Genomic DNA, 56,340 nt, shown 5'->3' on the forward strand with positions numbered 1-56,340 from the left:
ATAGCCTGGACGCGCTGGTACTGGCGTCGATTCAAGGTGCCGGGATCGTGCGCGCGCCCGCATGGCAGGTCGCGGAGCACGTCCAGTCGGGTCGCTTGCGGCCCGTCCTGGAGATGTACGCACCGCCCGCAACGCCGGTCCACGTGCTGTTTGAACGCGTGAAATTGTCGTCGCCGAAAATCCGGATCTTCGCCGACTATCTCGTCGAACATTGGCCATCCGCATGACCGTCTTGCGCCAGGCAAGCGACGCCGCGCAAGTTCAACCGATCCGAACGCTGTCGAGAATCTCGTCTGAACCGGCCTCGAGCGGAGCGAAATTGGTCGAGCGCACATAATCCGGTCGCGGCTGCTCTACTTCTTCAGGCTTGTTCTTCACCTGGTTGTAGACGATATAGGCCTGCCATCGATCGTCACCGGACAGGTTATGACCCGAAGCATGCACAATGTTCGCGTCGAAAAACACGACTGTTCCCGGGCGGCCGATGATAGGCACGGCCTTGGGATGGCTCGACAAAATATCGAGCATGGTCGGCTTCGGTACCACGTAGAAGCGATAACCGGTTGCCTCGTCGAACGTCGGATCGAGCGAACCCAGTTTGTGGCTCCGCGGGATGAAGTAGAGACATCCGCCCATTTCGGTCGGCTGGTCGAGCATGACCAACGCGGTTGTCATCCGCGGCTCTTTCACGCCGTCGATATGCCAGGTGCCGAAGTCTTGATGCCATTGCCAGACGGAACCGTCGATTGCCGTCTTCAAATTGCACTTCGTGTGATAGACGTAGAGCTGGTCATCGTCGATCAGTTGTTGTGCCGGCCCGAGCAATCTGGGAGAGCGCACTGCGGCGTGAAAAACCGCCGATGCCGTCGGACTTTCTGTCTCGTGAACCTTGTAGATGGTTTTTGCAATGCCGCCCGTTTTTTCCCGGACAAGATGGTCGGTGTCAATCTTCTGGATTCGGCGCAACTCGCTCTTCATATGCGCAATTTCTTCTTCTGAGAAAAGCTCCGGCAGAACAACGAATCCATCGCGCTCGTATGCTTCCAACTGTGACGCGGTAAGTTTCATGAGGGGTCTCCTGACTTGTCGGCGCAATGTCATGATCGTAAGACCGGTCACGTCCAATGTAAAAGATATAATAAGTTGCGTATCGATACCTCAGAGGTTCCAGATGGAACTGCGTCATCTACGCTACTTTCTGGTGGTGGCACGCACGCTCAACTTCACGAAAGCGGCGGATGAACTGCACATGGCGCAGCCGCCGTTGAGCCGGCAGATACGCGATCTGGAAGAAGAACTCGGCGTAGCGCTTTTTGAGCGACGGGGCAAACGAGTGTTTCTTTCGTCGGCGGGCCAGGTCTTCGAAGAACGGGCCAAGCGAATCCTGATGGAAACGAACTCCGCGATCGTGGATTCGCAACGCGCGGCACGAGGGGAAGTCGGCCGGGTGGCGGTGGGGTTCTTCGAGCACATCGCGTATACGCTGCTGCCGCCGCTCTTGCGCGAATTTCAGCAGCGTTATCCCGCGGTGACAGTCGAGCTTCGATGGTTTTCCTCCGCGGAACAGATCAATGCGCTCGACCGAGGGGACATCGATCTGGCGTTCGTCCGCTCTTTGCCGCCTGATACGCGACTGAACAGCGTCTTGTTGCTTCAGGAGCCGTTTTACGTTGCTATCGCCAAGGACAACCCACTCGCAGCAAAACGGCGGATTTCCATCAAGGACTGCAGGCAGTTGCGCGTCATCAATTACCGGAAAGATGTCGCGCCGGACTATCACGCCACCATCAACCAGTTGTGCGCGCTTGCCGGATTTTCCCCATCCACGAGCTTTGAAATGGGGCAGATCTACGCTTCGCTTGGCCTCGTAAGCGCCGGGTTTGGCGTGACGCTCGTACCGGCGTCAGTTCAACGAACGCACATGGACAACGTCGTCTATCGTCCTCTGCGCGAACAGCACGCGAAAAGCGAACTCTACCTCGCGTGGAAGGAACCCGGTCCGCCCCCCGCGCTAGGCTCTTTTGTTCAACTAGCGCGCGAGATAGCCGCGCACTACCCGCGAAAAGCGAAGGTCGAGTAAGCGCGAAGCGGTACGGCGTCAATGGCGATGAACAGGTTGGTTTTGAAAAAGGGAAAATGTCGGCGAACCTGCTCTGCTGTGCGGCCACCCTATGCGACGCTGATGCGATTGCTCGATCGCCACGCATTCGGCAAGATTCGGTGATCGCTTCGCCCGACGTCATCCAGCACACCGCCTGCATCGGCGCGCACTCATACGTTTGCAACGTTCGCCATCGTATCCAAGAAGGTCGACATGAATTTCAGGTCCTTACAGTGCTTCGTCATTCTCGCGGAGGAACTGAACTTCAGCCGCGCGGCCGAGCGGCTGCATATCGCGCAACCGGCGTTGAGCCAGCAGATCCGGCTGCTGGAAGAGCGGCTCGGCACGCAACTCGTCGATCGCGCGAGACGCCCGCTGCGGCTCACCGAGGCGGGCCACTATCTCTGCACCGAAGCGCGTCAGATTCTCGGCTCGTGGGAACAAGCCAGTCTGGGCGCGCAGGAAATCGGCATCGGGCGGCGCGGCTGGCTGTCGATCGGGTTCACGCGATCCGCGATGTACAGCATCCTGCCGCCCGCGCTGAAGGCGTTCCATCACTCGTATCCGGAAGTCGAGCTCAAGCTCTTCGAGATGCTGACCGAAGAACAGACCGATGCACTGCGCGACCTGCGCATTCATGTCGGCATCGGACGTCAGCCGCTCGACATCCCCGGTTGCACGTCGTATCCGCTGCTGCGTGAACATGTGGTGGCCGTGCTGTCGCCGGATCATCCGCTGGCGGGCAGGAAGAAGGTGCGTATCGCCGAACTCGAAGATACACCGCTCATCGTGTATCCGAAGCATCAGAACGCGCAGTTCAAGCGCACCGTGCAGTCCTTGTATCGCGATGCGGGCGTCACGCCTTTCATCGCTCATCAGGCTTACGAAATCCAGACGGCGATCGCGCTCGTCGCGGCGGGGCTCGGCGTGACCTTCGTCGGCGAATCGGTGGCGCGGCATGGACGCACCGACGTCGTGTTCCGTCAGCTCTCAGGCCCGGGTGCGTCGCGCTGGTCCACGCTCGCCGCCACATTCCGCACGGACGACGATTCGGCGCATCTGCGTGCCTTTCTCGCGTGCCTTCCTCCGCCGCTGACCGGCGCCGCACTATAAGAGAACGCTTATAGAAGCATAAGGAACGCGTCTTGGACGCGGGCCGGCGCGCTACTTATCATCGATTTTCATGTCCTGGGCCGGCATGCCTTACGCGCAGCCGAACGGACAGACGAGCGGCGCAGGCCGTTTGTAAAGCGAGGCCGCAGAGCCTCGCGATCCGATGAAAAAGAACGTGGAGACGGCATGGCCCCATTCAACGAAGCAGCAACGATGCGAAAGGTATACGGGCGGCTCATGCCCCTGCTCTTCGCGATGATGTTCTTCAACTACCTCGATCGCATCAACATCGGCTTTGCCGCGCTCGACATGAACAAGGCGCTCGGCTTCAGCCCCGCCGTGTTCGGCTTCGCAGGCAGCATCTTCTTCGTCGGCTACATGGTGCTCGAGGTGCCGAGCAATCTGCTGCTGCATCGCGTGGGCGCGCGCCGCTGGATCGCGCGCATCCTGCTCACGTGGGGCGCGGTCGCGGCCGTCACCGCGTTCGTATTCGACGACAAGAGCTTCTACGTGCTGCGCTTTCTGCTCGGCGTCATGGAAGCGGGTTTCCTGCCGGGCGTCGCGGTGTATCTGACGAAGTGGTTCCCCGAGCGCTATCGGGCGCGCGCGGTCGGCGGCTACATCATCGCGGGATCGTTTTCCGCCGTGCTCGGCGGCCCGATCTCGACCGCGCTGATGACCTACGCGAACGGCATCCTCGGCCTGCAGGGATGGCAATGGATGTTCATCCTCGAAGGCATTCCGGCGATGCTGCTCGGCCTGCTCACGCTGCGCAACATGACGGAGCGCCCCGCCGACGCCGACTGGCTCGCCGACGACGAAAAGCGCTGGCTCGAAACGACGCTCGCGGCAGAGCGCGAAGCGGTCGGCGGCAACGCGCACTTCCCGCTGCTGCGCGTGGCGGGCGATGTCCGCGTATGGAGCCTCGCGTGTCTCTTCGGCTGCGCGCTCGTCGGCATCTACGGGCTCTTTCTGTGGCTGCCGCAGATCGTCAAGAGTCTCGGTCATCTGAGCAACATCGAAGTCGGCTTTCTTTCCGCCGCGCCGCCGCTTCTCGGCGTGCTCGGCACGTTCATCATCAGCCGCAGTTCGGACCGCACGGGCGACCGCAAGAAGCACCTCGCGTTCGTCTACGGCATGAGCGCACTCGCGATCGCGGGCAGCGCGTATGCGCCGAATCCGGTCGTCGCCTATGCGCTGCTGTGCGTGACCGGCCTCTTCATCTACGCAGGCAATCCGCTGTTCTGGAGCCTCGCCTCGTCGTTCAGGACCGGCGCGGCGGGCGCGGCGACCATCGCGCTCATCAACACGATCGCGCAGTTCGGCGGCCTCGTCGGGCCGTGGAGCATCGGGCTCGTGCGCAACGCGACGGGCAACTTCAAGCTCGCGTTGCTGACGATCGCGGCGTTCCTCGTCGTCGCGACGATCATCGCGCTCGTCATGCGCGTGAAGCCCGCCGACGACGAAGACACTTCGCTGCCCGCATCCGATTCGCACGAAGCGGGCGCACAACGACAGGAAAACCACGCATGATCATCGATTGTCACGGTCACTACACGACCTCGCCGCCGCAGCACGAAGCATGGCGCGCGCAGCAGATCGCCGCGCTGAAGGACGGCGCATCGGCGCCGCCGCGCCCCGCCATCTCCGACGATGAAATACGCGAAAGCATCGAGAACGGGCAGCTTCGCATCCAGCGCGAGCGCGGCACCGATCTCACGATCTTCTCGCCGCGCGCCGCCGGCATGGGCCATCATCTGGCGACGGCGGAGGCCAACGCGGTCTGGTCGGAAGCATGCAACGACCTCGTGCATCGCGTCGTCGACCTGTTTCCGCGTAATTTCGTCGGCGTCTGTCAGTTGCCGCAAGCGCCGGGCGTGGCGCCCGAGAATTGCATCGCCGAACTGCGCCGCTGCGTGGAAGAACTGGGTTTCATCGGCTGCAATCTGAATCCCGACCCTTCGGGCGGGCACTGGTCCGGGCTGCCGCTCACCGACCGCTCGTGGTATCCGCTCTACGAAGCGATGGTCGAGCTCGACGTGCCCGCGATGATCCACGTTTCGTCGTCGTGCAATCCGAACTTTCATGCGACCGGCGCGCATTACATCAACGGCGATACATCGGCGTTCATGCAATTGCTCCAAGGCGATCTGTTCGCGGATTTCCCGACGCTCAAGTTCGTCATTCCGCACGGCGGCGGCGCGGTGCCGTATCACTGGGGACGATATCGCGGACTCGCGCAGGACATGAAGCGGCCGCTGCTCACCGAATATCTGCTGAACAACGTGTTCTTCGATACCTGCGTCTACCATCAGCCGGGCGCCGAGCTGCTCGCAAAGGTGATTCCGGCGAAGAACATCCTGTTCGCGTCGGAGACGATCGGCGCGGTGCAGGGCATCGATCCCGAAACGGGTCATTACTTCGACGACACGCGCCGTTATATCGACGCGATCGAATGGCTCAGCGACGCGGATCGCCAGCGCATTTTCGAGGACAACGCGCGCGCGGTGTACGGACGGCTTTCCGCGCAACTGGAACGGCAACGATCGAACGAAGGAGCGACCGCATGAATCCGGCCGGATGGCGTGAATACGAATCCGCGGCTCAGGCGAGCCCCGCGACGCTCGCCGCGTTGCGCGAGCTGGCGGTATCGCTTCTGAGCGACAACATGGCCCGCGTGAGCGGCACGACCGGACTGCGTCCCTATCATCGTCCGAAGCCGATGGCCGGCACGGCCGTCACGGTACGCACGCGCGGCGGCGACAATCTCGCGATCCATCGCGCGTTCGACTACTGCCGCCCCGGCGACGTGCTCGTCATCGACGGCGCCGGCGAGCTCACGCAGGCGCTCATGGGCGACATCATGGCGAGCTTCGCGCAGAGCATCGGCGTGCAGGGTCTCGTCATCGACGGCGCGATCCGCGACGTCGGCGCGCTCGGCCAGCGCGACTTTCCCGTGTACGCGCGCGGCGTCACGCATCGTGGGCCGTACAAGAACGGGCCGGGCGAGATCAACGTGCCGGTGACGGTCGGCGGGATGGTGGTGAATCCGGGTGATATCGTCGTCGGCGATGAAGACGGCGTGCTCGCCATCGCGCCCGCCGACGTCGAAGCGGTGATCGAAGGCGCGCGCAAGCAGGCGGCGAAGGAAGCGGCGGCGCTCGAGTCGATCGCGGAAGGCCGTTTCGATCGTGCGTGGGTCGCGGTTCAACGCGACCGCATGATGAACGGCTGACGCCTTGCCGAACCGCCGCGAACGCACGCATGATGGCGCGTTCGCTTCATCGACTATCGACCGCCATGCCCGACTTTCTCGACGCCGCCGCGCTCATCGACCTCGCGCGACGCGCGCAAGCCCGCGCGCCGCAACCCTGCGCGTGCACGAAAACGCCGCTCGACGGCTGGCAATCGCAGCCGCTGTCGCTCGACGAATCGCAGTTCCGCGAGATCGGCACGCTGTTACCGGAGCACGATCCGGAGCCGACCTTCGCCGAATATCTGCCAGGCAAGACGAACTACTGGTCCGCCGATGCGCCCATCGCGCCGCGCTTCTTTCCGTATAACCGCTGCGGCGTCTGGGAATGCTCGTCCTGCGGGCGGCTGTATCTGCGCTACACGGAAGGCGGCGGCTACTTCGTCGATCGCAGGATTCGCGCGGTGCGCGCGGATCTGATCGAAGACGTCTCGCCGTGACAATGCGCGCTCGCGCAGGAACGTCCGTTTCGCGCGAGCACGCATTTCAGCCTCAACTCACCGCATCCTTCACCTTCTTGCCATCGGGCCGTCCGAGGCCGGTGCAGGCGTCCCATCCGGCTGTCGCGTGGAAATCGTCGTTATTGCCCTTTGTGATGTCGACGAGCGCCAGCGGGTCCTTGTAGAGATGCGGATTGATATACCCCACCGGCGCGCCCTTGATCGCGTTGATGCGCGCGATCAGTCCGGCCCATAGCGGCGCGACCGCGCTCGTTCCGCCGATCACCATGTCGTGACCGTCGACGCGCACTTCGTAGCCGGTCACGGGATCGGCATTGCCGGCGACATCGGGCACGCCGCGCATCGCGAGCGGACTGTGTGCGCCGCCCGCGCGCGTGACTCGCAGCCCTTCCTGCCACGCGGGCAGCGCGAAGAACGAGCTCACGCCGCCGCCGGTCGCGCCGCCGTTGGCGCCGTCGTTCCATACGGTCTCGCTAGCGATTCCGTTGCCGCTCGCCTGCAGCGACGTGCCGCCGCAGCCCAGCGCATACGGACTGGACGCCGGGAAATCGACGTGATCCGCGCCATCGCCCACGCCGTCGCCGGAACCGTTGTCGCCGGATGCCGCGCAAATCGTCACGCCGAGCGCCGCCGCCGACTGGAACGCCTGATCGAACGCGTTCATCGCCTGCTGCGTCCATGCCGATTCCGGACCGCCCCAACTGATCGAAATCACCGACGGCTTGTTCTTCGTGTCATGAATCGCGGTGCCGATGGCGTCGATAAAACCCGCGTCGGTGTTGGGCGCGAAATAGACGACGATCTTCGCGCCCGGCGCGACCGCGCCCGCGACTTCGATATCGAGCATCACTTCGCCATCGGGACCGTTCGGATCGCCGGTCGGATGGTTCCGTCCGTGATCGACCGAAACCGCGGTCACGGACGGCGCCTTCATATTCAGCGACGCGAAATACGTCTTGAGATCCGCGGGACGGTAGCCGCCGCCCAGCTCGATGATCCCGATGCATTGATTCTGACCGTCGCCTTGCGGGAAGTCATAGAGCGACGCGAGCTGCACCGGCGTGAACGTCGACGCGCCCGCTGCGCGCGCTGTCCAGCGCACGTTGCCCTGCGCGCGGGTCCGGAAGCTGGGCCGCGCCTGCGGACGGTTGTCGAGACCCATGACGGCATCGACGACGCCGTTCAGTTCATCGGGCAGATGGATCGGTCCCGTGCGGCCGCGATAGGTGCCGCCGTCATGTTCGTACTGTTGCAGGCTCACGCCGAAGGCCGCGTCGAACTGCGCGACCGTGCCAGAGAGCACGACCGCGCGCCGCGCCTCGTGACTCTCGACGACCGACAGTCCGTGCTTTTGCGCGAACGCATGGACCGCCGCCAGGTCCGCGCTGTCCGCGCCGAAATGCTTCGTGAACTCGTCGTGATCGATATGCTTCGCCGACGCGCCTTGCGCCGCGAGCGCGCTGATGTGCTTCTCGAACGCATCGTGCGAGCGCCGTCGCACGAGCATGGTGACCTCCAGACGTTCGTTCGGGTCTGCCTTGCCGATGGGCTGCGCGTCCTTTAAACACTCGCGTTCGCTTCCGTTGAGCGGATGGTTTGCCATGTCTGAACACTCCTGAGAAACGCCGCCGTCGTGGGTTGCGTTTTCGATGCCTCGCGGGCGGCGGGCGGGCATCGGATGCCGTGCGATACGCGCTTATTGACCGCCGAAATAGATCTGCTTCATCTCCTGCGCTGATGCCGGGCGCATGACGGCGCGAGCGCCCGTCGCCGACGCGCCCGACATCGCGCCGCCATAGCCAGTCGCGTCGTTCCGGCTCGATACGCGCGCCTCCGCTGCCTGGATCGCCGCCGGATAGCCGGGATCCTCGCCTCTGCCCGGGTAGTAGCCGGCCTGCTCCAGTTGCTCGAGCTCGGCGCGCACCTGGGCGCGCGTGAGCGCCGCGTCCGTCTGCGCGAGCGCGGCAATCGGCAGCGCAAGCGCGGACGCCGCCGCGAGCGCCATCAAAATCGGTTTCATGATGATCTCCTTGATGATGCGAAAGTCCGTGACGCGGACGTGCTCGTCCGCAGATGAAAGACGATCACCGATGGAAAAAATCGCATTCTTCGTTGCGCGATATGAACGCGATGCGCGCGAAGGGCAACGCCTTCGCGAATCGTCCGTAGAATCGCGTCAGAATAATGCTGCGCGAAAAGCTGCAAGGAGCTAACGATGTCACAACGAAACACTGACGAGGCGCTTCGTCGCATGGCGTCGATCGTCGCGCTGGTGTTCGCGCTGGTGCTCGTCGTGTTGAAGGTGTGGGCCTGGTTCGCGACCGGATCGATCTCGCTGCTCACCGCCGCAGCCGATGGCCTCGTCGATGTCGTCGCGTCTTCGGTGACGTTCATGGGTGTGCGCTATGCCCTGCGCCCGGTCGACGAGGGGCACCGCTACGGTCACGGCAAGGCCGAAGCGGTGGCGGCGTTCGTGCAGGCGCTGCTGCTCACGGGCGTGGCTGTCGGACTCGGCATCGAATCGGGGCAGCGCGTCGTGAATCCCGAACCGTTGAATCAGACAGACTTCGGGATCGCGGTCATCGTCGTGAGTACGCTTGCGGCCATCGGACTCGTGCTGATGCAGACGTGGGTCGTGAAGCGCACGGGATCGACCGCCATCGCCGCCGACCGCGCGCACTATGCGACCGATATCGCCGTGAATATCGCCGTGCTCGTCGCCCTGCTGCTCGATCACTTGCTCGACTGGCCACGCGCCGACGCAATCGGCGCGCTGTGCATCTCGCTCTACATGCTGTGGAACGCGCGCGGCATGGCGGTGGCTGCGCTCGTGCAACTGCTCGATCGCGAACTGGACGATCCCGAACGCGCGCGCATTGCGGCGGCCGTGACGGCGGTCGAAGGCGTGCAAGGCGTGCACGACATCCGCACGCGAAACGGCGGCGATCGCGTATTCGTCGAGTTCCATCTCGAAGTGGCCGGCGAGCTGACCGTCGCGCAGGGCCACGCCATCGCCGATGACGCGGAAAGAGCCGTGCAGCGGCTCTTTCAGGCATCGGACGTCACGGCGCACGTCGAACCGGCGGGCATCGTCGACGATCGTCTGGACGACCGCGTGCTCGGCACGGCATCCACCGCCGGCCACAAGTGATTGCATCGGTTCGTCGTGGCGCGGCGCACGCGGCATCGGCTGGACAAAATTACCGCGTCGGCGCGTCGGCCGACGCCCGCCGGCTTCCGGGCGCCTAAAGCTCCCGAATCCGGCTGACGTAAACAAGGCGTGATCTTCGCTAAAAGCAACGCCGAGCCCGCTGCCCGTTCATCGAGAGCCCGCGTCATCAACGTAATGTCCCAGTCTCCCCAATCCGGATCGTCCAGCACCGTCGCCAGCGGCGATCGCTCGCGACAGGGGCACAAGACCGCGCGAAATCAGGAATTTCTCGCTTTCTTTCTGTCCACGCGAAGCGACCGCGCGACGCTCTCCTGGACCGTTCTCACGCAGATCGGCCTCGCGGGCCTGGGCGTCGGCGCGCTCTGCTACCTCGCACTGTCGTTCGTGTCCGAAGGTGCGGCTTCCTGCGCGGGCGTCGTCTCGGGCGCGATCGCGTTCGCGTTCTTTTTGCGTCTTGCACGCCGGAGCGCCGCGCGCGCGAACGCCACGACCGCGCTCGCAAAAGCGCTTCTCGACGCCAATCGCGAATGCCTGAAACTGCTCGACGCCGATGGCCGCATGGTCCGCATTTCCGAATATGGCGCCGAACTCATGGAAGCGAGCGCGCCCGAACAACTCGCCGGTTCGAACTGGCTCGGCTTCTGGTCCGGTGAAGACGCGACCGCCGCGCACGATGCGTTTCATGCCGCCATGAGCGGCGCACGCGCGACATTCCGAGGCAGTTGCCCGACCACGTCGGGCGCGCCCAAGACCTGGCATTCGCGCCTCATTCCGATAGAGAACGGCGACGGCGGCGTGGAAGGCGTGATTTGCGCCTCGCAGGACATGACGCAGCAGGCGGAACTCGCCGCCGCGCTCTGCGCCAGAGAGACGCTGATGTCGGAGATGGAGGCGCACGTCGGCCTTTGCTTCTATTCCTATAACGCCGATTTCACGGGCTTTCATCACATCAGCGCGGGATGCGCGGCCGTCTTCGGCCTGGATGCGCAAACGTTTCGCGAGTCGCCCCAGGCCTGGATGGCGCTCGTGCTGCAGGAAGACCTGCCGCAACTCACGGCCGCGATGCGCCGGATCGCCGAATCGAAAGTCAGCCAGAAGGCGCTATACCGCATCCGCCGTCTGGACGGCAATGTGCGCTGGATTCAAAGCACCGGATCGCCCGTTCTGGACGGCGCGGGCAATGTGGCGCGCATCGTCGGCATCAGCGAGGATGTCACGGCGGAGCAGGACCGCCTCGCCGAACTCGACCGCCTCGCCTTCACGGATTCGCTGACCGGTCTCGCGAATCGCGCCGCGCTCATGTGCAGGATCGACGAGCGATGCCGCAAGCAGGCGCCCTTCGCGCTGATGTTCATCGACCTGGACCGTTTCAAGGTGCTCAACGACACGCTCGGTCACACGGCGGCGGACCGGCTGCTCAAATCGCTGAGCAGGGTCATCCGGGCCGCGTTGCCGGCCGATGCATTTCTCGCACGTCTCGGCGGCGACGAATTCGCCGTGCTGATCGACGGCGCGAAGCACAAGGACCCGCTCGCCGAGATCGCGCGCGCCACGCTCGATGCGCTCGTGCAGGCGGATCAGGCACACCGCGCCGGCACGATCACGGCGTCGATCGGCATATCGGTCTTTCCCGAAAACGGGGCGAATCGCGAGACGCTTCTGACGAGCGCCGATATCGCGATGTATGCGGCCAAGAAAGCCGGACGCAACGGCTACCGTTTCGCCGACAAGGATTCGAGCGAACGCATCGTCGATTTCGAACTCGAGCGCGACCTGCCCGCGGCGCTCGCCAAGAAGGAGTTTCAGCTTCACTACCAGGCGATCCACGAGCCGCACACGCGCGAGGTCCGCAGCGTCGAAGCGCTCATTCGCTGGCGGCATCCGGAGCGCGGGCTCGTCTCGCCGGGCGTCTTCATACCCATTCTCGAAGAAAGCGGCTTCATCGCCGAAGTCGGCGCATGGGTGATGGACGACGCCCTGCGTCAGCTCGCGCTATGGCGGCAGGCCGGCGCGCGCGCGCTCGGCGTTTCGGTTAACGTGTCGGCGCGACAGCTGCGCGACGCGACCATCGTCGATGTCGTCGACGAAGCCTTGCGCCGCCATGCCCTGCCCGCCTCGACGCTGCAACTCGAACTCACCGAGAGCGCGCTGATGGACGACCCGAGCCTTGCACAGCGCACGCTCGGTGCGTTGAAGAAGCTGGGCGTGCGCATCGCCATCGACGACTTCGGCACCGGCTATTCGAGTCTGCGCTATCTGGCTGATTTCGCACCGGACTGCGTGAAGATCGACCGCTCCTTCATCACGCGGATGGAATCGGATCAGGCAACGCGCAGCATCGTGTGCGGCATCATCCAGATGTGTCACACGCTGGGCCTGAGCGTGACGGCTGAAGGCGTCGAGGAAACAGCGCAACTGGAATTGCTCAGGCATGCGCAATGTGACTTCGTGCAGGGCTTCCTGCTGAGCCGGCCGGTCGCCCCCGACGACGTGCTCGGGCTCCCGATCGCCACGCCATCCGCATTGATAGATTAGGAAAGGAACCGCGAAATTCGCGCGCTTGCTTTTCCTTTCGGTGAACCCTAACCTTACGCCGAAGTTGTGACTAAATGTAACGCTTGTATCAAGATGATCGCGAACGTCGATCGAGTCGCAAACGAGGCACAAGAAAATTGCACGGCAAGAATGCCGGCATGAACCACGGGGTTTTTCCGAAGAGCGGGAAACCATGAATAGCAGTGAATCGCTTGACTCGATCCGCGAGATCAATCTGTCGTACGTGATCCTTGCACAACGCATGTTGCTCGAGGACAAGTCCGTCGCCATGTTCCGGCTCGGGCTTTCGCCGGAAATCGCCATGATTCTGGCCAGTCTCACGCCCGCGCAAACAATCAAGCTTTGCAGTTCGAACCAGTTGTTGTGCGCGTTTCGCTTCAACGATCATTCGTTGCTGTCCGCATTGACGCAACCGGCCACGCACGTCGACGTCGGCGCCACTCACGCCGCCATCCTGCTGGCCGGACAGCCGGCGGAACAGTTCGCATGAGCATGGAAACCACGCTTCGCAAAAGCGTCAGCGACGACGCGCAGGAAGTCTATCGCGCGATTGCTCTCATCGAACTGGGCGCTCGCATGCAGTTGCTCGAAACCGAGTTGACGTTATCGCGCGACCGCATGATCCGTCTGTATCGGGAATTGAAGGGCATGCCGCCGCCCAAGGGCATGCTGCCGTTCTCGGCGGACTGGTACATGACGTGGATGCCCAACATCCATTCATCGCTCTTCTACAACATCTATCTGTTTCTCAAGGAGCAGACACGCTGTTCGCGTCTCGATGCGTTGACCAAGGCTTATCGACTGTATGTCGAGCACTGCGGGCAGAACCGGCTCGAAGTCGTCCTGAGCCTGACGCGTGCATGGACACTGGTGCGCTTCTTCGAAGCGGACATGCTGCAGCAGACGCCATGCTGCCGCTGCAAGGGCAAGTTCGTCGCGCACAGGCACGATCTTCAGGCGCATTTCGTGTGCGGCGCGTGTCAGCCGCCGTCACGCGCGGGGCGGACGAAGAAGGCTGCGAGCAGCAAGGCCGAGTGCGGTTCGCTGGCGGCGTGAGTGGATGGACTCAGGTCGGCCATCCATGTGTGAAGCGCTGTAGCCACGCCATGGTCTGGCCGCCTTCCCATCGAGTGCTCCAGAACGGTTCGTGGCTCTTGATCTGCATCGGCAACAACGCACGTGCGACATCGAAATACGGTTTCAGATCCGCTTGAACGTTGCGGTCGCCGAGCGTCGGGCTGTCCGACACCTGCAAAAGCGTCGCGAAAGGCCCATCGACGAAATCGAAAGCAGCAAGCTTCGCCTGCGCTAATTCCTTTTGATATTGCGTTCGAAAAGGTTCGCCGATGACCGTCAGCCAGCTCAGGCACTTGTAGCCTCGCTTGAGTTCCCTGGCGCTCAGTTCGATCTCCTCCACATCGCAGCCCCAGTATCGGCGCGCCAAAGCATAGATGCGCTCGAACGAAACTTCTTCGTATTTCGAAGACGGACGTCCCTGCAGCAGATAACCGCCATAGCCCGAGCAAACCGGAAACATCGACATCATGTCGAGTGCGAGTGAACGGAGGAATGCGGCATCGACTTGCCAATCGAATTCGAAGCGAAAGAAGCTCGCCATTTCGGGTTCCGTAAAAGGCCGAAAGCCGTGAAACATGAAAACCCGCGAATCGACGGGCTTTGCGTCCGAAAACCCATAGCCCCAATGCACCGTCTTGCGCAGTTCGGGAAGCAAGACGGTTTCGAAGCGAATGCGCGCCGCCGCATCCCACGCTTCGAGCCTCGCCCACGAAACGGTCGACCTGTAGTTCCTGAAGACATCGCCGACCGCGCGAAGGTACGCGTCATACACGCGTCTCGTCGTGACCGGACCGGGCGGATCGGGCACATAGAACACGAGATGCTGTTTCAATTCGACCAGCGGCATGGGCGACGAAGGATCATCCGTGAATTCGAGGATGGGGTTTGCCATCGCGTCGGACTTCCCGGTCAGGGTTTGAGGTTTTTCCGGTCTTTCTGCTGAGCGGCAACACGACGCTCCAGCACTGAAAGATAGCCCTTCAGGAAAGCCTCGAAGTTATCGTGACGCCATTGCTCCCCGATGCTGGAAATCCACACAACCTCGTAGCCATGCTTAGAGGGCGAAGTGTCCACGTCGAACGAAACGCACTCCGGCGTGTTCCCCGCACCGATGACGAACTGGCTGCACGCCGGGTACTCGTCGACCATTTCCGGAAGGAGACCGTGGTCGTCGCGCGCGACCTCGAGCGCCGAAAGCAGTGACAATTCATCATTCATCAAGCTGGATACGCCATCGCTCGTGGACAGAAACAATCGATAACTCGCCGGCATGACGAGGTTGCGCGCTTGCAGAAAGGCATCGAGCGCCGCGAGGTCGCCTCCGCTCGCCGGCGGGCGCAGTTGAGGCCGCACGGGATCGTCGCTGAAGTAGCCGTTGAGCTTGAACTTGGTATCACTCAGCTTCTGCAGCAGGTCTTGCATCTGTTGGGTGTTCACGCGACCTCCTTAATCACAGTTACAAGAGGGATGCGCTTTCATGCGCTTGGGGGCGGGTTTGAGCCGGTTCATGCTGCCGCCGACCGTGTAATTCACGCGGGCGTCGGCCCATCGCATATTGGCGCTGGTGAGTGGCCCGCTAAGAGAAGCCGGGTGCATGTGATCCGGATTCATTGCGCCCGGGCCGCTGCGAGCGGGGTCCGCCAATCCTCCCGCCTGCTTCCATTTTTCGTGCTGACAGTCCGGCGGCTTCACGTTCTTCGGACTGTAAAACATGCGCTTGATGGCCGGATGATCGGGATTGCCGGCGGCCGCGGTCACTGCGTCGGCGAAGTCCTTCGCGAATTGCTTGAGGCTCGCCTGATACGCATCATAGTGGTCGGAACCGGGATTGCTGGGACTATCGCTCAGCCTCGCCTTCTTGCTCTTCGACTGGTTGTAGGCCTTGACCATCTCGCAGACCTGACCGCACATGCAATCGTCCCATTTGCGCTTTTTCTTTTTCTTCTTTTTCCCGCAATCCGGTCCGACCTGAGTCGCCGGCGGACGTTTCGATCTTTTCTGCTTCACGCCTGTCATCGTCGCGCCGGTATTGGGCGGAGAACCGTTCGGGCCGCAGTTGTTGAGCATCGGCTCGGCGAGAAGATGAACGCTCTTGCCCTCGATTTTCACCGTCATCGATCCCGGCGTGATGAATCTGGCCGGCCCGTGCGTGTTGCTCGAAAGCAGACCGCCGCCCGTGCCCTTGCTGGCCATGTCGCCGAAGCTGTTGAACATCGCGCCCCGGATAGCCACCTCGTCGCCCTCGATCTTGACGCTCGTCGAATAGCCGTCCGGCGAATCCCCCGATTTGGCGGTATTGGGCAACGCAGCCGGAACGAACGGAGCGGGCGGCGCCGGCATCTTGCACATGTTCGGGAGCGTGGCCCGAGCAGTGCCGGAACTGCCCTTGGTGACAGGCGTCTTCGGAGGATGGATTCCAACGCTGGTCATGGCGCGTCGAGCAAGTCAATGGCGCGAAGCGGCCGGCATCGTGGCCGATTCGAAAAGCGCGCAGGCCCGCAAGCCCGCCTCCGAACTCGACCAGATCAATGTTCTCGGGCCTGCCGCATAGCCACGCGACGCCGCCTGATGAGCCAGCATCGCGAACAATGGCCCTGACGCCGCGCCCACATCGCCCCAGACGTCCGCTGGCGACAGATAGCCGGTGGCATCCTTGAAATGCCGGCCCAGTCTCAGGCAGACGAACCCCCACTCTTCGCCTCGATAACGCTCGCCGTTGATATCGCAGATGACATGATCGATCGTCTTCCGCGCGCCCGGCGCGCTCGTCAGCGCGTCTCGCACGACCGCGGTCAGACCCTTGCCGACGCACACCTCGCGCGTTTTGATGAGGCAGCGCTCCGATCCTGTCGCAGCTGCAACGAGGTGCATCGTTTCGGCAACGCCGAGCCGCCGGCACGCGGCGTCGCTCATCAACAGGCAGAATGCCGCGCCCTCGCCGGGGACGAAGCCGCTCCTCGATCCTTCGCCTGCGATCTGCCTGCGGCCGTCGAGCCAATTCAGCGTCTCAGGATGCAGATAACTGTCGATGCCGCCGACGACGCACGCGTCCAGTTCGCCGCTTCCGAGCGACTCGCTCGCCTTCCTGAAGGCCGCTACTCCGGCTGCGTGCCCCTGCGCATGCACCGAGACTTGTATCGGATCGATCGTCGATCCGCCCAGCCGCCGCAATCCCTGCATGACGGCGCTCGCGTCTTCATGCGTGAAGCCAGGGCGGATCTCCGGCAGCGCGACCATCATCGGCGATCGAAGCGGCGCTTCGCCCAGGTGAGCGAGGGCGCGCGTCAGGTCGCGCCACGCGAAACCTGCCAGCGCAAGCAGACGAGACGGACCGTGCAGCCCCGGGTCGAGTTCGGCGTCGAAGGCCAGGTTCACGTAGTTGCCGAGCCTGTCGACGATGAACGGATGCTCGCGCGCCGCCCCTATACCCGCCCGCACGGCCGCCGCGCTTGCCTCTGCCCCGAGACCGAGCGGCGTGCGCGCACCGGCGGCCGCCATGACGACGCGTGCGCTCATGACAGGTAATCCTTCTCGCGGACCAGCGTGCTCTCGAGATAATCGGGTTCGTCTTCGACCTTCAGAACCGTGACCCACACGAGCATCAAACGCAGCGCATCGGGTTCCAGTATCACCGACGAAAGGCGTGCGCGATGCTCCTCGTCGCGGGTGTCGATGCGCGTCGTGAAAGCCAGGCGCACCTTCGGCAGCGCGAAGGACATCGACCCTGCGGGCGTGAGGTTGATCAGTTCGACCGGCTCTCCGCCCTGCAGAGGGCTTGCGGGTTGCTGATCGGGTGGAGCGCACTGCAAGGAGTGCGGACTCCAATCCTCGGGCAACAGCGGCGAGCGATCGCGCATCCACGCATCGTCGTAAGTGCCGGCGCGTTCCCGCCTCGGCGACCAGAAGCTGTCGATGGCGCCGAACCCGGCGGGGCCATCCTTGTCCAGACGTCCGCTCGGGTATTCGAAATTGGGCATCGCCATGCCTTCCCGGCTCTGCCCTGCGCCGACTACGCCTCGCCCGACCGGATTTCGGGCGTCATAGCAGTGTCTGGCGGGGTCGTCGCCGGGCGCATCGTAGCCGCCATAAGCGAGCTCGTAGATGACCGGCAGACGGACGACCGGCTCCGCCAGCATGCGTCCGGGCATCCCTTTTCCCCATCTACGATGTCCGCGAACACGCAGCGTCTTGCGAACCGGCCCAACCCGCATGCCGACCAGAAAGTCGTCGCTGGGCCTGCCGCCGGGCGCGTAAGCGGTACCGTTGAGCACGATGTCGGTCGTCGGCTTGGGCCCGAGCAAGTCCGAGTCGTAGCGAAGGCTGGACCGTCCGGGCGTGCCGGTGTATTCGGCGGTCTCGACCGGCGGCGTCTGCTCGTCCGCGAGCCGCGGTCCCGCCGGCGTGATGTCATAGGTCGCCTTTACCGCGACGATCCATTCGTGCGTGCCCTCCTTGTCTCGCGTCCATGACGTATCGACTTCGTAGGCAGTCCGATTCTCGATGCTCCACATTGACGACCCCCTATCGCGAACAGTGTTAAGACGAAGCACGAAGAATCGTTTTGAAAGAGCGTCAATCCATCGCCTGCAATGCGCGTCGCTGACGCCAAGCAGGCGCTGCGCAATTGAAGAGCACGCTGCGCGGATCGGCGAGGCGCAGTTGAATGGCCGCCGCGGCGCGCTGCCGCTGAGCGCCATTGCGCAACACGTCGATGCACTGCGCTTTCGACGACAACGCGCCCATGAGATAGCGCCCGTTGCCCGGCATCCGCGCCTTGTTGGCGTGCCACCATGTGCGCGTCTTGTCGGGGTCCGGCCAAGGCGCGCCGTCGTCCTCTTCCTCGGCGGCATCGGCATCTTTTTCGCCGCCGGAATTCCCCGATGCCAACGGCGCGCGTTCCAGCCCGAGACGAACGAAATCGGCTCCCGTGATGAGACTGAAGCTCTCGCCCGCGAGCCGCGCCACGCGGTCATCGTCCATACGGCCGATCAGCCACTGCGCATAACGTGGATCGCCGGTGAAACCGACGGCGCGAATCAGCCTGCGCGCACTCTCCGGTTTAGAAGCGAATCGCTCCAGCCATCGATGCGCATCGGCGGGCGCGAGCACGCTCGCCGCGAGCGCGAGCGCGATGTCGCCGAACATGGATGGCGTAGCCGCTATATCGCGTATGACCTCGAGCGCCTCGTCGCGATCGCCGAACAGCAGCGCGGATCGCGCGGCATGAAACCGGCATGACGCGTCCGCGTGATCGAGATGGGCGTGACATGTTCCGAGCAGATCGACGCGGCCGATCTCACCCGCGCAGCGCAGCGCCCGGGCGCGCAGCACAGCGTCGTCGGAAACGAGCGCCGCGTCGAGATGCCGCTTCGGATCGACGCGATGCTGCGCACATCCCTCGATGCCAGCCAGTCGCGCGGCGGGGTCGTCGCACGCGAGCAGGATCGAGACGACACCGGCGAGACGGCCCGGACTCACCCAGCCGAACGCCGAATGAAAGCCCGCTCTGGCATTGGGCGTGGCCTGACTCAAAGCGAGCAGCCGCATGATCGCCGGGTCCGAACGCGCCTCGATGCAACCGACGGCGGCGGTGAACAGTTCGCCCTTGCCCGCGTGCTCCAGCGCCCGAATGCTCGAACGCAGGCCGGCGCGTCCCGCCACGGCGATGCCGTCGAGATGCGCCGCGATGCGTTCGTCGAGCCGTGTCAGATCGGAGAGCCTCACATGCGGCGCGCGCACGAGACGGGAGCGGATTCGCCGCAAGGCGGCGGCGTCTTCGACATGTTGCTCCAGCACGCGGAAAAGCACGCCGCTCGCCGAGTCGGCGACCGGTTCGGCTTCGTCGGCTCTCGTCGTGTCCACGGCGACATGCATCAATTGATCTGCACCGATCCGCCGATGATGCGATTCAGTCCTGACGCACTGCTCGACACGCTGCTTCCGCGTATGCGCACATGTCCGTCGCGCGTGAGCGTGATGCTGGCTTTTCCGCAACGCAGCACCATCTGCTCCTTCGCCGTCACGAGAAGCCGCTTGCCATCGGCGTCGACATCGATCTGTGCGGGCGCATCGTCGAACGGCCAGGCTTCGCATCCGATCAGACAGCCGATGACGATCGGGCGCGTCGGGTCTCCGGCTTCGAACATCAGCGCGACTTGACGGCCGATATGCATGCCGCGCAGATCGACGACCGTGCGCGCGACGAGCGCCGCGCTCCCCGGCTGGCCAGGGTAGACGACGAACGGGGACGCAGCGTCGCCATCGAGTCCGATCAACTCGCCGATCCTCACCCCGTCGATGGCCGCAAGAGGGCCTTGTTCGAGAAAATCGCGTCCGCTCATCGCGTGCTCCTTCGGGTCTCATTCAAAGACGAACGAGCCGACGGCGATTTGCAAAGCTATCCATGACTTCGCGGCGCTTGAAATAAGCGCATCGCGAACCTATGCTCATTGAACAGTCGAATCCGGTCCGCAAGCCCCATGCGGACGTCGTCAGTGGAAGGAGACGCCTCATGCGTCTGTCGCTTATCTTCGTGGTCCTGTCGGCCGTGAGCGCAATGTCCCTGCATGCGGACGCAGACGACCGGCAGGACTGGCGACGACATCGCGACCAGCCCGCCCTGAAAGTATTCGATGCACAAGGCAAACTTATCGGACGCCTTGCTTCTTACGGCGGCTACGACGGCGTGTTCCTCACGATCGACCGCGCGCTCGTCTTCGCGCAGATCACGCGCCTGAACAACAACGGCGAAGCGTACGACTCGGCGAAATTCCAGTGGTCGACTTACGGACCATTCGACTACTCGACCGCCGATTGCAGCGGCTCGCCGATCATTCCTCCCGGCAGCGGCCCACGACCGTCGATCGCGATGAGAACGGGCGCGGACGTCACGCTCCTGATCGCGGGCGATACGGACTCGTCGCCCGCTCAGGTCGTCGCGGTCTTCGACGGCAAGCAGTGCACGCCGCCGCCGACTATCGGGCACATGCCGCCATCCACCGCGCCCGTGCCCGCATTCACGGCCGAGACGAACTATCCGCTGACGGCTCATTATCCCGAGCCGCTCACCATCAGATATTGATCGGGCACGATCGACGGAGACGCTTCATGTGTCGAATGCTTGTTGTGCTGCTCGTCCTGTGCGCGAGCGTGAGCGCCGCCGATGAACGCGATAAACGCGATAAACGCGACGATCGCGCGCATTCCGGCGAGAACATATTGCGCCAGCCGATGGTGTACGACGCACAGGGAAAGCGCGTCGGCCCGCTGGAGGTTTATTCGGGCGTCAACGGCGTGTATCTCGCGATAGACGGCGAGCCCGTCTTCGTGGCGGTGAATCACAAGCGCGTCGGTCCGTTGCAGTATTCGGCCTCGCAATACGAATGGGTCGGCTATACGTTCGTGCCCTACCCATCGCACGATTGCACCGGGAGCGTCGCCGTCGCGGATGCCGGCAGCCCCGCTCCGGCGATGCCGCTCAGAGAAGGCGCCGACGTGACCGTCTATATCGCGGGCAAGCAAATGTCCGGCAACGTGCAAGTGTGGTCGTTCAGGCAGACAGATCCGTCTACCGGCGCGACGACCTGCCTGACGAGTCTGTCTGACCAAGGCGCCAACTACTGGGCCATCGAGCGCACGTATCCGCTGACGCAGCACTATCCCGAGCCGTTGCGCGTGGCTTATTGACGGAAGACGCGCACGGACCGCACGGAGACCGACATGAGGCACTGGCTGATCGGAGCGCTGATCGCGCTATACGCAACAACATCGCCCGCCGATGACTTCGCGCATCAGGCAAGGCATCGCCCTGTCAGGGTGTTCGATGCGAACGGTCACGTCATCGGCGATCTCACGATCTTCGCCGCGCAAAACGGCGTCGCGCTGACGGCCGGAGACGCAACCGCCGTGATTCCCATTGCACGCGTACAGGACGCGACCTTTCACTTTTCCGCGACCGACTTCAACTGGCTCGCGACGAAGGTCGTCGATTTCGCATCGTCCGATTGCAGCGGCGATCCGATCCTCGACTCGCTCAACGGACCGCGCGCCGCGCTCGCGGTCAGACGCGGCAACGACGTCACCGTGTACTTCGCGGCCGAAGGCGTCACGCAGTCGTTCCAGGCGAATTCGGCGCTCGATCCGAACGCGGCGAACGGATGCCGTCCGTTCACGGCATCCATCACACTTTCGGGCTTCAAGGTCGGCGCGACACTCGCGATCAGCCGCACGCATCCCGAGCCGCTCAGGATCGGCTATTGAAAGGCATCACACGCGGCCTTTCCACGGCACCATCGCTTTTTCCAGATACCGCATCAGCAGATCGAAGCAAAGCGCGAAGAAGCCGATCACGATGATGCCCATGATGACGACATCGCTCGCAAGAAACTCGGCCGCGTTGAGCACCATGAAGCCGAGACCGCGCGTCGAAGCGACCATCTCCGCCGCGACGAGCGTCGTCCAGCCGACGCCGATGCCGATACGCATGCCCGTGAAAATCTCCGGCAGCGCGGACTTGAGGATCACATGCGTGACGACCTGCGTGCGCGACGCGCCCATCGAATACGCGGCGTGGATCTGCTCGATCGACACCGAGCGCACGCCCGCGCGCGCGGCGATCGCGAGCGGCGCGAAGATCGCGAGATAGATCAGGAAGATCTTGGAGAACTCGCCGATGCCGAACCAGATGATGATGAGCGGCAAATACGCGAGCGGCGGCAGCGGCCGGTAAAACTCGATCGGCGGATCGAACACGCCGCGCGCGTGCCGGGAGACGCCCATCATCACGCCGACCGGAATCGCCGTCGCACACGCGAGCGCGAATGCGCCGAACACGCGCAGCAAGCTCGCGACGACGTGTTCCGCGAGCGTCGAGTTCGCGAAGCCATCGCTCGCCACCGCGATGAACTTCGCATAGACCGCTTGCGGCGACGGAAGAAAGAGCGGCTTGACCCAGTGCATGCCGGTGATCAGAAACCAGCCGGCCACGAGCACGGCGACGGTCGCGATGCTCATCGCGAAGCTGCTGCCGTAGCCTGGCACGCCGAACGTGTCGCCCGGCTTCACCGGCTTCTTCTTCGATTGCCGCGCGTGCCGGCCCGGCGGACGCCGCGATGCGCCGATGCCGCTGTCGATCGCGGGACCGGGCACCGTCATCGATGCGCGCTTAACCATGATGAATCTCCTCCGCATGATGAGCGGCGCGCTCGTCGCCGTAGATGATGCCGAGCACCCGCTCGCGCATCTCGATGAAATCGGGGCTGGACTTGATCGCGCGCGCATCGCGTGTGGCGAGGAAGCGGCGGTTGAAATCGAGATCGTAGCTATGCGTGATGCGGCCCGGACGCGGCGACATCACGATCAGCCTGCTCGCCAGAAAAAGCGCCTCCTCGACGCTATGCGTGATGAAGAACAACATCTTCTGCGTGCGCTGCCAGACATCGAGCAGCAGCTCCTGGATGGTCTCGCGCGTAAGGGCATCGAGCGCGGCCATCGGCTCGTCCATCAGCAGCATCGCCGGATCGCAGGTCAGCGCGCGCGCAATGCCGACGCGCTGCTGCATGCCGCCCGACAGCTGATAAATCATGTGCCGATGAAAATCCTGAAGGCCGACGAGCGCGAGATTGCGCTTCGCGATGTCCTCGCGCTGCGCCTTCGGCACGCCTTGCAGCTTCAGGCCGAAGGTCGCGTTGTCGAGCACGTTGAGCCACGGCAAGAGCGCGTGCTTCTGGAACACGACGCCGCGATCGGCGCCCGGCCCTTCTACCGGCCTGCCGTTGAGCAGCATCTCACCCGATGACGGCGCGATGAAACCCGCCATCAGCGATAAAAGCGTCGTCTTGCCGCAACCCGACGCACCCAGCGCGACGACGAATTCGCCATCGCCGATAGTGAGATCGATGCCGTCGAGCGCTTGCACGCGCTCGCCCGGGCGTCGGCCCGGAAACACCACGCTCACGTTCTTCACCTGCATGCAACCCATATGTCCTCCGGACTCGGATGTGCCAAGGGCAAGCGGCGCGCGGCCGGGCTTATTTCAGTTTTTCCGCGGCTTCGACGTATTCCGCCGTCACGAACTTCGAATAGTCCGGCAGCACGGCGTCGACGCGCTTCTGCTGCTTCAGGAAGTCCGCCGTGTCCTTGAGCGCGAAGGCCGCGCGGCTCGATGCGCCGCCGCCGAGCCACTGCTTCGTCGCCTGCTCCTGCGCCGACGGATAGCCATACAGCGAAAGCGAGCCCGGCACGTCGGCCGGCGCGCCGCCGATCGTCTTCGCGATGGCCGCGGCCTGCTGCGACTGCGCGGTCCATTTGGCCGGATCGTTGCGGTATTGCGCATCGAGATCGGAGATGGCCTTGACGAACTTCGCCATGAAGTCCTTGTGCGCTTCGCCCCACGCACGATCGACCGCGATGCCGTCGAACGTCGGCTTGCCGAGCTTGGACAGATCGCCCGACGTAATCAGCACCTTGCCGCTCTTCTTGAGTTGCGAGAGCGCCGGATCCCACACGTAGGCAGCGTCGATATCGCCGCGCTCCCACGCCGCCGCGATCTGATTCGGCTGCATGTTGAGAATCTTCACCGACGACGGATCGATGCCCCAGTGCTGCAGCGCGAACATCGTGTGATAGTGCGTCGTCGAGACGAACGGGACCCCGATGGTCTTGCCCTTCAGATCCGCCGGCTTGGCGATGCCCGAGCCGTTGCGCACGACCATCGCCTCGGCTTCGTTGATGTTGTCGAGAATCCAGAAGAGCTGCGCGTCCACGCCCTGGCTGACGGCGGCGGCGAGCGGGCTGGAGCCGATCACACCGATCTTGATGTCGCCCGAGGCCATCGCGGTCGCCACCTTCGCGCCGGATTCGAACTGCCGCCAGTTGATCTTGTAGCCGGTCGCCTTGGCGATGGAGCCATCGGCGATGCCGACGACCCAGGGATCGACGATCTGCTGATACGCGATCGTCACTTCCTTGTCTTCGGCGTTCGCGGCCTGCGCGCCGCCCCACGCGCACACGGCGACGACGAGTGTCGCCAGCGCGCGCGCCGGCGAGAACTTTCTAAGCAGCTTGCCCGGCAGGCGTTTCAAGCCACAGACGCGGATCGTGTTCATGACGGTTCCTGGAGAAGTGGAAAATCGGGCTCGCCGGCGCGGCATTCCCCGTTTCGGTGCGGTCCGTCGCGCAAGCGGCGAACCGATGACCGAGTATCCACAGCGAAAAATCCAGGAAGTTAGTGCCAGACGGGAACAATCGTTGAGTCCACATTCCGTCGGGCGGCGGGAAGGCTTCTTATGAAGGCGTCGGCGCTACGGATGCGCCTTTTATTTGATCTTCGCGGCGGCGGCGAGCTTGCGCACGCCTTCCTTCGCATCCTCGTTCGAGTTCATGAAATTCGTCACGACGTCGGTGATCGCGCCCGCCGTCACCGGCGATTGAAGTTCGCCGAAAGCCAGCGAAGGCAGGAAGCCGCCCGACTTGATCGTCGCCTGCTCGTCCGCGCGAGACTTCTTCGCGCAGCTGTCGAACTTGTCCATCGGCACATCGAGGCGAACGGGAATCGAACCCTTGTTGAGGCTGAACTGTTCCTGGAATTCGGGCGACATGATCGTCTTCGCCATCGCAATCTGTCCCGGCGTCGCATCCTTCTTGCCGTTCTGCTGGAAGAACACGAAGGCATCCGCCGTGTACGTGTAGGCGTTCGACGTGCCCGGAGCGGGCGCGCAGACGAAGTCGACGTCCGCCTTCTTGCTCGCGTTCGCGAATTCGCCCTTGGCCCAGTCGCCCATGAACTGCATGCCGCCCGAGCCCGAGATGACCATCGCGGTGGCGAGATTCCAGTCGCGGCCGTGATAGGCCTTGTCGAAGTAAGTGCGTATCTTCTGCACCGTCTCGAAGACCTGAATCATTTGCGGCGACGTGAGCGTCTTCTGATCGAGATCGATGAGCGCCTTGCGATAGAAGTCCGTGCCTTGCGACAGCACGACCGTCTCCCAGATGGTCATGTCCTGCCACGGCTGACCGCCATGCGCGACAGGCGTGATGCCCGCCGCGCGAAATTTGTCGGCAAGCGCGAAGAACTCCGGCCACGTCGTGGGCGGCTTGCCGCCGACCTTGTCGAGATCCGCCTTGTTGATCCACAGCCAGTTGATCCGATGCACCGAGAACGGCGCGGCGACGTAATGTCCGCCCGACTTCATCGCGTTGTCGATCTGCGCGGGCGTGTGCGCTTTCCAGTCGGCCGCGGCCTGATCGATCGTGACGACCACGCCCTGATCGGCCCAGTCCTGAATCAGCGGTCCTTTGATCTGCGCGGCGGAGGGCGCGTTGCCCGAGATCACCTGTGTCTTCAGCGCGGTCATGGCCGCCGTGCCCGATCCGCCCGCGACGGCGAAGTCCTTCCATTCGTATCCTTGCTTGCTCATGTCGTCCTTGAGCACGCGGATCGCTTTCGATTCGCCGCCGGAAGTCCACCAGTGCAGGACCGAGATCTGTTCGGCGGCCGATACCGCGTGCGTGCCGGCGATGAACATCGCGACGGCTGCCGCAACCGACATCGTTGATCGTTTCATTGCTTGTCTCCGGGTTTTATTTATTTATGAAGCGACGCGTTCACGCGCGCTGTTCGAATCCGAGTTGCGACTTGCCGAGCGGCGTCAGGTCGTCGGGCGTCGCGCGGCCTTCGAAATCGACTTCGAAATGATCGCCTGGAAAATCGGGCGGGCTTTCGCCCTTCAGGAAGCTCGGCAATTGACGCTTCAGATACGCGTCGTTTTTGGCGCATCCGGGCGCGGAAGCGATGTACATGACGTTGCTGTAGCCGGCGCCCTTGTGTTCGTCTTCGACCGCGTGAATGACGTCGCTATGCCAGAACACGGTGTCGCCCGCATCCATCTTCGGGATCGACGACAGCGCCTCGAACAGCGGCGCGTGAAACTCCGGCCTGATCGACAGCGCGCGTCCGGGCATCGCGCCGCACAGGTCGTCGTCGGCGACGTCGTCCTGAAGCGCGCGCAGCAGGATGTACACCATCGCGTTGGCGATGGGCACGAGCTGCAGCGTGCCGTCGCCCGGACCTTGCGGCGTCAATGCGGTCCAGCCCTGGAACGTGCGGAACATCGAACACACGGCCGGCGATGCGATCTCTTCGACATCGGGACGGAAAGCGGCATCGAACGCATCGTAATCGCGCCAGTTGCCCGCGAAGACGTGGCGATACACCTTGCGGAAATTGCCTTCGATCCAGCGCTCGACCGAGCCGCCATCGCAATGCGCCGACAAGCCGAGCGACGCGGAACCGGGCGGCCGCCGGCGCAGACGGTCGGCATAAACCGGCACATGTTCCGGGTCGAAGTGAACGCGTCCTTCGCTCTCGTTGCGCCAGAGCTTGTTGAGAAACACGCGCGCCGCGGTCAGCGATTCCGACTGGCGAGCCAGCACTTGAGGCTTCGACCAGTACACGCCGTAGATTTGCGGCTTGCTCGACGCGAGCTGACCGAAGTACTTGTCTTCGGCGCGGTTTTCGAGGCGCTTGTCGAGGCGATTTCGTTCGACGTAATGCGCGATGTCTTCATCCCATTGCTGTACCTGTGCGCGTGGAAAGACATTGCGGATCACGCACGCGCCGCTCGACTTGACGAGCGCGATCTGCTCGCCGCTCACGCGCCCTTCGGTGATGTCGGCGAACTGAATTTCCGGAATGACGTCTTCGCCGCGATCGCGCCGCGCGGCGATCCGCTTCGCTTTCTCGCCGATCGTCTGCTCGACTTGCGCGAACACTTCGCGGTAGTTCGGCAGCGCGGCGCGCAGTTCCTTTTTTGCTTGCCGGATCGCGCCCGGCAAGTCATCGATTTTCAGCGCCATGATTGTCTCCACATGAATTGCCGTGGACACAGCATATGATGCGTCCGTCTGCGGCGGTGATACGATTCAGGCAATTCATTTGCGTTTTCGGCCATGAAACCAGCCTACGAGCATGTCGAATTCGGCGCGGACTGTTCGGTGCGGGTTTACCATCGGCGGCTCGCGCGTATTCCATTCGAATGGCATCACCATCCGGAATACGAGCTGACGCTGACGATGAACAGTCACGGCAAGCGCTATATCGGCGATTCGGTGAACGACTATCAGGCCGAGGATCTCGTCCTCGTGCCGCCTGATTTGCCGCATACGTGGTCGTCGAACCGGTCGATCGACTCGTCGTTGCCGCAAGTCGCGATCGTCATCTGGTTCGACGGCGACTGGGCGCGGCGCATGGCGGACTGCTGCCGCGAATACGAGCCGCTTCGCAAGCTCCTGCGCCGTGCGGCGTGCGGGCTGGCGTTCGAGCCTCCCGCCGGCGAACGGATGCGCAGCCGTCTCGAACAGTTGCTCTCGACCGCGCCGCGCGAACGCCTGAGCGCCGCGCTCGATGTCCTGTGCACGCTCGCCGATGCGCCGGGCCATCCGCTCGCGTCGCCGAGCGCTTTCAATCAGACGAACGCGGGGCCGTCCGGTCACGAGCCCGAGCGCATCAATCGCGTTCTTTCGATGATCGATGCGCGCTTTGCCGAACCGCTCCGGCTATCGGAGCTATGCGAAGCGGCGAGCCTTTCGGAGCGCACCTTGACGCGCTATTTCGTGCAGCACATCGGCGAGAGCGTCGGGCGATACATCGCTCGGGTTCGAATCGGCCATGCGTGCCGGATGCTGGGCGACACGTCGCTGCCGATATCGGTCATCGCTGCGCGCTCGGGATTTGCGAACGTCGCCAACTTCAATCGGCAATTCAAGGCCGCGAAGCAAACGACGCCGGCGGAGTACCGGCGTCAGTTCATCGATGCAGGCGCGCTCGTCAAGGACACGGCGAACAGCCTGACCGAACGGCCGCCTTCGCTTCAGCAGAAGCGGCGGCGTTGAAGTTATCGCGATGCGCTGAGCCTATGCTCTGCATCGCGCGACAATCTCAGATAGCCCACGATCGTCCGGCTCGCCTTCTTGTGCGCCGGCGTGCTCACGCTCTTGTTAAGCGTCGGTCGCGGCCGATGCGCCTGGGTCGGAGCGGACCCCGGCGGTGCCTTCATGCGAATGGGCTGAAGTCGTCTCCGCGTTGCGATTAGCTTGGGTTCCTAATCAATCGACACGCGCCGACCGCGCACGATCAGACGATTACCTGCAGACCGGCGCGTCGAGGCACGCACATTGCGCAGTGGCTTCGGATCGATTCATCGAAAGCAACCGGCCATGCCTCTCTCCGCTCAAAGAACCCTGGTGATTTCCCCGCATCTCGACGATGCCGTCTTCAGTTGCGGCGCCCTGCTCGCCGCGTCGCCGGGCGCATCCGTCTGCACGATATTCGCGGGTGCGCCGGACACGGCGCTCGCCACCGACTGGGACGCGCAGTGCGGCTTCGCGGACGCACATCAGGCGATGCGCGAGCGCCGTGTCGAAGACAAAGCCGCGCTGCACGTCCTGGGCGCGCGCGCCGTGCATCTCGGCTTTCTCGACTCCCAATACACGCAAGGCGGCACGAGCGCGACCACCGCCAAGATCGCTTCGGCCATTCGCGACGTGATGCGCGAGACGGATTGTGCCACGCTCCTCATGCCGCTTGGCCTCTTTCATTCCGACCACGCGCTGGTTCATACGGCCGCGCGCGAGGCGTGCCTTTCGGACGCGACGGCATGCATTGCGTACGAAGACTGTCTATATCGGCGCATGGATGGCCTCGTGCAGCAACGGCTCGTCGAACTCATCGGAAGCGGCATCGAAGCGACGCCGCTGCTCGATCCGATCGATGCCGCCACGCTCTCGCGCTGCATCGAAGCGAAGCAACGCGCGGTGCAATGTTATGCGAGTCAGCTCAAAGCCTTCGGGCCCCACGGCTATGACGACGTGCTCGCGCCCGAACGCTTCTGGACTCTGCGAGCCGTCGACCATGGCTGAACCGGCAACACTTTCCGAGCCCGATCGCGCGCGGCTCACCGTCGTCGTGCTGACGTACAACAGAGCCGATCAGGTGCTCGACACGCTCGCAAGACTTGCCGCGCTGCCGGACCGCATCCGCATCGTAGCGGTCGATAATGCGTCCACCGACGGCACGGCCGAGCGCATTGCGGCGCAGTTTCCATCGGTCGAACTCGTCGAGGCGCCGGACAATCTCGGCGCGGCCGGACGCAATCTCGGCGTCGCTCGCGTCGCGACGGAGTACGTCGCATTCTGCGATGACGACACCTGGTGGAGCGCCGGATCGCTGTCGCGCGCCGTAGCGATCCTCGACGCGGCGCCGCGCGTCGCGGTGCTCAACGCGCGCGTCGTCGTCGGTGCCGACGGCGCGGCGGACGAGACCTGCCAACGAATGCGCGAAAGCCCGCTGCCGCATCGCGGCTTGCCCGGTCCCGCGCTCGTCGGCTTCATGGCGGGCGCGTGCGTGTTCCGCACCGACGTCTTCCGGCAAGTCGGCGGCTACGAGCCCAGGCTTTTCATCGGCGGAGAAGAAACGCTCGTCTCGCTGGATGTCCTGTCCGCCGGCTACGAGATGGTCTATATGGATGACCTCGTCCTTCATCACCATCCCTCACTGCTGCGCGACAGCGCACAACGGCGCAGGCTCCTCGCGCGCAACGCCGCGTGGGTCGCATGGATGCGCCTGCCATTCGACCAAGCCCTTCACGCCACCGGAAAAGCCTTCCTCGTGGCATGGCGCGAGCGCACGTTGATGCGCGATTTACCGATCCTCGCAAGCGGCATCGCATGGGCGATGGCCAGGCGCCGCGTGATCCCCTCGCGCGTCCAGGACATGCGCCGCGTCGTGCGCGAAGACGATTTGCGCCGCGCCAGGCGAACGAAATCGTCGGCGTCTTTCGGTTCTACACGCCCCACGTAAAAACGCGTGCATCGCGGGACGAACCAAACGAAATTTGGTTCGTCCCGCATCGAACCGCAAATCGTTTCGCAGTTCTCGCCAGTTCGACAATGAGTGGCACAGGGAATGCTGAACGCTGGTGACTGATCCACGCGATGGCGCGCCGCGCACACGCACATTGGGATCGCAAGATAAGGGGACTTCCGTGAAAATCGCATTGATCAGTGAGCACGCATCGCCGTTGGCGATCGCGGGTGGCGTAGACAGCGGCGGGCAAAACATCTATGTGGCGAATGTCGCGCGTCAGCTCGTTCGCATCGGTCACGACGTCGATGTGTTCACGCGTTGCGACCGTTCGCTATTGCCGCTCGTCTCGCGCTTCGAAAACATCCGCGTGATAAATGTACCGGCCGGTCCGCCCGTGCAGTTACCGAAGGAACAGCTTCTGCCGCATATGGATGCGTTCGCCGGCTTCATGATCGACTTCATGAAGAAGGAAGCGCAACCGTATGACATCGTGCACGCGAACTTCTTCATGTCGGGCCTCGTGGGTCTGCGCATCAAGGACGCGCTCGGCGTGCCGCTCGTCACGACGTTTCATGCGCTGGGGCGCGTGCGACGCCTGCATCAAGGCGAATCGGACGGCTTTCCCGATGCGCGCTTCGATATCGAAGACGAGCTCGTCAGGCGCTCCGATTCGGTCATCGCCGAATGTCCCCAGGACGAGAACGATCTGATTCATCTGTACGACGCCGATCCCGCGCGCATCGACCTCGTGCCGTGCGGCTTCGATCGCGCGGAGTTCCATCCGTTAGACAAGGCGGCAGCGAGAGAACGTCTCGGCTGGCCGCAAGACCGGTTCATCGTGCTGCAACTCGGGCGCATGGTGCCGCGCAAGGGCGTCGACAATGTCGTGCGCGCGCTCGGCATGCTACACGGTGAGCATGGCGAAAGTGCCGAGCTTTATGTGGCAGGCGGCAATTCCGACGAAGCGAACGAGAACGCGACGCCGGAGATCGGCAGGCTGCGCGGTGTCGCGCGCGAATGCGGCATCGAAGAGCATGTTCACTTCGTGGGCCGTCATGGACGAGGTGAACTGAAGCACTTCTATAACGCAGCCGATGTCTTCGTGACGACGCCGTGGTATGAGCCGTTCGGCATCACGCCGCTGGAGGCGATGGCTTGCGGGCGGCCCGTCATCGGTGCTGCTGTCGGCGGCATTCGCTACTCGGTGGCGCACGGAGAAACCGGCTTGCTCGTGCCGCCGAAGAATCCGGCCGCGCTCGCGGATGCGCTCGTCGCGCTCAAGCGAGATGCCGCGCTCGCCACGCGAATGGGCGAAGCGGGCCTCGCCCGCGCGAACGCAATGTTCACCTGGTCGAGCGTCGCGCAGGCGCTCGCACAGGTCTACGCGCGACTTGCGGGCGAGGAAGGACAAGCCGCCGCGCGCGTTGCCATGGGCGGAGCCGCACGATGACGCAACCACTGCGGCCTGCGATCTTCATCGACAAGGACGGCACCTTGCTCGACGATGTGCCCTGGAACGTCGATCCGCTGAAGATGCGCCTCGCGCCGGGCGCGCTCGACGCGTTGCGCCTGTTTTCGTGGCTCGAACTGCCGATCTTCGTAATCAGCAATCAGAGCGGCGTCGCGCTCGGCAAGTTCGACTTGCAGGCACTCGATCGCGTCGAAGCGCGTTTGCGTGAACTCGCAGCCGAAGCGGGCGCGTCGTTCGCCGGCATTTACTGGTGCCCGCATCATCCGCGGGGCGTCGTGCCTGAATTCACGCGCGCGTGTGAATGCCGCAAGCCCGCGCCCGGCCTGCTGTTGCGTGCGGCGTGCGAGCATGGCATCGATCTTTCGCAGAGCTGGTTCATCGGCGACATTCTCGATGACGTCGAAGCCGGTCATCGCGCGGGCTGCCGCAGTGCGCTGATCGATAACGGCAACGAAACCGAATGGCTCAAAGGCGTTGGACGCGAGCCGGATATCGTCGCGAAGGACCTGTACGAGGCGGCGATTGCAGTCGTCAATGCGGAGTGTCCCGCATGAAGCCCATGCTTGCACCCGTCGTCGAAGCGCATGCGCGCAAGAGCGCCGCGAGCCAGGCGCGCGAATGGGGCGCGGATGTCAAGCGCATTCTCTGCATCCGTCTCGACAATCTCGGCGACGTGCTGATGACGACGCCCGCACTGCACGCGTTACGCGCCGCGGAGCCGGGCAGGCATCTGACCTTGCTCGCATCGCGAGCGGGCAAGGCGACGGCGCCTTTCATCGATGCAATCGACGATGTGATCGAATACGACGCGCCGTGGGTCAAGCAGGATGCGCCCATCGACGCCCTCGCCGATCTCGCCATGCGTGCGCGCCTTGCATCGGCGCATTTCGATGCAGCGGTGATCTTCAGCGTCTACAGCCAGAATCCGCTGCCCGCGGCCATGTTGTGTCATCTCGCCGGCATTCCGCTGCGGCTCGCGCATTGCCGCGAGAATCCGTATGGTTTGCTCACCGACTGGGTTCAGGAGACTGAACCGCAGCACGGCACACGGCATGAAGTGGAGCGGCAACTCGCTCTCGTCGCAAGAGTCGGTGCGAAAGCCGACGATACGCGCATGCGCTTCTCCGTGCGCCCCGCCGATATCGACTCGCTGACGCAAAAGCTCATCGCCCGCGATGTGGATGTGGACGCACCGTTCATCGTCGTGCATCCGGGTGCGAGCGCGGAGTCGCGCCGCTATCCCGTCGAACGCTTCGTCGAAACGATCGAACGTCTCGGCGCTCAATTGGAATGGCCGATTCTCGTGACGGGCTCGCGAAGCGAAAGTCACTTGTGCCGCGCCGCCTGCGGCACGAGTCCCTACGCGCACGATCTGTCCGGCGCGCTCGAACTCGGCGAACTCGCCGCGCTCATCCAGCGCGCTCGCGTTCTCATCTCGAACAACAGCGGACCGGTGCATCTCGCATCCGCGCTGGGCGCGCCCGTCGTGGATCTCTACGCACTCACGAATCCGCAGCACATGCCGTGGCAAACGTCGCATCGCGTGCTGTATCACGATGTCTCGTGCCGCTGGTGCTATCGCAGCGTGTGTCCCGAAGGCCATCACGCGTGCCTTGTCGGCGTCGAGGTAGACGAGGTTGTCTCCGCCGCGCTCGAGCTCATCGAAGAAGAACATGCATCGCCCGTCCATCCGATAACACAGGCAAGCTAAGCTATGTACACACTTGGAATCAACGCGGTTTATCACGACAGCGCCGCGGCGCTGGTCAAGGACGGCGTCGTCATCGCGGCGGCCGAGGACGAGCGCTTCACGCACGTCAAGCATGCGAAACGGCCGGTGCCGTTTTCCACATGGCAGCTTCCGTTCGATGCAATCGACTATTGCCTGAAGGAAGCGGGCATCGAACTCGCGGATGTGGATCACATCGCGTATTCGTACGATCCGCATCTGTTTTCCGGCATGCCGAAGGACGCAAACGCGAACATATCCCTGCCGATGATGCCCTCGGCGCAAGCGATGACGAACCCGTCCGAATCGCCCTGGGATCCGCTGTTCCTGAGCTATATCGTCAATGCGAAGGGTCAGTTGATCGACGGCGCGCCGCATCACCTGAAGCGGCGTTTCCTAAGCGGCGGACGCGCCCCGCGCTTCGCGTGGCATAACGTCGATCATCATCTCTGTCACGAAGCGAGCGCGTTTCTCGCCGCACCTTTCGACGACACCGCCGTACTTACGATGGACGGTCGCGGCGAAGGCGTCACGACGAGTCTCGGGCAATTCGTGAATGGCGAATACACGCGCATCAAGCAAGTGGAACTGCCGCACTCGCTCGGCCTGCTCTATGAAACGGTGACGGGCTATCTCGGCTTCCTGCACTCGTCCGACGAGTACAAGGTGATGGCGCTCGCGTCGTTCGGCAAGCCCGCGTATGTCGATCAGTTTCGCGAGATCGTGAAGTATCGCCGCGACGGCAGCTATACCGTCGATGCGCCGCGTCTCGTCGAGCGCTTCGGTCCCGCGCGCGAACGCGGCGGCCCGCTCACGCAGCATCATTTCGATATCGCGCATTCATTGCAGGTCGTTCTGGAAGAGACCGCGCTCGAACTCGCGAAGTGGCTGCACGAACGTACGGGTCTGAAGAATCTCGCGATGGCGGGCGGCGTCGCACTCAACTGCGTGATGAACGCGCGCCTGCGCGATCGCGGACCGTTCGATGAAATCTGGGTTCAGCCCGCCGCCGGCGATGCGGGCACGGCGCTCGGCGCTGCCTTGTGGACCGACTATCAGCAACGCGCGAAGACCGGCGATCGCGGTCGAAAATGGCGCATGGATCACGCATATCTCGGACCGTCGTTCGATGACGACGAGATCGAAACCTTCCTCAAGTGGACGCGCGCGCCGTATCGCAAGCTCACGAATATCGCCGAAGAAACCGCGGACATTCTCGCGCAGAACCGCGTCATCGGCTGGTATCAGGGACGCACCGAGTTCGGCCCGCGTGCGCTCGGCGCGCGTTCGATTCTGGCATCGCCCATCGATGCGTCCATGCAGGCGCGCCTCAACGAGATCAAGGATCGCGAGGACTTTCGTCCGGTTGCGCCCGTCGTGATGGAAGAGCACGCAGCCGACTGGTTCGTCGATGCACGCGTCGCGCCGTTCATGCTCTTCGTGTTCGACGTGCGCGACGACATGAAGACGCGCATTCCCGCGGTCACGCATATCGACGGCACCGCGCGCGTGCAGACCGTCAATCGCGCGCAGCATCCGCTTTACTACGATCTGCTCGCGGCGTTCAAGGCGCGCACGGGCGTGCCGGTTCTCGTCAATACATCGTTCAATACGCGCGGCGAGCCGATGGTGAATACGCCGCGCGACGCACTCGAATCGTTCTGGACGTCGCCGCTCGATGCGCTCGTGATCGGCTCGTTCCTTGTCGAAAAGCCGGGCGCACACGCATGAGCACCTACGCCGAACTCTTCGATCACGGCGCGATGAGCGCGGCCGATGCACCCGCGATACCGCGCGGCGATTTCATCCCGGACGTGACCGTGGTCGTGCCGACGTATCGCCGCCCCGCGATGCTCGAACGCTGCGTGCTGGCGCTCGCGGCGCAGACCTACGATCCGGCGCGCTACGAGATCATCGTATGCGACGACGGCCCCGACGAAGCGACAAAGGCATGCGTGCAGCGCCTGTCGCAATCGCGTGCGCGGCGCGGCCCGTTGATCCGCTACGTTCCCGTCACCGCGACGCAGGGTCCGGCGGGCGCGCGCAACGCGGGCTGGCGCGCATCGCTTGCGCGGCGCATCGCCTTCACCGACGACGACACCATTCCCGATCCGAACTGGATCGCCAATGGCATGCGTGCGCTCGATGCGGGCGCGGATGCCGTGTCGGGCCGCATCGTCGTGCCGCTGGGACCACGCCCGACCGATTACGAACGCGACGCCGCCGGACTCGCCAGCGCCGAATTCGCGACGGCGAACACCTTCGTCACGCGCGCCGCACTCGAACGTACGGGCGGCTTCGATGCGCGCTTTACGGCGGCGTGGCGCGAGGACTCGGATCTGCAATTCGCGCTGATGAAGGCGGGACTCGTCATCGCGCGTGCGGAAGACGCAACCGTGCTGCATCCGGTGCGCCCTGCGCGCTGGGGCGTGAGCATATCGCAGCAGAAGAAGAGCCAGTTCGATGCACTGCTCTACAAAAAGTATCCCGCGATGTTTCGCACGCGCATCCGCCGCAATCCGCCGCTTTTGTACCACGCGATGCTCGCGGCGCTCGTCGTTGCGATCGGATCGTTCGCAGCACACGCGCCGCGCACCGGGTCGCTCGCGTTGCTTGCCTGGGCCGCGATGACCATATGGTTCAGCATGCAACGATTGAAGACGACTGCGCGCACGCCGTCGCACGTGGCGGAAATGCTGTGGACGTCGGCGATCATTCCGTATCTGTCGATCTACTGGCGCATACGCGGCGCGTTCAAGTTCAGGGTCTTCTTTCTATGAACGTCGAGCGCATCGTCATCTTTCGCGCATTGCAGCTCGGCGACATGTTGTGCGCCGTGCCTGCGTTGCGTGCATTGCGCCGCGCCTATCCGCAAGCACATATCGCGCTTATCGGTCTGCCTTGGGCGGCGAGTTTCGTCGAACGATACGCGCATCTCGTCGATGAACTCATCGTGTTTCCCGGCGCTATCGGTTTTCCCGAGCAGCAGGAAACGGATGCACATCTGCCTCGTTTTCATCAAGCGATGCGCGCACGTCGCTTCGATCTCGCGATTCAACTGCATGGAAGCGGCGGCGTGGCGAACGATATCGTCGAAGGCATCGGCGCGCGTCTGAACGCGGGCTTTCTGAAGCCGGACGAAGCCATGCGTAAAGGCGTCTTCATGCCATGGCCCGACGATCTGCCCGAATCCGCGCGATACACCGCGCTCATGCAGCGGCTCGGCATCGACGCAAACGATCTCGATCTCGAGATTCCGCTGACCGATGCCGACAATCGCGAATGCGATGCGCTGATCGAAGCGTGCGCGCTCGATAGCGAGCGGCTCGTGCTCGTGCATCCGGGCGCGCAGCTGCCTTCCCGTCGATGGCCCGTCGAGCGCTTCGCCGACGTGGCGCGCGCGTTGTCGCGGCGCGGCTGGCAAGTCGCCGTCACAGGCAGCGCGGGTGAAGCCCCGTTGACGGCGCGCGTTGCGCAAGGTGCCGGCATCGATCTCGCCGGCCGCACGTCGCTCGGCTCGCTCGCGGCGCTCGTCGCGAAGGCGCGGCTCATCGTATGCAATGACACGGGGCTTTCGCATGTCGCCGCAGCGATGCGCACGCCGAGTGTCGTCGTCGCGTCGGGCAGCGATACACGTCGCTGGGCGCCGCTCGATCACGCGCGTCATCGCGTGCTCGCGGACTGGCCCTCGTGCCGTCCGTGCGCGTTTCGCGAGTGCCCTTACGGTCATGAATGCGCGATGAACATAAGCGTGCAATCCGTGATCGACACGGCATTCGCCCAGCTTGAATCGACCGTCCGAGAGGAGACGCTTCTTCATGCCCACGACTAGTTCCCGGCGTCTGCGCGTGCTTACCTGGCATATTCACGGCAATTATCTTTACTATCTGAGCCAGGCGCCGCACGACTTCTATCTCGTCACGCGCCCCGGTTATCCGCCGGGCTATGCGGGCACGGCGGGTGCGTTGCCCTTCGGCCCGAACGTGCATGAAATTCCGGCGAGCGAAGTGCAGTCGCAATCCTTCGATGTCGTGCTCTTTCAGCACAAGCGTCAATGGGACGACGACCGCATCAATCTGCTGAGCGACGCGCAACGCCGGCTGCCGCGCGTCTACATCGAGCACGATCCGCCGCAGGAAAACCCCTTCGAACAGAAGCACTGGGTGCAGGAACGCGACACGCTGCTCGTGCACGTCACGCACTTCAACAAGCTGATGTGGGACAGCGGCGAAACGCCGACGCGCGTCATCGAACACGGCGTGATCGTGCCCGAAGGCGTGCGCTATAGCGGCGAACTCGAACGCGGCATCGCGGTGATCAATCATCTGCGCCAGCGCGGCAGGCGGCTCGGCAACGATGTCTATGCACAAGCGGCCGCGCGCGTGCCGCTCGATCTCGTCGGCATGGATGCGCAGTCGGCGGGCGGCATCGGCGAGATCGGCAATCTGGAGCTTGCGGCGTTCAGCGCGCGCTATCGCTTCTTCTTCAATCCGATTCGCTGGACGAGCCTCGGGCTCGCCATCGTCGAAGCGATGACGATCGGCATGCCGATCATCGGTCTCGCGACGACCGAACTCGCCACCGTGATCCGCAACGGCGAAAGCGGCTACGTGCATACCGACACGCAGGCGCTCATCGACGCGATGCAGCACCTGCTGCGCGATCCCGCCGAAGCGCGGCGTCTCGGCGAAGGCGCGCGGCGCACCGCGCTCGAACGATTCAATATCGCGCGCTTCGCCCGCGACTGGGACGAAACGCTGCGCTTCGTATGCAGTTAGCACACACATCGAAAGGATGAAGGCGACATGAGAGAAGCCTATAGAAAGCGAATTCTGGTGACGGGCGGCGCGGGCTTTCTCGGCTCGCATCTGTGCGAGCGGCTGCTCGCGCTCGGGCACGATGTGCTGTGTGTCGATAACTTCTACACCGGCACGAAGGACAACATCGCGCATCTGCTCGACAGCCCGAATTTCGAACTGATGCGGCACGATGTGACATTTCCGCTTTACGTCGAAGTGGACGAGATTTACAACCTCGCCTGCCCCGCTTCGCCGATTCATTACCAGCACGATCCGGTGCAGACGACGAAGACCAGCGTGCACGGCGCGATCAACATGCTCGGGCTTGCGAAGCGCGTGCATGCGCGCATCTTCCAGGCATCGACGAGCGAAGTGTATGGCGACGCGCATGTGCATCCGCAACAGGAAGCGTACTGGGGCAACGTGAATCCGATCGGTCCGCGCTCGTGTTACGACGAAGGCAAGCGCTGCGCCGAAACGCTCTTCATGGATTATCGGCGGCAGCACGGACTGTCGATCAAGATCGCGCGCATCTTCAACACGTACGGGCCGCGCATGCATCCGTCGGACGGACGCGTGATCTCCAACTTCATGATGCAGGCGCTCTCGGGCGAGCCGATCACCGTGTACGGCGAAGGCTCGCAGACGCGCTCCTTCTGCTATGTCGACGATATGGTCGACGCATTCATCCGCCTGATGGACACGCCCGATGAACTCACCGGACCCGTCAATCTCGGCAATCCGCACGAGCTTTCGATGCTCGAGATCGCGCGGCGCATCATCGAATTGACGGGATCGTCATCGGAGATCGTGTTCAAGCCTTTGCCGATGGACGATCCGTGGCATCGTCAGCCGGATATCGCGCTCGCACGCGATGCCCTCGGCTGGACACCGACGACGCCGCTCGACGAAGGCCTGCGTCGCACGGCGCAGCATTTCCGTGGCGTGATCGAAGCGATGCAGGGACGTCACGCGCTCCATATCGCCACGTCAGGTTGATGCTTCCGTTCAACGGCGCAGCATTGCATCGGTCACATTCGAACGCGCGCTCGCGCCGCCCTCATCGAAGCGATGTGCGCGCCGTCACGTCGCCGATCGTCGCGATCAGCTTCGGCGCGGCGACCGGCTTCGTCAGATGCGCCTGAAAGCCCGCGGCCTGTGCGCGCGAACGTGCATCCGCCTGCGTGTGTCCCGTCAGCGCGATCGCGGGCATGCGTTCGGACAGCGACGCGCCGCGGCGCGACTCTTCCTCGCGAATGAGTCGCAGCACGTCGTAGCCGTTCTGTTCGCCGCCTAGCACGATGTCGCACAGAAGCGCGTCCGGCCACTGCGCGCCGGGCAGTTCGCGCAGACGCGCAAGCGCTTCATCGCCCGATGCGCAAGACATGACGCGCGCGCCCACCGATTCGAGCACGGCTTCGAGCGCATCGCGCGCGTCTTCCTGGTCGTCGAGCACCATCACGGTGATGCCGGCCAATGCATCGTCATGCGTGGCTTCGGACGCTTGCGGATCGTCGAGCACGGGACGCAGCGGCATCGTCGCGACATACGCGACATGCTCGTCGATATAGCGCACCGTGAAGCCGCCGCCCATTTCGTTCAATGCGGATTCGAGCCGCCGCATCTGCTGCGAAGACAGATCGGCGGGACTCGCGCGCTGACCGATCACCGTGAGATTCGCGTGATTGTCTTCGCGGAACACGCGCAGTTCGATGCGCTCGCCGCGCGCCGCCGAGCTCATGTGCGAACGGCACAGATCGGCCACGATCTGCTGCAGCACGCTGGCATCGCCCGAGACGCGCAAACCCGGATCGCTGATGACCGTGTAGAGATTCACGCCGCGCGTGACGATCTCGTCGTGCAGCGCATCGACCACGCCTGCGACGAGCGCATCCAGTCCGAGCGCCGTCGCGGATACCTTGCGTTGCGCGTGCTTCAGCTCGCCCTGCTGCCATTGCAGCGACCACATGCGCGCGTACACGCCATCGCGCGCGAGCAGTTCGTCGTGCTGTCCCTGCTCGACGATGCGTCCATGCTCCATCACGAGAATCCAGTCGGCATCGACGACAGTGGACAGCCGGTGCGCGATGACGATCGACGTGCGGCCCTCCGCGAGCCTGTCGAGCTCGTTCTGGATCGCGCGTTCGGAGCGCGTATCGAGCGCGGACGTCGCTTCGTCGAACACGATGATGCGCGGATTCTTGAGTATCGCCCGCGCAATCGCGATGCGCTGACGCTCGCCGCCGGAGAGCCGCACGCCGCGCTCGCCGACGCGCGTCTCGTAGTCGTCCGGCAGACGCTCGATGAAGCCGTCGAGTTGCGCCGCGCGGGCCGCCCGCGCGATGTCCGCGCGCGTCGCGCCGGGACGCCCATAGCCGATGTTGTAGGCGATCGTGTCGTTGAAGAGCACGGTGTCCTGCGGCACGATGCCGATGGTCGCGCGCAGGCTGTTCTGCGTGACCTGCGAGATGTCCTGACCGTCGATGCGTATCGCGCCCGCCGTCGGCTCGTAGAGCCTGAACAGCAGCTTCACGAGCGTCGACTTGCCCGATCCGCTGCCGCCGACGACCGCGAGCTTCTTGCCCGGATGCGCGCGAAAATCGACATCGCGCAGAATCTGCCGCGCCGGATCGTAGCCGAACTCGACATGATCGAACTCGATCTCGCCCGCCGTCACGACGAGCGGCTTCGCGTGCGCTTCATCGACATCCTCGCGCACGCGGCCGCGCGACAGCAGAATGTTGAACATGCGCTCGACGTTGACCATCGCGTCGTTGGTCTCGCGAAACACGAAGCCGAGCGTGTTGAGCGGATTGCACACCTGCACGATATACGCGTTGACGAGCACGAGATCGCCCACGCTCATCGTGCCCGCGACGACGTGTTGCGCCGCGCGCAACATCACCGCCGCAATGCCGATCGTGATGATCGTGCTCTGCCCGACATGCAGCAGCGTGAGCGCGCGCTGATTGGCGATGCGCGCATGCACCCACTGCTCCAGCACGCTCGAAAGACGCCGCGTTTCGATGCTTTCGCTCGCGAAGAACTTCACCGTTTCGTAGTTGAGCAGGCTGTCGACGAGACGGCCGTCCGATTGTGCTTCGAGGCCGTTCACCGCGCGCTGGAAGCGCATGCGAAAGCGCGTGAAGATGACCGTCCACACCGAATACAGCACGAACGTCGCGCCGATGATCGCCATGAATTCCAGCGAATACGCATGCACCATGACCGCGACGATCGTGCCGATCTCGATCATCACCGGCACGATCGTGAAGAGCGATGTGCCGAGCAAAAAGCCGATGCCGTCCGCGCCCTTCTGCACGTCGCGCACGACCGCGCCGGTTTCGCGCCGCGCATGAAAGCGCGCGCCGAGCGCATGAAGATGCGCGAACGTGCGCTCGGTGAACGACGCGACCGTGCGCTGCGTGACGATGCTGAAGACGACGTCGCGCGCTTCGTTGAGCACATCGCCGAGATAGCGCAGCAGGACGTAGGCGAGGACGAGAAAGACCGGAAAGACGACGCTCGATGCGGGATGGCTGAACTCGTCGATGACGCGCTTGAGCATCAGCGGCACCCCGACCACCGCGAGCCGCGCGCCGATCATCAGCGCGACCGCCGCGGCGGTCTGATAGCGCCAGGCCCACACCGCGCGCCACAGATCGGCGCCGATGCGCCTGCGCAGACGCGCGCGCTCCTGATCCTCCGTTACGCGGGCCGTCACTGCTTCCAGTCCTTGCGCTTGCCCGCGCCGGGATTCGATGCGCCCTTCGTCGCGGATTGCGCGTTGTTCTTCTGCACGCGCTCTTCTTCCATGCGGCTAAGCGTGGCCGGGTCCGTGCCCGACTGGCCCGCGGCGCCCGCGCCGCCGGCGACACCCGCGGATTTCCCGGACGCCTGGTTTCCCGATGTGGAATGGCCTGGCGGCGCACCGTTTTGCTGGGCGTTTGCGAGCGTGACGCCCGACAGCGAGACGCACGCGAGCGTGTGGATCATTCCCGATCGTAATTTGCGATTCATGGCGTTCTTCCTGCAACAGGGAGTGGTCAGCACTGGTGTGTCGATCAGCAACCCGTGCGCCCGGGACCGCGATGACGGACCGAATGGGAAGCGTCAAAGGGCCTGAATCCAGCATGAACCCACGTCATCATCGGGACGCCCGAAGGTCTTGTCCGACAGCGAATCGATATCGCCGGAGGCATCTCAGGCTGTTTTGCAATTCGGGAAGCAATGCCATGCACTCTTTACTATTGCAACCGATCTGTCGTAGACGAATCTGACGCTATTCCTGTTCGGAAACTCTACGCTCGAATTGCGTGAGCGTGAGGTCGATCCTCGAGAGAGTCTGCCTATCCATCTTGTCGTAGTGGGATTGAGATCGAAAAGACTCGACCCAGTACGTTTGCAGGCAATTGCCTTCAATGAGCCTTGCGCGCCGCCTCTTCCAGCCGCAAGGACGATTCGAGAACTTCGCTCGAAGACGTGACGAATTCGCGTGCCCATTGCGTGGCGGCGCGCTCGGCGGCGCTCCGTGTTCCATACGCGACGTTGGTCGGAAAGGTCGCTTTGGGCACTTCGTCGTGCTTTCGATAATCTCGCTGGCGCGAGAACTGTGCGATCGCGGTCCAGCCGTCATCCGGTACGTGTTCTGGAATGATCTCGACAAAAAAACCGCTCATGGAGTACATGATGTCCTTCGTTTAAAAGCACATCTGCTGATGCAAGGTCCGAACGCCCGGAGAAACGCCCGACCGTTCGAGCGCTGCCTTGCCGCGCCGCTTTCGACGGCCACGCAATGCACGTTTTTCCAGACATGCGATGTAAATCAGGCATTCGGATAGCCTAGCCCTTATCGAGCAAATATCGGACCGCAGCGCCTAAAAAATCACGCGCATTTCATGATGTGGTTATAGGAAAGCATTCGATTGAATGCGCCGCTTTCTTGGCCGCATCCCGGGCAACATCCGGTAAGAGGCGCGTAACCCAATGCGCGTCGTGCCTTCATAGACTGTGCGCTTTCGATAACCCGCTTCGAACGCACATGCGCCCGGCTCTCACAATCGATTCGCTCGCGAGCTTCCGGCTTAGCGAAGACGGCGGCTATCTCGTCGTCGACGCGCGCTCGGGCTCGTCGGTCGCATTGCATTGCTCCGTCATGCACGAGTTGATCGCCGCGCTCGCGCACGCCATCGCGTGCTCGGAAAGAATCCGCAAGAAAAATCGCGCGGCCAAATTCACGATGCATTGCGCAGGCTGGGAAGTCGCGCTCGATGCGGATGGCACCGGCGCGCTCATTCTCTCCTTCGTCCTTCAGGGCGGCGCGCAGCTCTCCTTTCGCATACGCCGCGAAAGCGCGCTGCAGATCCATGAAGTCATCGGCGCGGCGACCGGCCAGTCCCTGCCTGCCATCGGCGATGCACCGATCCAGTAAGCCCGCGCCGCTCTCTCCACTTTTCCCGGTTCCCGCATGAAGCATCACATCTATCGCTCGCTCGCAGTCGCGGCGGGCGCCCTCGTCAGCGCGCACGCGCATGCCGGCAGCAGCTTCATCGTGCGCGACATTCGCGTGGAAGGCGTGAGCCGCGTCGATCCGTCGACGGTCTTCGCCAATCTCAAGATACGGCGCGGCGACACCTTCACCGAGACGGGAGCCACCGATGCGATCCGCGCGCTCTACGACACCGGCCTCTTCACCGACGTGAGCGTGTCGACCGAAGGCGACGTGCTCGTCGTGCGCGTCGTCGAAGCGGCGGCCATCGCCGGCGTTCAGTTCGCGGGCGTGCATGAATTCGACAAGGACAATTTGTCGAAGGCGTTGAAATCGGTCGGACTCGCGCCGGGTCAGACCTACAACAAGGCGCTCGCGAACCGCGCGGAACAGGAACTCAAGCGCCAATATCTGATGCGCGGCTTTTACGCCGCCGAAGTCACGACCACGGTGACGCCGCTCGATCGCGGCCGCGTGCAACTGCTTTTCTCGGTCGCCGAAGGACCGAGCGCGAAGATCAGGCAGATCAATTTCCTCGGCAACACCGCGTTCGATGAAAAGACGCTGCACGACGAGATGCAGCTCTCCACGCCCAACTGGTTTTCCTGGTACACGAAGAACGATCTTTATCAGAAGGAGAAGCTCACCGGCGATCTGCAAAACCTGCGCTCGTTCTATCTCGATCGCGGCTACCTCGAATTCAGCGTGGAATCGACGCAGGTTTCGATCTCGCCCGACAAGAAGGACATGTATCTGACGATCATGCTGCACGAAGGCAAGCCTTACACCATCACGAGCGTGAAGCTCGCGGGCAATCTGCTCGGGCGCGATGCGGAATTGGCGCGGCTCGTGAGCATCGAGCCGGGCGAGCTGTTCTCGGCTAACAAGCTGCAGCAAGTGACGCAGACGCTCGTCGACAGGCTCGGCGGATACGGCTACGCCTTCGCGAGCGTGAACGCGCAGCCGGACATCGATCAGGCGCATCACACGGTCGCGCTCACGTTGCAGGTCGATCCGGGCAAGCGCGTGTATGTGCGCCGCGTCGAAGTGATCGGCAATACGCGCACGCGCGATGAAGTCGTGCGCCGTGAAATGCGCCAGTTCGAAAGCGCATGGTTCGACAGTCAGGCGCTCAAGCTCTCGAAAGACCGCATCAGCCGTCTCGGCTATTTCACCGATGTCGATGTGACGACCGTGCCCATCGAAGGCGATCCGGATCAGGTCGACGTTCAGATGAAAGTGACAGAGAAACCGACAGGGGCGATCACGCTCGGCGCGGGCTTTTCATCGACGGACAAGGTCGTGCTGTCCGCCGGCGTCACGCAGGACAACGTGTTCGGCTCGGGCACGAGTCTCGGCGTGAACGTCAATACGGCGAAGACGTATCGCACGCTGAGCATCACGCAGACGGACCCGTACTTCACCGTCGACGGCATTCAGCGCATCACCGATGCGTATTACCGGACGACGTATCCGCTCTACTATTCGAGCGATTCGAGCTTTCGTATCGTGAGCATGGGCGTCGACACGAAGTTCGGCATTCCGTTCTCCGAATCGGACATGGTGTACTTCGGCGCGGGCGTCGAGCAGGATCGCTTCAATACCGATTCGGATACGCCGCAATCGTATCTGGACTACGTGAGCGAGTTCGGCCGTGTGGTGAACAACGTGCCGCTCACGGCGAGCTGGAAGCGCGACCATCGCGACAGCGCGCTGGTGCCGAGCCGCGGCTATTATTTGCAGGCCAACGCGGAAGTGGGCACGCCGCTCGGCAACACCGAGTACTACAAGACCGATTTCACCGCGCAGTATTACCACTCGTTCTCGCGCGGCTTCGTGTTCGGCGTGAATCTTCAGGCGGGCTATGGCTCGGGTCTGGGTGGCAAGTCGTATCCGATCTTCAAGAATTACTACGCGGGCGGCATCGGTTCCGTGCGCGGCTACGAGTCGAGCTCGCTCGGTCCGCGCGACAAGACGACGAACGATCCGATCGGCGGCTCGAAGATGGTCGTCGCCAACATCGAGATGACGTTCCCGTTGCCGGGCACCGGCTACGACCGCACCTTGCGCGTGTTCACCTTCGTCGATGGCGGCAACGTCTGGGGCGACGAAGGCAACAGCACGGGATCGAACGGCCTGCGCTACAGCTACGGCATGGGCCTCGAATGGATTTCGCCGATCGGCCCGCTGAAGCTGAGCCTCGGTTTCCCGATCGTGCATCACAGCGGAGACACGTATCAGAAGTTCCAGTTTCAGATCGGCACCGCGTTTTAAGGCTCTTTACGTGAATCTCCGGCGAAGAGCCCGGCCCGTCCCGGTTCGGCGATCTACGCATGAGCGGGCATGACCGCGCCGAGCTTCGCGCCATTCGGACTGAAGGCGTAGCCGCGCCCGCGTATCGTCTGAATGAGGCGCGGCTCTGCGGGATCGTCCTCGACGATCTGTCGCAAACGGCACACGAGCGCATCGACCGAGCGCTCGGACAGCGCGCAGCCCTGCTCGCTCAACTGACGGGTGAGGCGCAGGCGCGACATCACCGTCATCGGATTGCGCGCGAACAACGCGAGCAGTTCGAGGAGCCTGTCGTGTACGTCGATGGCCACGCGCTTGCGCTTCAGCGTGCGCTTCGCCGGATCGAGCACGAAGTCGCCGAGGCGCAGCTTGCCGTCGCCGGGCGTGACCGGCAATGCACGCCCGGCGCGATGACGCAACAGATTGCGCATCCGCGAAAGAATCTCGCGCTCGTTGCAGGGCAGTTGCACGAAGTCGTCGGCGCCGAGATCGAGACAGGTGATGGCGTCCATCCAGCCGTGCGGCGCGCCGATGACGAGCACCGCGATATCCGGATGCAGCGTGCGCAGATCGCAGAGCACGGCTGCCGTGGGCGTGTCGGTCAGTTCGTTGCTGAGCAGGATCAGCGAAGGCTTCGTGTGCTCGATCTCGACGGCGAGCGTCTCTGCATTCGAGATCGTTCGCATCGCCGGGTAATAGCTCGAAAGAAATGCGCGCAGTTTTTGCCGAACGCCGTCATCCGGCTCGACGATGACGATGCGATGCGGCTCGTGCGTACCGGACATCATCGTTACGCCCTCCGCAGCTTCGGACGGCCGAGCGCGGCCGCATCGAGCGCGACGTGACGTTCGCCGTTGGCGTGCAGGCGCATGCGCTCGCGGATTTCGGGTTCCGTCGCGCTCACATGCACCGCGATGAACGAGCGTTCGCCGCGAAAGTTGATCCATTCGACGACACGGCAGGACGCGCCCCACGGCTGCACGATCGGCGCGGAAAGGCGGCAGCCGCGCAGTTTCGTCGCGGGTTCGTCGGCGATCTGCGCTACATCGGCGGAACTTCGTCCGGGCCAGGACGGGCGCTTCATATCGGCCTCCTTTGGTTCGGTGCGTGGCATGGCGTAACTCCGTGGTTTTCCCTTGAGATTGCCAGCGACGTTAGCGATCAATGCCGCATCCAGCATGGAGAAAAAGTGGAGAAGTCGTGGAGATTCGCGAGGAAACTGCGTGACGAAGGCCGCATCAACTAGAATCGGCCGTCATTCAATCCGCCTGCCACGCGAAGGGTTCCTCATTGAAGTTTCGTTTTGGCATCGCCTCGAAGATCTTTCTGCTCGTGCTGGTCGCGTGTCTCGTCATCACGTTGACGATGGGCTACGCCGTGCGCGTCAGCTTCGAGAACGGCTTTCTGCATTACGTGCGCGAACGCGATGCGGGGCGCGAACGCGCCGTGATGGCGAAGGTCGCGAGCGAGTACGCCGCGCACCGCAACTGGGCGTTCCTGCGCGGCAACGACGACGCATGGCTCGCGCTGCTCGACGACGCACAGGAGCAGTTCGTGCGGCGCGAGATCGAAGACATGCGCGCGACCGTGCCGAGCGCGTGGCGCAGCTTTCCGGGCAGCGGGAGCGTGGCGCGCATCCTCGGGCCGCTCGGCGAGCCGTGGCACGGCCCGCACTGGGGCATGCGTCCTTCGAACGCGTTGCCGAACCCGTCGCCTTTCGCGCCGCCCGAATCCGCACGTCTGCGCGATTCGCTGAATACAGCGCCCGAAATCGAATCGGCGGATCGCGTGCGCGGGCATAGACGGGAACGTCCGCCTGCCGCGCTGTTCGATGCGGATCGCGCGCTCGTCGCATCCACCAACGAGCCGCCGCCGCCGGATGCGCCCGCGTCGCCCGTGCGCGTGCATGGCAAGATCGTCGGCTGGCTCGCAACCGCCGGGCCGACGCCGCTCACCGACGCCGCCGACATCGCGTTTCAGGCGCAGCAGATGCGCGCGACCTGGCAGATCGGCGGCGTCGCCGTGATACTCGCCGCCGTCGTCGCGATGGTGCTCGCGCGCCTCGTGCTCGTGCCGGTGCGCCGCGTGATGGCCGCGACGCATCGGCTCGCGAGCGGTGACTATTCGATTCGCGTGCCCGCGAAGAATCGCGACGAGCTCGACAAGCTCGCATCGGACTTCAACTCGCTCGCCGATTCGCTGGAGCGCGCGGAACGTTGCCGGCGCGAGTTCATCGCGGACGTGTCGCACGAATTGCGCACGCCGCTCGCCGTGCTGCGCAGCGAACTCGAAGCGATCGAAGACGGCGTGCATGTATTCGATGCCGCATCGCTCGCCTCGCTGCAGACGGAAGTCGCGGCGCTGAACAAGCTCATCGAAGACCTGTACGACCTGTCGCTGAGCGATGTCGGCATGCTGCGCTATCGCAAGGCGCCCGCGCAGGTGAACGCGCTCACGCGCGCGTCCGTCGATGCGATGCGTCAGTCGTTCCGCGCGAAGCGGCTCGCCATCGATGTCGAATGCAGCGATGCGCTCGCCTCCGCCGATGTCGATGTCGACGCCGCGCGTTTCGTGCAATTGCTGAAGAACCTGCTGCAGAATTCCCTGCGCTACACGGATCCGAACGGGCGCGTGCGCGTCGCGCTCGCGGGCGCACCCGACGACTGGACGCTCAACGTGCAGGACTCGTCGCCGGGCGTGCCGACGTCCGCGCTGCCGCATCTCTTCGACCGTTTCTATCGCGTCGACGAATCGCGCAGCCGGCAAAGCGGCGGCGCGGGACTCGGGCTCTCGCTATGCAAGGCGATCGTCACGGCGCATGGCGGCAGCATCCGCGCGGACGATTCGGCCCACGGCGGCGTGTCGATCACCGCGCGCTTTCCTTCCCACCGCGAGTAAGCGATGCCCGTAACTTCTGCCGCCCATGTCCTGATCGTCGAGGACGAGCCGAAGCTGGCCGCCGTGCTCGCCGACTATCTGCGCGTCGCGGGTTACATCGTGACGACGCTCGCCGATGGCGCGCAGGTCATCCCGTTCGTGCGTCAAACGCCGCCTTCGCTGATGCTGCTCGACCTGATGTTGCCGGGCCGCGGCGGACTCGATATCTGCCGCGAATTGCGGACGTTTTCGGAGCTGCCGGTCATCATCCTGACGGCGCGCATCGACGAGATCGATCGTCTGCTCGGACTCGAAACCGGCGCGGACGACTACGTGTGCAAGCCGTTCAGCCCGCGTGAAGTGGTCGCGCGCGTGAAGGCGATCTTGCGTCGCGCGGGCGGCGCGAACGCAACCGCGAGCGGCGCGGCGGCCAGTGCGCTGCAAATCGATCCGCAGTTTCATCGCGTGACGCTCGACGGCCACGAACTGCGCCTCACGCCGATCGAATTCCGATTGCTGCATCTGCTGCATGTGTCGATGGGCCGAATACTGCCGCGCTCGTTTCTGCTCGATAACGTCTACGCGGATCATCGCGTGGTGACGGATCGCACGATCGACAGCCACATCAAGAATCTGCGCCGCAAGCTGCAGGACGTCCGGCCCGAGGGCGAGATCATCGTCTCGGTCTACGGCGTCGGATACAAGCTCGAAATCTGAGCGAACGTTCAGTTCGATGCGGGCATCGTCACGCGCGCGACCAGGCCCGAAGGCTCGCGATTGATGAGCGCGAGCGTTCCGCCGTGCGAACGCACGATGTCATCGACGATCGACAGCCCGAGGCCCACGCTGCCGGGCCGCTGCGCGCGCGCCGGGTCCAGGCGCACGAACGGCTCGATCACGTCCTGAAGGCGATCGGCGGGAATGCCCGGCCCGTCGTCGGTCACGTCGATCACCACGTTGCCTGCATCGAGCGCCGCCGTCACGACGATCTCCGTGCCGAAGTGAATGGCGTTGTCGATGAGATTCGTGAGCACGCGCTGGATCGCATCCGGCTTGCAGAAGAACGGAATCTGATCCGGCCCGTCGTAGCGGATCGCCGCGCCCGACTCCGCGTATTCGTCGCATAGCGTGCCGAGCAGCGCGCCGAGATCGAGCCACTCTTTTTTCTCCGCGCCCGCATCGCTCGTGAGGAATGCGAGGGCGGAACTCACCATTGTCTGCATCAGATCGATGTCGCGCAGCAGCTTGGCGCGCTCGATCTCTTTCTTCTCGGCGTCGAGCTGCAGGCGCATGCGCGTGAGCGGCGTGCGCAGATCGTGGCTGATCGCGGCGAGCATGCGCGTGCGGCTTTGCATCGAGCGCGCGATGCGTTCCTGCATACGGTTGAACGCATGCGCGGCGCGGCGGATTTCGAGCGGTCCTTCTTCATCGATCGGCGCAACGGTGATGTCGCGGCCGAACGCATCGGCTTTCTCGGACAATCGCCGCAACGGGCGAATCACGCGCGACACCGCCCACGCCGACAATCCCGCGACGCCCACGCACAGAAACGCGAGCGCGCCGAAGAACGGAATCGTGAAGCGATCGGGCTCGCGTTCGTTGCGGTCGGTGCGAATCTCCAGCGTGCGCTGGCCGAGGGGAATCAGCACTTGAAGATTCTGCGTCGGCTGACGCGCATCGCACGTTCGCACCGTCAGCGCCGCGCCCGCGTGCAGTTCCGCTCTGAGCGCGGCTTCGAGATCGTGCGTGTCGAGCGTCGAGCCTTTGCAGATGACGGCATCGTCGACGAGCTTCGCCGTCATGCGCGCGCGACCGGCGGCGGCCAGCACGCGCACGCGGTCCGCGTCGGGCGTCGCGCTCAGCATGTCCACCAGCGCGACGATGCGATACGACGTCTGCCACGGCCACGGCGGGCTCGGCGGCGCGCCGGGATAGAACAGCAACACGATGAAGAGCAACAGCGTCGCCGCCGACGAGCCCGCGACGATCGCGAGAATCTGCCCGAGCGTGGTCGCGAAAACGCGCGGCATCAGGCGGCGCATCACTGGGCGGTCACTTCGGGCTGGAACGCGTAACCGTCGGCGCGCACGGTCCGGATCGGATCATCGAGCGGATCGTCGCCCGCGAGCTTGCGGCGCAGCCGGCTCACGAGCAGATCGACGGAGCGCGTCGCGATCGGGAAGTTTTTGCCGCGCGTGAGACGGATGAGTTCTTCGCGCGATAGCACTTGCCGCGGATGCTGGCACAGCACGAGCAGCAAGTCGGTTTCGGCGCCCGTCAACGGCACGCGCAAGCCGGCGGGCGAGCGTAGAAAGCGCCGGTACGGATAGAACGTGAAGCCGGAGAACGTCATCACGATTTCGCTTGCCGGCGCGCGCGCGGCGGCCTCGTTCGTCTGGCCGCGGCGCAACACGACGCGGATGCGCGCGAGCAGCTCGCGCAGATCGAAGGGCTTCGACACGTAATCGTCCGCGCCGAGTTCGAGGCCGACGACCTTGTCGGTCGGTTCGGACAGCGCGGTCAGCATGATGATGGGCGGCCCGCCCGATGCACGCACGCGACGGCAGAAGCTCAGGCCGTCTTCGCCGGGCAGCATCACGTCGAGCAGCACGAGGTCGAAGCCGCCGCGCGCGAGCAGTTCGTGTCCGGCTTCCGCGCTTCCGGCGACCTGCACGCGAAAGCCCTTGCCGCGCAGATAATCCGCGAGCGATTCGCTGATTTCCGGGTCGTCTTCCACGAGCAGCAGTTGAGATTCGTTCACTTCGTTGCACCGGTTCGAGAGCGGGCGGCGTCGCGCCTCAAGACGAGATTGTCCATCAATCCGGACCTCAACTTCATGTCAATCCGGACACACTCGGCCATCTTACTCAGTACGCGGATGTCGCGCGCAGACCACAACGTCCTTCCGATTCGCACAAGGCATTACCGCAGGTAATCGCGATTCGCGCCGCATTGCGGCATCGCGCGCACGCGAACGCATTGATGCTCAAGGGATTCCTCTTTCGCTGTGCTCCGCAGGCGCACGCGTTACACAACATTCGGTAACTCACGTCCAACGAAAGCACGTCATGTGCCGTGATTTAATCCGCCGTCCGATGCGTCGACCGATCGATCGGAAAGAACCTCAAGCTCTCTTGGAGATACCACAGTGAAGAAATCCCTATTCACGCTGAGCGCGCTGGCCGCGCTCGGCACCGTCGCCGGCACGGCGCACGCGCAAAGCAGCGTGACGCTCTATGGCCTCATCGACGCGGGCCTCACCTACACGAACAATCAGGGCGGCGCGCATAACGTTCAGGCGACGAGCGGCGCCGTCAACGGCAGCCGCTGGGGCCTGCGCGGAACGGAAGATCTCGGCGGCGGCCTGAAGGCGATCTTCACCCTCGAAAGCGGCTTCAGCATCATGAACGGCAAGCTCGGCCAAGGCGGACGCGAGTTCGGCCGTCAGGCGTTCGTCGGACTGTCGAGCGATCGCGCGGGCGCACTCACGCTCGGCCGTCAGTACGATTCCGTCGTCGATTATCTCGGCCCGCTCGCACTCACGGGCACGCAATACGGCGGCACGCAGGCCGCGCATCCGTTCGACAACGACAACCTCGACAACTCGTTCCGCGTCAGCAACTCCGTGAAGTACCAGAGCCTGAACTACGGCGGCTTCAAGTTCGGCGGCCTGTATGGCTTCTCGAACGATGCGGGCGGCTTCGCGACGAATCGCGCGTATAGCGTGGGCGCATCGTACAACTACGGTCCGTTGAACGTAGCGGCGAGCTACATGCAGCTGAACAACGCGGGCGCGACGCTGAATTCGAGCGGCGCAGTCAGCGATGACGCCACGTTCAGCGCAAGCCGTCAGCGCACGTTCGGCGCGGGCCTGAGCTACACGTTCGGCGCGGCGCAAGCGGGCTTCGTCTTCACGCAGACGCGACTCGACGGCGCGACGGGCATCGGCGCATCGGCATCGGGCACGACCAACGGCATCACGCTCGATGGCGGCAGCGCGCGCTTCACCAACTACGAAGTGAACGGCCGCTACAACCTGACGCCCGCGTGGTCGGTGTCGGGCGCGTACACCTTCACCGACGGCCATCTCGAAGGCGTCGATCCGAAGTGGAATCAGTTCAGCCTGCAAACGGCGTACGCGCTGTCCAAGCGCACCGACGTGTATCTGCAAGGCGTGTATCAGCACGTGAGCGATACGGGCGATTCGGGCATCACGGCGGCGATCAACGGACTGTCGGCATCGTCGACGAACAGCCAGGTCTCGGCGACCGTGGGCTTGCGTCACCGCTTCTGATCGAAGCGTGAGCGAACGGCGGACGCGTATGTCCGCCGTTTTTGCGTCGCATGGGTTGCGGCGTTACTGATCGTCCCAGCGCGCGACGGTCTGTTCCTGAACGCCGAGCCCTTCGACGGATAGCTTCATCACGTCGCCCGGTTTCAGGTATTGCTCGGGCTTCATGCCGAGGCCGACGCCCGGCGGCGTGCCCGTCGTGATGACATCGCCCGCTTCGAGCACGACGAACTGGCTGATGTACGAAACGAGCTTGCTGATCGGAAAGATCATGTCGGACGTCGATGAGTTCTGGATGCGCTTGCCGTTCAGTTCGAGCCACAGCGGCAGATTCTGCACGTCGCCGAGTTCATCGGGCGTGACGAGCCACGGACCGAGCGGACCGAAGGTGGGCGCCATCTTGCCTTTCACCCATTGACCGCCGTGTTCGAGCTGGAACGCGCGCTCGGACACGTCGTTGCAGACTTCGCGCGATCGATATCGCAGAGCGTGATGTGCGCGACGCCTGCATCCGCGAGCGATACCGCGATGGCCGCGCCCGCGCCGCCGCATCCGAGCACGAGCGCGCGCTTCGCTTTCACGTCGTGGCCCTTCGCGAGCAGGCCGCGCACGAAACCTTCGCCGTCGAACATGTCGGCGTGCCAGCGGCCTTCGTCATCGCGACGCAAAGCGTTCACCGCGCCGATGCGCCGTCCGCGCGAATGCACTTCATCGGCGATGGCGAGCGCACGTGTCTTGAACGGCGACGTCACGAGCAGGCCGTCGAGGTTCTTCAGGCGCGGCAGCGCGGGCAGAACCGCATCGATCTCGCTTGCCTCGATGTGCATCGGCACGAGCACCGCATCGATGCCGGCGTCGGCGAACTTGCGCGTATAGACTTCGGGCGAGCGCACCTGCGCGATCGGATCGCCGATGATGCCGTACAAGCGCGTGCGCCCCGTGATCGACGCGGCGCTCATGCGCGGCTCCCGTACCACTCGGCGATGCGTTGCGAACGATGCCTACATTCCCGGGCCACCGTTTCATCCTTGATGCCCATGAGTTGCGGCGCGAAGATGCGCGCATCCATCTCGTGCACGTCGGTGGCGATGGCTGGACGGAAATCCATATGCGCGAAGACATCGCGTTCGATATCGATGCCCGGCGCGACTTCGATCAACTCCAGCCCTTTATCGCCGACACGAAACACCGCGCGCTCGGTGATGAACAACGCGGAATTGCCGCGCTCGCGCGCGAGCGGCGCGCTATAGCAGATCTGTTCGAGCGAACGCACGAATTTGCGATGCGTGCCTTCCTGCACGATCCGCGTCTTGCCGTTCTCCCATTGCACGTCGAGCCCGCCCGCGGTGAGCGTGCCGCTGAAGATCACGCGCTTCGCGTTCTGGCTGATGTTGATGAACCCGCCGACGCCGACGATCTTGTCGCCGAAGCGGCTGATGTTCACGTTGCCGTGCGCGTCGACTTCCGCGAACGAGAGGAACGCGAGATCGAGACCGCCACCATCGTAGAAGTCGAATTACGACGGCTGCTCGATCATCGCGGCGAAGTTCTGCGCGCCGCCCGAATCGCGGCCTGTGATGGGCGCACCGCCGATCAGCCCTTGCTCGTTGGTGAGGATCACCGAGTCGAGCAGGTCTTCTTCCGCGGCGACGGTCGAGAGTCCCGTCGAAATGCCTGCGCCGAGATTGCACACGGCATGCGGATACAGCTCCATCGCCGCGCGCCGCACGATTACCTTGCGCGGGCCGAACGGCAGCGGACGAATCTCCGAAAGCGGCACGCGCAATTCGCCGGCGTAGCTCGGATCGTAATCGGTCGCGTAAGTCTGACGCTGCTCCGGCTCGACGACGACGAAGTCCACGAGAATGCCGGGGATCTTCACTTGCTTGGGCGGCAGCGTGCCGCGCCGCGCCATGCGTTTCACCTGCACGACGACGATGCCGCCCGCGCGCCGCGTCGCCTGCGCCATCGCGAGCATTTCGCCGAGCACGGCTTCCTGTTCCATCGTGACGTTGCCGTCTTCGTCGGCGGTGGTGCCGCGCAGGAACGCGATATCGATCGGGAACGGCTTGAAGCGCAGCCATTCCTCGCCGTCGATACGCATCAGCTCGACGAGCATCTCTTCCGTCGACGGACTCTGACGCGCGCCCTGCTGACGCGGATCGACGAACGTGCCGAGCCCGGTCTTCGTGATGAGGCCGGGACGCCCGCCCGCCATTTCGCGCATCAGTTGCGACCTTGACGACGAGGCCATTGGGACAAACCCAAAGGACGAGGCATCGACGGGCACGCATCGATTTACAGGCTATGATCTGTTTTAATGCTTAACAACTCAGAGGCTGTAAAATGACATTACAGATCAAAACCTGTAGGAGCACGCGATGGACTATTCGCTGAAAACACTGAGCCAGCTCAGGCCGATCCTGATCGGCTTTCGCAAGGCGGCGGGCCTTACGCAAGCGGCGGTCGCGGCGCGTCTCGGCGTTACGCAGCAGACGTACGCGCAACTCGAAGCCAATCCGGCAGCAGTGAGCGTCGAACGTCTCTTCAAGGTTCTACGCGTGCTCGACGTGGAACTCGCGCTCACGCGAGCGGAAAAGGCGAGCGAAGCCGCGTCGATACACCCGCCGCCGCCCATCGCGGCCAAGGCCACCGCCGCGCGCCCCGCACGCAAGCGCGCCACGGCCGCCGCTGCGGCCTCGAAGAAACGGGAGAACTGGTAAACATGGCGCGCCGCACGCAATCCGGCCGACTCGACCTGTGGATGAACGGCCTGCCCGTCGGGCATTGGGAAACAGG

The 56,340-nt window shown here is 63.8% G+C and carries 57 protein-coding genes and 1 pseudogene (2 of these 58 only partly in view); 32 read left to right on the forward strand and 26 right to left on the reverse strand.

Annotation, left to right across the window (positions count from 1 at the left end; all coding sequences use genetic code 11):
- A protein-coding gene (locus tag QCE49_RS34055) for a LysR family transcriptional regulator (RefSeq protein ID WP_241814143.1) crosses the window boundary here: on the forward strand, positions 1-227 show its 3' end. The gene continues 643 nt to the left of window position 1, outside the view; only the last 227 of its 870 coding nucleotides appear in the window; its start codon lies beyond the left edge, outside the window; the stop codon is at positions 225-227.
- Between the two features lie 34 nt (positions 228-261).
- Here QCE49_RS34055 and QCE49_RS34060 read toward each other — a convergent pair whose 3' ends face one another.
- A complete protein-coding gene (locus QCE49_RS34060) occupies positions 262-1,068 on the reverse strand; it encodes a phytanoyl-CoA dioxygenase family protein (protein ID WP_250457683.1) in 807 nt (268 codons plus the stop codon).
- A gap of 103 nt (positions 1,069-1,171) precedes the next feature.
- Here QCE49_RS34060 and QCE49_RS34065 point away from each other — a divergent pair, with 103 nt between their 5' ends.
- From QCE49_RS34065 to QCE49_RS34090, 6 genes are all read left to right on the forward strand, one after another.
- Positions 1,172-2,080: a LysR family transcriptional regulator gene (locus tag QCE49_RS34065; RefSeq protein ID WP_008345399.1), complete on the forward strand. Its 909-nt coding sequence runs from the start codon at positions 1,172-1,174 to the stop codon at positions 2,078-2,080.
- 234 nt (positions 2,081-2,314) lie between these two features.
- Positions 2,315-3,214 carry a LysR family transcriptional regulator gene (locus QCE49_RS34070; RefSeq protein ID WP_175982437.1) on the forward strand — a complete coding sequence of 300 codons (900 nt, stop codon included), beginning with the start codon at positions 2,315-2,317 and terminating at the stop codon, positions 3,212-3,214.
- Between the two features lie 186 nt (positions 3,215-3,400).
- Positions 3,401-4,747, forward strand: a complete 1,347-nt coding sequence (locus QCE49_RS34075) for an MFS transporter (RefSeq protein WP_250457684.1) — start codon at positions 3,401-3,403, stop codon at positions 4,745-4,747.
- Positions 4,744-5,784 carry an amidohydrolase family protein gene (locus QCE49_RS34080; RefSeq protein WP_008345396.1) on the forward strand — a complete coding sequence of 347 codons (1,041 nt, stop codon included), beginning with the start codon at positions 4,744-4,746 and terminating at the stop codon, positions 5,782-5,784. The genes QCE49_RS34075 and QCE49_RS34080 overlap by 4 nt, the downstream gene beginning before the upstream one ends.
- Positions 5,781-6,449 carry an RraA family protein gene (locus tag QCE49_RS34085; protein ID WP_008345394.1) on the forward strand — a complete coding sequence of 223 codons (669 nt, stop codon included), beginning with the start codon at positions 5,781-5,783 and terminating at the stop codon, positions 6,447-6,449. Before QCE49_RS34080 ends, QCE49_RS34085 begins: the two co-directional genes overlap by 4 nt.
- 65 nt (positions 6,450-6,514) lie before the next feature.
- Positions 6,515-6,907 (forward strand): hypothetical protein, encoded by a 393-nt coding sequence (locus tag QCE49_RS34090; RefSeq protein ID WP_033535664.1) that lies wholly within the window; start codon positions 6,515-6,517, stop codon positions 6,905-6,907.
- A gap of 52 nt (positions 6,908-6,959) precedes the next feature.
- Here the strand turns inward: QCE49_RS34090 and QCE49_RS34095 are convergent, their stop codons facing one another.
- Together QCE49_RS34095 and QCE49_RS34100 are read right to left on the reverse strand one after the other, a co-directional pair.
- A complete protein-coding gene (locus QCE49_RS34095) occupies positions 6,960-8,531 on the reverse strand; it encodes a protease pro-enzyme activation domain-containing protein (protein ID WP_008345391.1) in 1,572 nt (523 codons plus the stop codon).
- Positions 8,532-8,624: 93 nt separating this feature from the next.
- Entirely contained in the window at positions 8,625-8,948 is a 324-nt protein-coding gene (locus QCE49_RS34100; RefSeq protein ID WP_250442119.1) for a DUF4148 domain-containing protein, read from the reverse strand.
- A 195-nt stretch (positions 8,949-9,143) separates the two neighbouring features.
- Here QCE49_RS34100 and QCE49_RS34105 point away from each other — a divergent pair, with 195 nt between their 5' ends.
- From QCE49_RS34105 to flhC, 4 genes are all read left to right on the forward strand, one after another.
- Entirely contained in the window at positions 9,144-10,079 is a 936-nt protein-coding gene (locus QCE49_RS34105; protein ID WP_033535665.1) for a cation diffusion facilitator family transporter, read from the forward strand.
- Positions 10,080-10,274: 195 nt separating this feature from the next.
- The gene (locus tag QCE49_RS34110; protein WP_250457685.1) at positions 10,275-12,635 is read left to right on the forward strand and encodes a bifunctional diguanylate cyclase/phosphodiesterase; all 2,361 of its coding nucleotides are present in this window, start codon (positions 10,275-10,277) and stop codon (positions 12,633-12,635) included.
- 193 nt (positions 12,636-12,828) lie between these two features.
- Positions 12,829-13,146, forward strand: a complete 318-nt coding sequence (gene flhD, locus QCE49_RS34115) for a flagellar transcriptional regulator FlhD (protein ID WP_250437747.1) — start codon at positions 12,829-12,831, stop codon at positions 13,144-13,146.
- On the forward strand, positions 13,143-13,712 hold the full coding sequence (flhC, locus tag QCE49_RS34120) for a flagellar transcriptional regulator FlhC (RefSeq protein ID WP_008345386.1): 570 nt from the start codon (positions 13,143-13,145) through the stop codon (positions 13,710-13,712). Before flhD ends, flhC begins: the two co-directional genes overlap by 4 nt.
- A gap of 10 nt (positions 13,713-13,722) precedes the next feature.
- Here flhC and QCE49_RS34125 read toward each other — a convergent pair whose 3' ends face one another.
- From QCE49_RS34125 to QCE49_RS34155, 7 genes are all read right to left on the reverse strand, one after another.
- A complete protein-coding gene (locus QCE49_RS34125; RefSeq protein WP_250457686.1) occupies positions 13,723-14,625 on the reverse strand; it encodes a type VI immunity family protein in 903 nt (300 codons plus the stop codon).
- A gap of 17 nt (positions 14,626-14,642) precedes the next feature.
- Entirely contained in the window at positions 14,643-15,170 is a 528-nt protein-coding gene (locus tag QCE49_RS34130; RefSeq protein WP_250457687.1) for a hypothetical protein, read from the reverse strand.
- A gap of 9 nt (positions 15,171-15,179) precedes the next feature.
- Positions 15,180-16,163 carry a PAAR-like domain-containing protein gene (locus tag QCE49_RS34135; protein WP_250457688.1) on the reverse strand — a complete coding sequence of 328 codons (984 nt, stop codon included), beginning with the start codon at positions 16,161-16,163 and terminating at the stop codon, positions 15,180-15,182.
- 15 nt (positions 16,164-16,178) lie between these two features.
- The gene (locus tag QCE49_RS34140) at positions 16,179-17,249 is read right to left on the reverse strand and encodes a beta-ketoacyl synthase N-terminal-like domain-containing protein (RefSeq protein ID WP_175982427.1); all 1,071 of its coding nucleotides are present in this window, start codon (positions 17,247-17,249) and stop codon (positions 16,179-16,181) included.
- Positions 17,246-18,244 (reverse strand): DUF2169 domain-containing protein, encoded by a 999-nt coding sequence (locus QCE49_RS34145; protein WP_250457689.1) that lies wholly within the window; start codon positions 18,242-18,244, stop codon positions 17,246-17,248. Before QCE49_RS34145 ends, QCE49_RS34140 begins: the two co-directional genes overlap by 4 nt.
- 61 nt (positions 18,245-18,305) lie before the next feature.
- A complete protein-coding gene (locus QCE49_RS34150; protein ID WP_250457690.1) occupies positions 18,306-19,595 on the reverse strand; it encodes a TIGR02270 family protein in 1,290 nt (429 codons plus the stop codon).
- Positions 19,596-19,606: 11 nt separating this feature from the next.
- Positions 19,607-20,074, reverse strand: a complete 468-nt coding sequence (locus QCE49_RS34155; protein WP_250442125.1) for a DUF6484 domain-containing protein — start codon at positions 20,072-20,074, stop codon at positions 19,607-19,609.
- A 170-nt stretch (positions 20,075-20,244) separates the two neighbouring features.
- On the opposite strand from QCE49_RS34155, the gene QCE49_RS34160 reads away from it, so the two are divergent.
- The 3 genes from QCE49_RS34160 to QCE49_RS34170 are packed head-to-tail and all read left to right on the forward strand — an operon-like array spanning position 20,245 to position 21,992.
- Positions 20,245-20,814: a hypothetical protein gene (locus QCE49_RS34160; protein ID WP_250437753.1), complete on the forward strand. Its 570-nt coding sequence runs from the start codon at positions 20,245-20,247 to the stop codon at positions 20,812-20,814.
- A gap of 26 nt (positions 20,815-20,840) precedes the next feature.
- Entirely contained in the window at positions 20,841-21,419 is a 579-nt protein-coding gene (locus QCE49_RS34165; RefSeq protein ID WP_250457691.1) for a hypothetical protein, read from the forward strand.
- 33 nt (positions 21,420-21,452) lie between these two features.
- On the forward strand, positions 21,453-21,992 hold the full coding sequence (locus tag QCE49_RS34170; RefSeq protein WP_250457692.1) for a hypothetical protein: 540 nt from the start codon (positions 21,453-21,455) through the stop codon (positions 21,990-21,992).
- Between the two features lie 6 nt (positions 21,993-21,998).
- Here the strand turns inward: QCE49_RS34170 and QCE49_RS34175 are convergent, their stop codons facing one another.
- From QCE49_RS34175 to QCE49_RS34195, 5 genes are all read right to left on the reverse strand, one after another.
- Positions 21,999-22,904, reverse strand: coding sequence for an ABC transporter permease subunit (locus QCE49_RS34175; protein WP_409017636.1), 906 nt, complete (start codon positions 22,902-22,904; stop codon positions 21,999-22,001).
- Entirely contained in the window at positions 22,897-23,712 is an 816-nt protein-coding gene (locus QCE49_RS34180; protein WP_008345374.1) for a taurine ABC transporter ATP-binding protein, read from the reverse strand. Before QCE49_RS34180 ends, QCE49_RS34175 begins: the two co-directional genes overlap by 8 nt.
- A 49-nt stretch (positions 23,713-23,761) precedes the next feature.
- Complete coding sequence (tauA, locus tag QCE49_RS34185) at positions 23,762-24,838, reverse strand: taurine ABC transporter substrate-binding protein (protein WP_250437755.1); 1,077 nt, start codon at positions 24,836-24,838, stop codon at positions 23,762-23,764.
- 210 nt (positions 24,839-25,048) lie between these two features.
- Positions 25,049-26,296, reverse strand: coding sequence for an ABC transporter substrate-binding protein (locus QCE49_RS34190; protein ID WP_409017637.1), 1,248 nt, complete (start codon positions 26,294-26,296; stop codon positions 25,049-25,051).
- A 40-nt stretch (positions 26,297-26,336) separates the two neighbouring features.
- Positions 26,337-27,587: a DUF1479 domain-containing protein gene (locus QCE49_RS34195; protein WP_250457693.1), complete on the reverse strand. Its 1,251-nt coding sequence runs from the start codon at positions 27,585-27,587 to the stop codon at positions 26,337-26,339.
- A 93-nt stretch (positions 27,588-27,680) separates the two neighbouring features.
- On the opposite strand from QCE49_RS34195, the gene QCE49_RS34200 reads away from it, so the two are divergent.
- The 11 genes from QCE49_RS34200 to QCE49_RS34250 all read left to right on the forward strand — a co-directional run bounded on the left by QCE49_RS34200 (position 27,681) and on the right by QCE49_RS34250 (position 39,592).
- Positions 27,681-28,622: a helix-turn-helix domain-containing protein gene (locus QCE49_RS34200; RefSeq protein ID WP_008345370.1), complete on the forward strand. Its 942-nt coding sequence runs from the start codon at positions 27,681-27,683 to the stop codon at positions 28,620-28,622.
- A gap of 351 nt (positions 28,623-28,973) precedes the next feature.
- The gene (locus QCE49_RS34205) at positions 28,974-29,648 is read left to right on the forward strand and encodes a PIG-L family deacetylase (protein ID WP_250457694.1); all 675 of its coding nucleotides are present in this window, start codon (positions 28,974-28,976) and stop codon (positions 29,646-29,648) included.
- The gene (locus QCE49_RS34210) at positions 29,641-30,588 is read left to right on the forward strand and encodes a glycosyltransferase family 2 protein (protein ID WP_250457695.1); all 948 of its coding nucleotides are present in this window, start codon (positions 29,641-29,643) and stop codon (positions 30,586-30,588) included. Before QCE49_RS34205 ends, QCE49_RS34210 begins: the two co-directional genes overlap by 8 nt.
- Before the next feature lie 184 nt (positions 30,589-30,772).
- A complete protein-coding gene (locus QCE49_RS34215; RefSeq protein ID WP_008345367.1) occupies positions 30,773-32,044 on the forward strand; it encodes a glycosyltransferase family 1 protein in 1,272 nt (423 codons plus the stop codon).
- Positions 32,041-32,619: an HAD-IIIA family hydrolase gene (locus QCE49_RS34220; protein WP_250457696.1), complete on the forward strand. Its 579-nt coding sequence runs from the start codon at positions 32,041-32,043 to the stop codon at positions 32,617-32,619. The genes QCE49_RS34215 and QCE49_RS34220 overlap by 4 nt, the downstream gene beginning before the upstream one ends.
- On the forward strand, positions 32,616-33,776 hold the full coding sequence (locus tag QCE49_RS34225; RefSeq protein WP_409017638.1) for a glycosyltransferase family 9 protein: 1,161 nt from the start codon (positions 32,616-32,618) through the stop codon (positions 33,774-33,776). The genes QCE49_RS34220 and QCE49_RS34225 overlap by 4 nt, the downstream gene beginning before the upstream one ends.
- A gap of 3 nt (positions 33,777-33,779) precedes the next feature.
- Positions 33,780-35,525 carry a carbamoyltransferase C-terminal domain-containing protein gene (locus QCE49_RS34230; RefSeq protein WP_033535668.1) on the forward strand — a complete coding sequence of 582 codons (1,746 nt, stop codon included), beginning with the start codon at positions 33,780-33,782 and terminating at the stop codon, positions 35,523-35,525.
- A 32-nt stretch (positions 35,526-35,557) separates the two neighbouring features.
- The gene (locus QCE49_RS34235) at positions 35,558-36,574 is read left to right on the forward strand and encodes a glycosyltransferase family 2 protein (RefSeq protein ID WP_250457721.1); all 1,017 of its coding nucleotides are present in this window, start codon (positions 35,558-35,560) and stop codon (positions 36,572-36,574) included.
- Positions 36,571-37,626, forward strand: a complete 1,056-nt coding sequence (locus QCE49_RS34240; protein WP_250437772.1) for a glycosyltransferase family 9 protein — start codon at positions 36,571-36,573, stop codon at positions 37,624-37,626. Before QCE49_RS34235 ends, QCE49_RS34240 begins: the two co-directional genes overlap by 4 nt.
- Positions 37,613-38,572 carry a glycosyltransferase family 4 protein gene (locus QCE49_RS34245; RefSeq protein WP_008345361.1) on the forward strand — a complete coding sequence of 320 codons (960 nt, stop codon included), beginning with the start codon at positions 37,613-37,615 and terminating at the stop codon, positions 38,570-38,572. Before QCE49_RS34240 ends, QCE49_RS34245 begins: the two co-directional genes overlap by 14 nt.
- Positions 38,573-38,599: 27 nt before the next feature.
- Entirely contained in the window at positions 38,600-39,592 is a 993-nt protein-coding gene (locus tag QCE49_RS34250) for a UDP-glucuronic acid decarboxylase family protein (RefSeq protein ID WP_250457697.1), read from the forward strand.
- A gap of 61 nt (positions 39,593-39,653) precedes the next feature.
- Here the strand turns inward: QCE49_RS34250 and QCE49_RS34255 are convergent, their stop codons facing one another.
- From QCE49_RS34255 to QCE49_RS34265, 3 genes are all read right to left on the reverse strand, one after another.
- Positions 39,654-42,317, reverse strand: a complete 2,664-nt coding sequence (locus tag QCE49_RS34255) for an ATP-binding cassette domain-containing protein (RefSeq protein WP_175982412.1) — start codon at positions 42,315-42,317, stop codon at positions 39,654-39,656.
- Positions 42,314-42,613 carry a hypothetical protein gene (locus QCE49_RS34260; protein ID WP_250457698.1) on the reverse strand — a complete coding sequence of 100 codons (300 nt, stop codon included), beginning with the start codon at positions 42,611-42,613 and terminating at the stop codon, positions 42,314-42,316. The genes QCE49_RS34255 and QCE49_RS34260 overlap by 4 nt, the downstream gene beginning before the upstream one ends.
- A 398-nt stretch (positions 42,614-43,011) precedes the next feature.
- Positions 43,012-43,272 carry a hypothetical protein gene (locus tag QCE49_RS34265; RefSeq protein WP_239295324.1) on the reverse strand — a complete coding sequence of 87 codons (261 nt, stop codon included), beginning with the start codon at positions 43,270-43,272 and terminating at the stop codon, positions 43,012-43,014.
- Positions 43,273-43,634: 362 nt separating this feature from the next.
- On the opposite strand from QCE49_RS34265, the gene QCE49_RS34270 reads away from it, so the two are divergent.
- Together QCE49_RS34270 and bamA are read left to right on the forward strand one after the other, a co-directional pair.
- Entirely contained in the window at positions 43,635-44,024 is a 390-nt protein-coding gene (locus QCE49_RS34270) for a hypothetical protein (protein ID WP_008345356.1), read from the forward strand.
- 36 nt (positions 44,025-44,060) lie between these two features.
- Entirely contained in the window at positions 44,061-46,355 is a 2,295-nt protein-coding gene (bamA, locus tag QCE49_RS34275; protein ID WP_008345355.1) for an outer membrane protein assembly factor BamA, read from the forward strand.
- Positions 46,356-46,408: 53 nt separating this feature from the next.
- Here the strand turns inward: bamA and QCE49_RS34280 are convergent, their stop codons facing one another.
- Entirely contained in the window at positions 46,409-47,161 is a 753-nt protein-coding gene (locus QCE49_RS34280; RefSeq protein ID WP_175982409.1) for a winged helix-turn-helix domain-containing protein, read from the reverse strand.
- A 2-nt stretch (positions 47,162-47,163) separates the two neighbouring features.
- Positions 47,164-47,457, reverse strand: a complete 294-nt coding sequence (locus tag QCE49_RS34285; RefSeq protein WP_051078953.1) for a DUF2866 domain-containing protein — start codon at positions 47,455-47,457, stop codon at positions 47,164-47,166.
- A gap of 206 nt (positions 47,458-47,663) precedes the next feature.
- Here QCE49_RS34285 and QCE49_RS34290 point away from each other — a divergent pair, with 206 nt between their 5' ends.
- Both QCE49_RS34290 and QCE49_RS34295 read left to right on the forward strand, forming a co-directional pair.
- Complete coding sequence (locus QCE49_RS34290) at positions 47,664-49,271, forward strand: ATP-binding protein (RefSeq protein ID WP_250457699.1); 1,608 nt, start codon at positions 47,664-47,666, stop codon at positions 49,269-49,271.
- A 3-nt stretch (positions 49,272-49,274) separates the two neighbouring features.
- Entirely contained in the window at positions 49,275-49,967 is a 693-nt protein-coding gene (locus QCE49_RS34295) for a response regulator (protein WP_250457700.1), read from the forward strand.
- Between the two features lie 8 nt (positions 49,968-49,975).
- On the opposite strand, the gene QCE49_RS34300 is transcribed toward QCE49_RS34295, so the two are convergent.
- Both QCE49_RS34300 and QCE49_RS34305 read right to left on the reverse strand, forming a co-directional pair.
- On the reverse strand, positions 49,976-51,280 hold the full coding sequence (locus QCE49_RS34300) for an ATP-binding protein (RefSeq protein ID WP_250457701.1): 1,305 nt from the start codon (positions 51,278-51,280) through the stop codon (positions 49,976-49,978).
- Positions 51,281-51,291: 11 nt separating this feature from the next.
- Positions 51,292-52,011, reverse strand: a complete 720-nt coding sequence (locus QCE49_RS34305; protein ID WP_008345349.1) for a response regulator — start codon at positions 52,009-52,011, stop codon at positions 51,292-51,294.
- A gap of 387 nt (positions 52,012-52,398) precedes the next feature.
- Between QCE49_RS34305 and QCE49_RS34310 the strand changes: the two genes are divergently transcribed.
- Positions 52,399-53,544, forward strand: a complete 1,146-nt coding sequence (locus QCE49_RS34310) for a porin (RefSeq protein WP_008345348.1) — start codon at positions 52,399-52,401, stop codon at positions 53,542-53,544.
- A 63-nt stretch (positions 53,545-53,607) separates the two neighbouring features.
- Here the strand turns inward: QCE49_RS34310 and QCE49_RS34315 are convergent.
- The 4 genes and pseudogenes from QCE49_RS34315 to QCE49_RS34700 form a co-directional block, all read right to left on the reverse strand.
- Positions 53,608-54,006: pseudogene (locus QCE49_RS34315) on the reverse strand (fumarylacetoacetate hydrolase family protein); the annotation flags it as partial.
- Positions 53,949-54,500 (reverse strand): shikimate dehydrogenase, encoded by a 552-nt coding sequence (locus QCE49_RS34320; protein WP_250457702.1) that lies wholly within the window; start codon positions 54,498-54,500, stop codon positions 53,949-53,951. The pseudogene QCE49_RS34315 and the gene QCE49_RS34320, both read right to left, overlap by 58 nt.
- Complete coding sequence (locus QCE49_RS34695; protein WP_409017639.1) at positions 54,497-54,985, reverse strand: hypothetical protein; 489 nt, start codon at positions 54,983-54,985, stop codon at positions 54,497-54,499. Before QCE49_RS34695 ends, QCE49_RS34320 begins: the two co-directional genes overlap by 4 nt.
- A 72-nt stretch (positions 54,986-55,057) precedes the next feature.
- Positions 55,058-55,768, reverse strand: a complete 711-nt coding sequence (locus tag QCE49_RS34700) for a CoA-transferase (RefSeq protein ID WP_409017640.1) — start codon at positions 55,766-55,768, stop codon at positions 55,058-55,060.
- Between the two features lie 154 nt (positions 55,769-55,922).
- Here QCE49_RS34700 and QCE49_RS34330 point away from each other — a divergent pair, with 154 nt between their 5' ends.
- Positions 55,923-56,264 carry a helix-turn-helix domain-containing protein gene (locus QCE49_RS34330; RefSeq protein WP_250457703.1) on the forward strand — a complete coding sequence of 114 codons (342 nt, stop codon included), beginning with the start codon at positions 55,923-55,925 and terminating at the stop codon, positions 56,262-56,264.
- Between the two features lie 2 nt (positions 56,265-56,266).
- Positions 56,267-56,340, forward strand: the 5' portion of a protein-coding gene (locus QCE49_RS34335) for a type II toxin-antitoxin system HipA family toxin (protein WP_250457704.1). Its footprint extends 1,255 nt past the window's final position; the window shows 74 of its 1,329 coding nt (coding positions 1-74); the start codon lies at positions 56,267-56,269; its stop codon lies beyond the right edge, outside the window.

Source organism: Caballeronia sp. LZ008 (assembly GCF_031451435.1).
Lineage (GTDB): Bacteria > Pseudomonadota > Gammaproteobacteria > Burkholderiales > Burkholderiaceae > Caballeronia > Caballeronia zhejiangensis.

Bases quoted from the DNA above. Each gene is read 5' to 3' on its own strand.
- QCE49_RS34060 (WP_250457683.1), bottom strand. From the start codon at position 1,068: ATGAAACTTACCGCGTCACAGTTGGAAGCATACGAGCGCGATGGATTC.
- QCE49_RS34065 (WP_008345399.1), top strand. From the start codon at position 1,172: ATGGAACTGCGTCATCTACGCTACTTTCTGGTGGTGGCACGCACGCTC.
- QCE49_RS34070 (WP_175982437.1), top strand. From the start codon at position 2,315: ATGAATTTCAGGTCCTTACAGTGCTTCGTCATTCTCGCGGAGGAACTG.
- QCE49_RS34075 (WP_250457684.1), top strand. From the start codon at position 3,401: ATGGCCCCATTCAACGAAGCAGCAACGATGCGAAAGGTATACGGGCGG.
- QCE49_RS34080 (WP_008345396.1), top strand. From the start codon at position 4,744: ATGATCATCGATTGTCACGGTCACTACACGACCTCGCCGCCGCAGCAC.
- QCE49_RS34085 (WP_008345394.1), top strand. From the start codon at position 5,781: ATGAATCCGGCCGGATGGCGTGAATACGAATCCGCGGCTCAGGCGAGC.
- QCE49_RS34090 (WP_033535664.1), top strand. From the start codon at position 6,515: ATGCCCGACTTTCTCGACGCCGCCGCGCTCATCGACCTCGCGCGACGC.
- QCE49_RS34095 (WP_008345391.1), bottom strand. From the start codon at position 8,531: ATGGCAAACCATCCGCTCAACGGAAGCGAACGCGAGTGTTTAAAGGAC.
- QCE49_RS34100 (WP_250442119.1), bottom strand. From the start codon at position 8,948: ATGAAACCGATTTTGATGGCGCTCGCGGCGGCGTCCGCGCTTGCGCTG.
- QCE49_RS34105 (WP_033535665.1), top strand. From the start codon at position 9,144: ATGTCACAACGAAACACTGACGAGGCGCTTCGTCGCATGGCGTCGATC.
- QCE49_RS34110 (WP_250457685.1), top strand. From the start codon at position 10,275: ATGTCCCAGTCTCCCCAATCCGGATCGTCCAGCACCGTCGCCAGCGGC.
- flhD (WP_250437747.1), top strand. From the start codon at position 12,829: ATGAATAGCAGTGAATCGCTTGACTCGATCCGCGAGATCAATCTGTCG.
- flhC (WP_008345386.1), top strand. From the start codon at position 13,143: ATGAGCATGGAAACCACGCTTCGCAAAAGCGTCAGCGACGACGCGCAG.
- QCE49_RS34125 (WP_250457686.1), bottom strand. From the start codon at position 14,625: ATGGCAAACCCCATCCTCGAATTCACGGATGATCCTTCGTCGCCCATG.
- QCE49_RS34135 (WP_250457688.1), bottom strand. From the start codon at position 16,163: ATGACCAGCGTTGGAATCCATCCTCCGAAGACGCCTGTCACCAAGGGC.
- QCE49_RS34140 (WP_175982427.1), bottom strand. From the start codon at position 17,249: ATGAGCGCACGCGTCGTCATGGCGGCCGCCGGTGCGCGCACGCCGCTC.
- QCE49_RS34145 (WP_250457689.1), bottom strand. From the start codon at position 18,244: ATGTGGAGCATCGAGAATCGGACTGCCTACGAAGTCGATACGTCATGG.
- QCE49_RS34155 (WP_250442125.1), bottom strand. From the start codon at position 20,074: ATGAGCGGACGCGATTTTCTCGAACAAGGCCCTCTTGCGGCCATCGAC.
- QCE49_RS34160 (WP_250437753.1), top strand. From the start codon at position 20,245: ATGCGTCTGTCGCTTATCTTCGTGGTCCTGTCGGCCGTGAGCGCAATG.
- QCE49_RS34165 (WP_250457691.1), top strand. From the start codon at position 20,841: ATGTGTCGAATGCTTGTTGTGCTGCTCGTCCTGTGCGCGAGCGTGAGC.
- QCE49_RS34170 (WP_250457692.1), top strand. From the start codon at position 21,453: ATGAGGCACTGGCTGATCGGAGCGCTGATCGCGCTATACGCAACAACA.
- QCE49_RS34175 (WP_409017636.1), bottom strand. From the start codon at position 22,904: ATGGTTAAGCGCGCATCGATGACGGTGCCCGGTCCCGCGATCGACAGC.
- QCE49_RS34180 (WP_008345374.1), bottom strand. From the start codon at position 23,712: ATGGGTTGCATGCAGGTGAAGAACGTGAGCGTGGTGTTTCCGGGCCGA.
- tauA (WP_250437755.1), bottom strand. From the start codon at position 24,838: ATGAACACGATCCGCGTCTGTGGCTTGAAACGCCTGCCGGGCAAGCTG.
- QCE49_RS34190 (WP_409017637.1), bottom strand. From the start codon at position 26,296: ATGAAACGATCAACGATGTCGGTTGCGGCAGCCGTCGCGATGTTCATC.
- QCE49_RS34195 (WP_250457693.1), bottom strand. From the start codon at position 27,587: ATGGCGCTGAAAATCGATGACTTGCCGGGCGCGATCCGGCAAGCAAAA.
- QCE49_RS34200 (WP_008345370.1), top strand. From the start codon at position 27,681: ATGAAACCAGCCTACGAGCATGTCGAATTCGGCGCGGACTGTTCGGTG.
- QCE49_RS34210 (WP_250457695.1), top strand. From the start codon at position 29,641: ATGGCTGAACCGGCAACACTTTCCGAGCCCGATCGCGCGCGGCTCACC.
- QCE49_RS34220 (WP_250457696.1), top strand. From the start codon at position 32,041: ATGACGCAACCACTGCGGCCTGCGATCTTCATCGACAAGGACGGCACC.
- QCE49_RS34225 (WP_409017638.1), top strand. From the start codon at position 32,616: ATGAAGCCCATGCTTGCACCCGTCGTCGAAGCGCATGCGCGCAAGAGC.
- QCE49_RS34230 (WP_033535668.1), top strand. From the start codon at position 33,780: ATGTACACACTTGGAATCAACGCGGTTTATCACGACAGCGCCGCGGCG.
- QCE49_RS34235 (WP_250457721.1), top strand. From the start codon at position 35,558: ATGAGCGCGGCCGATGCACCCGCGATACCGCGCGGCGATTTCATCCCG.
- QCE49_RS34240 (WP_250437772.1), top strand. From the start codon at position 36,571: ATGAACGTCGAGCGCATCGTCATCTTTCGCGCATTGCAGCTCGGCGAC.
- QCE49_RS34245 (WP_008345361.1), top strand. From the start codon at position 37,613: ATGCCCACGACTAGTTCCCGGCGTCTGCGCGTGCTTACCTGGCATATT.
- QCE49_RS34250 (WP_250457697.1), top strand. From the start codon at position 38,600: ATGAGAGAAGCCTATAGAAAGCGAATTCTGGTGACGGGCGGCGCGGGC.
- QCE49_RS34260 (WP_250457698.1), bottom strand. From the start codon at position 42,613: ATGAATCGCAAATTACGATCGGGAATGATCCACACGCTCGCGTGCGTC.
- QCE49_RS34265 (WP_239295324.1), bottom strand. From the start codon at position 43,272: ATGAGCGGTTTTTTTGTCGAGATCATTCCAGAACACGTACCGGATGAC.
- QCE49_RS34270 (WP_008345356.1), top strand. From the start codon at position 43,635: ATGCGCCCGGCTCTCACAATCGATTCGCTCGCGAGCTTCCGGCTTAGC.
- bamA (WP_008345355.1), top strand. From the start codon at position 44,061: ATGAAGCATCACATCTATCGCTCGCTCGCAGTCGCGGCGGGCGCCCTC.
- QCE49_RS34280 (WP_175982409.1), bottom strand. From the start codon at position 47,161: ATGATGTCCGGTACGCACGAGCCGCATCGCATCGTCATCGTCGAGCCG.
- QCE49_RS34285 (WP_051078953.1), bottom strand. From the start codon at position 47,457: ATGAAGCGCCCGTCCTGGCCCGGACGAAGTTCCGCCGATGTAGCGCAG.
- QCE49_RS34295 (WP_250457700.1), top strand. From the start codon at position 49,275: ATGCCCGTAACTTCTGCCGCCCATGTCCTGATCGTCGAGGACGAGCCG.
- QCE49_RS34300 (WP_250457701.1), bottom strand. From the start codon at position 51,280: ATGCCGCGCGTTTTCGCGACCACGCTCGGGCAGATTCTCGCGATCGTC.
- QCE49_RS34320 (WP_250457702.1), bottom strand. From the start codon at position 54,500: ATGAGCGCCGCGTCGATCACGGGGCGCACGCGCTTGTACGGCATCATC.
- QCE49_RS34700 (WP_409017640.1), bottom strand. From the start codon at position 55,768: ATGCGCGAAATGGCGGGCGGGCGTCCCGGCCTCATCACGAAGACCGGG.
- QCE49_RS34330 (WP_250457703.1), top strand. From the start codon at position 55,923: ATGGACTATTCGCTGAAAACACTGAGCCAGCTCAGGCCGATCCTGATC.